This window comes from Streptomyces sp. NPDC104313 (genome assembly GCF_055583985.1).
Window position 1 is genome coordinate 1 of sequence record NZ_JBVJMW010000024.1, and the last position, 57,671, is coordinate 57,671.

General features: G+C 70.4%; 51 protein-coding genes and 2 pseudogenes (1 of these 53 running past the window's edge). 38 read left to right on the forward strand and 15 right to left on the reverse strand.

Features of this window, described 5'->3' with window-relative positions; all coding sequences use genetic code 11:
- Positions 1-421: 421 nt before the first annotated feature.
- The gene (locus ACZ60Q_RS34070; RefSeq protein WP_469641502.1) at positions 422-1,138 is read right to left on the reverse strand and encodes a helix-turn-helix transcriptional regulator; all 717 of its coding nucleotides are present in this window, start codon (positions 1,136-1,138) and stop codon (positions 422-424) included.
- Positions 1,139-1,503: 365 nt separating this feature from the next.
- Here ACZ60Q_RS34070 and ACZ60Q_RS34075 point away from each other — a divergent pair, with 365 nt between their 5' ends.
- The 5 genes from ACZ60Q_RS34075 (at position 1,504) to rfbB (ACZ60Q_RS34095) (ending at position 7,294) form a co-directional block, all read left to right on the forward strand.
- A complete protein-coding gene (locus ACZ60Q_RS34075; RefSeq protein WP_469641437.1) occupies positions 1,504-2,073 on the forward strand; it encodes a DUF5987 family protein in 570 nt (189 codons plus the stop codon).
- Positions 2,070-3,725: an FAD-dependent oxidoreductase gene (locus tag ACZ60Q_RS34080; protein ID WP_469641438.1), complete on the forward strand. Its 1,656-nt coding sequence runs from the start codon at positions 2,070-2,072 to the stop codon at positions 3,723-3,725. Before ACZ60Q_RS34075 ends, ACZ60Q_RS34080 begins: the two co-directional genes overlap by 4 nt.
- Before the next feature lie 185 nt (positions 3,726-3,910).
- A complete protein-coding gene (locus tag ACZ60Q_RS34085) occupies positions 3,911-5,155 on the forward strand; it encodes a methyltransferase domain-containing protein (protein ID WP_469641503.1) in 1,245 nt (414 codons plus the stop codon).
- 112 nt (positions 5,156-5,267) lie between these two features.
- The gene (locus ACZ60Q_RS34090) at positions 5,268-6,323 is read left to right on the forward strand and encodes a glucose-1-phosphate thymidylyltransferase (protein ID WP_469641439.1); all 1,056 of its coding nucleotides are present in this window, start codon (positions 5,268-5,270) and stop codon (positions 6,321-6,323) included.
- A complete protein-coding gene (gene rfbB / locus ACZ60Q_RS34095) occupies positions 6,320-7,294 on the forward strand; it encodes a dTDP-glucose 4,6-dehydratase (RefSeq protein WP_469641440.1) in 975 nt (324 codons plus the stop codon). Before ACZ60Q_RS34090 ends, rfbB (ACZ60Q_RS34095) begins: the two co-directional genes overlap by 4 nt.
- Positions 7,295-7,477: 183 nt before the next feature.
- Here the strand turns inward: rfbB (ACZ60Q_RS34095) and ACZ60Q_RS34100 are convergent, their stop codons facing one another.
- Together ACZ60Q_RS34100 and ACZ60Q_RS34105 are read right to left on the reverse strand one after the other, a co-directional pair.
- Positions 7,478-8,659 (reverse strand): acyl-CoA dehydrogenase family protein, encoded by a 1,182-nt coding sequence (locus tag ACZ60Q_RS34100; RefSeq protein ID WP_469641441.1) that lies wholly within the window; start codon positions 8,657-8,659, stop codon positions 7,478-7,480.
- A 76-nt stretch (positions 8,660-8,735) separates the two neighbouring features.
- Positions 8,736-10,379 carry an MFS transporter gene (locus ACZ60Q_RS34105; protein ID WP_469641442.1) on the reverse strand — a complete coding sequence of 548 codons (1,644 nt, stop codon included), beginning with the start codon at positions 10,377-10,379 and terminating at the stop codon, positions 8,736-8,738.
- Between the two features lie 183 nt (positions 10,380-10,562).
- Between ACZ60Q_RS34105 and ACZ60Q_RS34110 the strand changes: the two genes are divergently transcribed.
- Positions 10,563-13,931 carry an AfsR/SARP family transcriptional regulator gene (locus ACZ60Q_RS34110; RefSeq protein WP_469641443.1) on the forward strand — a complete coding sequence of 1,123 codons (3,369 nt, stop codon included), beginning with the start codon at positions 10,563-10,565 and terminating at the stop codon, positions 13,929-13,931.
- On the opposite strand, the gene ACZ60Q_RS34115 is transcribed toward ACZ60Q_RS34110, so the two are convergent.
- Genes ACZ60Q_RS34115 through ACZ60Q_RS34125 form a run of 3 tightly spaced genes read right to left on the reverse strand, consistent with a single transcriptional unit; the run spans position 13,876 to position 18,752 of the window.
- Positions 13,876-15,048 carry a DegT/DnrJ/EryC1/StrS family aminotransferase gene (locus ACZ60Q_RS34115; protein ID WP_469641444.1) on the reverse strand — a complete coding sequence of 391 codons (1,173 nt, stop codon included), beginning with the start codon at positions 15,046-15,048 and terminating at the stop codon, positions 13,876-13,878. The genes ACZ60Q_RS34110 and ACZ60Q_RS34115 overlap by 56 nt on opposite strands.
- Positions 15,045-16,382, reverse strand: a complete 1,338-nt coding sequence (locus ACZ60Q_RS34120) for a nucleotide disphospho-sugar-binding domain-containing protein (RefSeq protein ID WP_469641445.1) — start codon at positions 16,380-16,382, stop codon at positions 15,045-15,047. The genes ACZ60Q_RS34115 and ACZ60Q_RS34120 overlap by 4 nt, the downstream gene beginning before the upstream one ends.
- 36 nt (positions 16,383-16,418) lie before the next feature.
- Positions 16,419-18,752 (reverse strand): peptidase S8, encoded by a 2,334-nt coding sequence (locus ACZ60Q_RS34125; protein ID WP_469641446.1) that lies wholly within the window; start codon positions 18,750-18,752, stop codon positions 16,419-16,421.
- 176 nt (positions 18,753-18,928) lie between these two features.
- Between ACZ60Q_RS34125 and ACZ60Q_RS34130 the strand changes: the two genes are divergently transcribed.
- A complete protein-coding gene (locus ACZ60Q_RS34130) occupies positions 18,929-20,314 on the forward strand; it encodes an FAD-dependent oxidoreductase (RefSeq protein ID WP_469641447.1) in 1,386 nt (461 codons plus the stop codon).
- A 26-nt stretch (positions 20,315-20,340) separates the two neighbouring features.
- The gene (locus ACZ60Q_RS34135; protein WP_469641448.1) at positions 20,341-21,051 is read left to right on the forward strand and encodes a class I SAM-dependent methyltransferase; all 711 of its coding nucleotides are present in this window, start codon (positions 20,341-20,343) and stop codon (positions 21,049-21,051) included.
- 61 nt (positions 21,052-21,112) lie between these two features.
- Here ACZ60Q_RS34135 and ACZ60Q_RS34140 read toward each other — a convergent pair whose 3' ends face one another.
- Complete coding sequence (locus ACZ60Q_RS34140) at positions 21,113-22,267, reverse strand: epoxide hydrolase family protein (RefSeq protein WP_469641449.1); 1,155 nt, start codon at positions 22,265-22,267, stop codon at positions 21,113-21,115.
- A 57-nt stretch (positions 22,268-22,324) separates the two neighbouring features.
- The gene (locus ACZ60Q_RS34145) at positions 22,325-23,128 is read right to left on the reverse strand and encodes a TIGR03084 family metal-binding protein (RefSeq protein ID WP_469641450.1); all 804 of its coding nucleotides are present in this window, start codon (positions 23,126-23,128) and stop codon (positions 22,325-22,327) included.
- A gap of 293 nt (positions 23,129-23,421) precedes the next feature.
- Here ACZ60Q_RS34145 and ACZ60Q_RS34150 point away from each other — a divergent pair, with 293 nt between their 5' ends.
- From ACZ60Q_RS34150 to ACZ60Q_RS34180, 7 genes and pseudogenes are all read left to right on the forward strand, one after another.
- Positions 23,422-23,595: a hypothetical protein gene (locus ACZ60Q_RS34150; protein ID WP_469641451.1), complete on the forward strand. Its 174-nt coding sequence runs from the start codon at positions 23,422-23,424 to the stop codon at positions 23,593-23,595.
- A gap of 159 nt (positions 23,596-23,754) precedes the next feature.
- Positions 23,755-25,656, forward strand: a complete 1,902-nt coding sequence (locus ACZ60Q_RS34155; RefSeq protein ID WP_469641452.1) for an FAD/NAD(P)-binding protein — start codon at positions 23,755-23,757, stop codon at positions 25,654-25,656.
- Positions 25,657-26,883 carry a putative PEP-binding protein gene (locus ACZ60Q_RS34160; RefSeq protein WP_469641453.1) on the forward strand — a complete coding sequence of 409 codons (1,227 nt, stop codon included), beginning with the start codon at positions 25,657-25,659 and terminating at the stop codon, positions 26,881-26,883.
- A 675-nt stretch (positions 26,884-27,558) separates the two neighbouring features.
- Positions 27,559-28,149: a dihydrofolate reductase family protein gene (locus ACZ60Q_RS34165; protein WP_469641454.1), complete on the forward strand. Its 591-nt coding sequence runs from the start codon at positions 27,559-27,561 to the stop codon at positions 28,147-28,149.
- 115 nt (positions 28,150-28,264) lie between these two features.
- A pseudogene (locus ACZ60Q_RS34170) lies at positions 28,265-28,575 on the forward strand (transposase); the annotation flags it as partial.
- A 663-nt stretch (positions 28,576-29,238) separates the two neighbouring features.
- Positions 29,239-29,814 carry a hypothetical protein gene (locus tag ACZ60Q_RS34175; RefSeq protein ID WP_469641455.1) on the forward strand — a complete coding sequence of 192 codons (576 nt, stop codon included), beginning with the start codon at positions 29,239-29,241 and terminating at the stop codon, positions 29,812-29,814.
- Positions 29,815-30,442: 628 nt separating this feature from the next.
- On the forward strand, positions 30,443-30,658 hold the full coding sequence (locus ACZ60Q_RS34180; protein WP_469641456.1) for a hypothetical protein: 216 nt from the start codon (positions 30,443-30,445) through the stop codon (positions 30,656-30,658).
- 2 nt (positions 30,659-30,660) lie between these two features.
- Here ACZ60Q_RS34180 and ACZ60Q_RS34185 read toward each other — a convergent pair whose 3' ends face one another.
- From ACZ60Q_RS34185 to ACZ60Q_RS34200, 4 genes are all read right to left on the reverse strand, one after another.
- Positions 30,661-31,026 (reverse strand): hypothetical protein, encoded by a 366-nt coding sequence (locus tag ACZ60Q_RS34185; protein ID WP_469641457.1) that lies wholly within the window; start codon positions 31,024-31,026, stop codon positions 30,661-30,663.
- Between the two features lie 360 nt (positions 31,027-31,386).
- Entirely contained in the window at positions 31,387-32,514 is a 1,128-nt protein-coding gene (locus tag ACZ60Q_RS34190; protein WP_469641458.1) for an MAB_1171c family putative transporter, read from the reverse strand.
- Positions 32,499-32,999, reverse strand: a complete 501-nt coding sequence (locus tag ACZ60Q_RS34195) for a hypothetical protein (RefSeq protein ID WP_469641459.1) — start codon at positions 32,997-32,999, stop codon at positions 32,499-32,501. Before ACZ60Q_RS34195 ends, ACZ60Q_RS34190 begins: the two co-directional genes overlap by 16 nt.
- 126 nt (positions 33,000-33,125) lie before the next feature.
- The gene (locus ACZ60Q_RS34200; RefSeq protein WP_469641460.1) at positions 33,126-33,620 is read right to left on the reverse strand and encodes an XRE family transcriptional regulator; all 495 of its coding nucleotides are present in this window, start codon (positions 33,618-33,620) and stop codon (positions 33,126-33,128) included.
- Positions 33,621-34,044: 424 nt separating this feature from the next.
- Between ACZ60Q_RS34200 and ACZ60Q_RS34205 the strand changes: the two genes are divergently transcribed.
- A complete protein-coding gene (locus ACZ60Q_RS34205) occupies positions 34,045-34,710 on the forward strand; it encodes a response regulator transcription factor (RefSeq protein ID WP_469641461.1) in 666 nt (221 codons plus the stop codon).
- A gap of 16 nt (positions 34,711-34,726) precedes the next feature.
- On the opposite strand, the gene ACZ60Q_RS34210 is transcribed toward ACZ60Q_RS34205, so the two are convergent.
- Positions 34,727-35,599 carry a hypothetical protein gene (locus ACZ60Q_RS34210; RefSeq protein ID WP_469641462.1) on the reverse strand — a complete coding sequence of 291 codons (873 nt, stop codon included), beginning with the start codon at positions 35,597-35,599 and terminating at the stop codon, positions 34,727-34,729.
- A gap of 297 nt (positions 35,600-35,896) precedes the next feature.
- Between ACZ60Q_RS34210 and ACZ60Q_RS34215 the strand changes: the two genes are divergently transcribed.
- From ACZ60Q_RS34215 to ACZ60Q_RS34315, 21 genes are all read left to right on the forward strand, one after another.
- On the forward strand, positions 35,897-36,166 hold the full coding sequence (locus ACZ60Q_RS34215) for an acyl carrier protein (protein WP_469641463.1): 270 nt from the start codon (positions 35,897-35,899) through the stop codon (positions 36,164-36,166).
- A gap of 316 nt (positions 36,167-36,482) precedes the next feature.
- Positions 36,483-36,689 (forward strand): hypothetical protein, encoded by a 207-nt coding sequence (locus tag ACZ60Q_RS34220; protein ID WP_469641464.1) that lies wholly within the window; start codon positions 36,483-36,485, stop codon positions 36,687-36,689.
- Between the two features lie 14 nt (positions 36,690-36,703).
- Positions 36,704-37,054, forward strand: a complete 351-nt coding sequence (locus ACZ60Q_RS34225; RefSeq protein ID WP_469641465.1) for a hypothetical protein — start codon at positions 36,704-36,706, stop codon at positions 37,052-37,054.
- A 47-nt stretch (positions 37,055-37,101) separates the two neighbouring features.
- A complete protein-coding gene (locus ACZ60Q_RS34230; RefSeq protein ID WP_469641466.1) occupies positions 37,102-38,046 on the forward strand; it encodes an aromatase/cyclase in 945 nt (314 codons plus the stop codon).
- A 34-nt stretch (positions 38,047-38,080) separates the two neighbouring features.
- Positions 38,081-38,839 carry a phytanoyl-CoA dioxygenase family protein gene (locus ACZ60Q_RS34235; RefSeq protein WP_469641467.1) on the forward strand — a complete coding sequence of 253 codons (759 nt, stop codon included), beginning with the start codon at positions 38,081-38,083 and terminating at the stop codon, positions 38,837-38,839.
- A gap of 92 nt (positions 38,840-38,931) precedes the next feature.
- Positions 38,932-39,615 carry a 4'-phosphopantetheinyl transferase family protein gene (locus tag ACZ60Q_RS34240; protein ID WP_469641468.1) on the forward strand — a complete coding sequence of 228 codons (684 nt, stop codon included), beginning with the start codon at positions 38,932-38,934 and terminating at the stop codon, positions 39,613-39,615.
- On the forward strand, positions 39,612-40,754 hold the full coding sequence (locus ACZ60Q_RS34245; RefSeq protein WP_469641469.1) for a DegT/DnrJ/EryC1/StrS family aminotransferase: 1,143 nt from the start codon (positions 39,612-39,614) through the stop codon (positions 40,752-40,754). Before ACZ60Q_RS34240 ends, ACZ60Q_RS34245 begins: the two co-directional genes overlap by 4 nt.
- Complete coding sequence (locus tag ACZ60Q_RS34250) at positions 40,751-41,497, forward strand: class I SAM-dependent DNA methyltransferase (protein WP_469641470.1); 747 nt, start codon at positions 40,751-40,753, stop codon at positions 41,495-41,497. The genes ACZ60Q_RS34245 and ACZ60Q_RS34250 overlap by 4 nt, the downstream gene beginning before the upstream one ends.
- Before the next feature lie 9 nt (positions 41,498-41,506).
- Complete coding sequence (locus tag ACZ60Q_RS34255) at positions 41,507-42,115, forward strand: dTDP-4-dehydrorhamnose 3,5-epimerase family protein (protein WP_469641471.1); 609 nt, start codon at positions 41,507-41,509, stop codon at positions 42,113-42,115.
- A 49-nt stretch (positions 42,116-42,164) separates the two neighbouring features.
- Positions 42,165-42,938 (forward strand): SDR family NAD(P)-dependent oxidoreductase, encoded by a 774-nt coding sequence (locus ACZ60Q_RS34260; RefSeq protein ID WP_469641472.1) that lies wholly within the window; start codon positions 42,165-42,167, stop codon positions 42,936-42,938.
- Positions 42,939-43,037: 99 nt separating this feature from the next.
- The gene (locus tag ACZ60Q_RS34265; protein WP_469641473.1) at positions 43,038-44,105 is read left to right on the forward strand and encodes a glucose-1-phosphate thymidylyltransferase; all 1,068 of its coding nucleotides are present in this window, start codon (positions 43,038-43,040) and stop codon (positions 44,103-44,105) included.
- Positions 44,102-45,100 (forward strand): dTDP-glucose 4,6-dehydratase, encoded by a 999-nt coding sequence (gene rfbB, locus ACZ60Q_RS34270; protein ID WP_469641474.1) that lies wholly within the window; start codon positions 44,102-44,104, stop codon positions 45,098-45,100. The genes ACZ60Q_RS34265 and rfbB (ACZ60Q_RS34270) overlap by 4 nt, the downstream gene beginning before the upstream one ends.
- A complete protein-coding gene (locus ACZ60Q_RS34275) occupies positions 45,097-46,494 on the forward strand; it encodes an NDP-hexose 2,3-dehydratase family protein (protein ID WP_469641475.1) in 1,398 nt (465 codons plus the stop codon). The genes rfbB (ACZ60Q_RS34270) and ACZ60Q_RS34275 overlap by 4 nt, the downstream gene beginning before the upstream one ends.
- 28 nt (positions 46,495-46,522) lie before the next feature.
- Entirely contained in the window at positions 46,523-47,053 is a 531-nt protein-coding gene (locus ACZ60Q_RS34280) for a flavin reductase family protein (protein WP_469641476.1), read from the forward strand.
- Between the two features lie 40 nt (positions 47,054-47,093).
- Positions 47,094-47,879 (forward strand): SDR family NAD(P)-dependent oxidoreductase, encoded by a 786-nt coding sequence (locus ACZ60Q_RS34285; RefSeq protein WP_469641477.1) that lies wholly within the window; start codon positions 47,094-47,096, stop codon positions 47,877-47,879.
- A gap of 78 nt (positions 47,880-47,957) precedes the next feature.
- Positions 47,958-49,118: an acyl-CoA dehydrogenase family protein gene (locus ACZ60Q_RS34290; protein WP_469641478.1), complete on the forward strand. Its 1,161-nt coding sequence runs from the start codon at positions 47,958-47,960 to the stop codon at positions 49,116-49,118.
- 143 nt (positions 49,119-49,261) lie between these two features.
- Positions 49,262-50,530 (forward strand): beta-ketoacyl-[acyl-carrier-protein] synthase family protein, encoded by a 1,269-nt coding sequence (locus ACZ60Q_RS34295; protein WP_469641479.1) that lies wholly within the window; start codon positions 49,262-49,264, stop codon positions 50,528-50,530.
- A complete protein-coding gene (locus ACZ60Q_RS34300; protein WP_469641480.1) occupies positions 50,527-51,816 on the forward strand; it encodes a ketosynthase chain-length factor in 1,290 nt (429 codons plus the stop codon). The genes ACZ60Q_RS34295 and ACZ60Q_RS34300 overlap by 4 nt, the downstream gene beginning before the upstream one ends.
- A complete protein-coding gene (locus ACZ60Q_RS34305) occupies positions 51,809-52,735 on the forward strand; it encodes an MBL fold metallo-hydrolase (protein ID WP_469641481.1) in 927 nt (308 codons plus the stop codon). Before ACZ60Q_RS34300 ends, ACZ60Q_RS34305 begins: the two co-directional genes overlap by 8 nt.
- Positions 52,736-52,763: 28 nt before the next feature.
- Positions 52,764-53,966 (forward strand): glycosyltransferase, encoded by a 1,203-nt coding sequence (locus tag ACZ60Q_RS34310; protein ID WP_469641482.1) that lies wholly within the window; start codon positions 52,764-52,766, stop codon positions 53,964-53,966.
- A 3-nt stretch (positions 53,967-53,969) separates the two neighbouring features.
- Entirely contained in the window at positions 53,970-55,094 is a 1,125-nt protein-coding gene (locus ACZ60Q_RS34315) for a glycosyltransferase (RefSeq protein ID WP_469641483.1), read from the forward strand.
- A gap of 112 nt (positions 55,095-55,206) precedes the next feature.
- Here ACZ60Q_RS34315 and ACZ60Q_RS34320 read toward each other — a convergent pair.
- Positions 55,207-56,220: pseudogene (locus tag ACZ60Q_RS34320) on the reverse strand (IS110 family RNA-guided transposase); the annotation flags it as partial.
- A gap of 101 nt (positions 56,221-56,321) precedes the next feature.
- On the opposite strand from ACZ60Q_RS34320, the gene ACZ60Q_RS34325 reads away from it, so the two are divergent.
- Positions 56,322-57,230: an IS110 family RNA-guided transposase gene (locus tag ACZ60Q_RS34325; RefSeq protein ID WP_469641484.1), complete on the forward strand. Its 909-nt coding sequence runs from the start codon at positions 56,322-56,324 to the stop codon at positions 57,228-57,230.
- Positions 57,231-57,394: 164 nt separating this feature from the next.
- On the opposite strand, the gene ACZ60Q_RS34330 is transcribed toward ACZ60Q_RS34325, so the two are convergent.
- Positions 57,395-57,671, reverse strand: partial view of a nuclear transport factor 2 family protein gene (locus ACZ60Q_RS34330; protein WP_469641485.1) — the 3' portion only. 176 nt of this gene lie beyond the right edge of the window; the window shows 277 of its 453 coding nt (coding positions 177-453); the start codon falls outside the window, past its right edge — the gene reads right to left on this strand; it ends in the stop codon at positions 57,395-57,397.

Here is a 57,671-nt window from a genome sequence, read left to right on the forward strand (position 1 = left end):
CGACGGGGGCGGCGGCTTCGGCCCCGGCCGCCGCCGCATCCCCTCCCCCCCCCCCCCCCCCCCCCCCCCCCCCCCCCGCCCCGCGCCCCCCCCCCCCCGCCCCCCCCCCCCCGGGGGGGGGCCCCCCCCCCGCGGGTGTGTCCGGGGCGCCGGCCGGCAGGCGGTTGGACGAGCGGGGCCGGCGGTCGCCTTCTTCGACCGTGCTGCGGCGGGGGGCACGCCCCCGGGCGCAACGGCGAAGAAGCGCCGGCGGCGGCTCGCGCCCGATGATGGTCGGGCCGTCAGAAGACAGGGGGAGGGGCCATGGCCGGGACCCGAAGACCCGTCCGGCGCATACCGCGGGCGCCGAACCGGCCGGGGTTCCGGCCGCCCCGCGCGGCCGGGACCGCGCGGGCGCTACGGCGGCGCTCACACCCGAAGGTCATCCGGTGGGCTGGACCAGGTTGTTCTCGAAGGCGGCCGACCGTACCTGCTGAAGCGCCATCAGCACCGGCGGATCGAGGACCCGCACGCCGCGCAGCGGGAATTCGACGACGGCGTGCGCCGCTCGCGAACGGATCTCCAGGGGACCGAGAGATCCCACGTGGACCGGCAGCCCGTCCGTCAGCGCCTCGTGCGCGGTGGCGGGCACGGAATGGCCCAGCAAATACCACACGCCGGGCGGCACGTTCTTCATCTCGAACGGTCCGGGTCTACGCAGTACCGTGCAGCTGATGGGCCGCCCCTCCGGCACCCTCGTCGGGAAGATTCCCAGGAAAATAAGACCTAATGCGGAGACGGTCGGCGCAGTGACGAAACCTCTCACCGACTCCCCGGCACCCATGCTTCTCGCGACGTTTATCTGTGTCGCATATCCGCCGAACTGGCGGTACATCGACGGCGGAAGCCCGACGCTGTTCGTGAAGCGCGAACTGAACGTTCCGACACTGCTGTACCCGACGCTGCAGCTGATATCCGTGACCGTCATACTGGTGGTCAACAGCAGCCGCTTGGCCTCCTGTATCCGCAATGCAGAGAGGAAACGTTTCGGTGAAATCCCGGTGATCCGATGGAATTCACGAGAGAAGTGGAATTTGCTGTACATGGCAAATCGAGCCATGTCATCGATGCTCAGGGGCTCCGAGAGCTTGCTCCGCATGATGCGGATCGACTGCTCCACGGCTCGCTCGATACCTGTCACTGTGCACTCTGCACTGTGCATTTTGCCCTCCGAAGTCGAGACGGATCGGCCAGGCCCACGGGCCGATCGGTTCACGCCAAGTGAAATCAGTCAGCTCCGCCGGACATTATTAGCGACGGATAAGCGGCCGGGCAACCATGAAATCGATGTTTGCTGCGAACGCCCCATGGGCATATGCGGAATCCTTTAGCCCTGCGGAGTTACAGCAATGACGGAGATGCTTTGATCATCCCCGGGGCGGAGGATCAGTGCACGGAGAGGTTCCCGGCATGCCGAGTCGCCGCCGAGTTCACACCGGGCCCGCACACCGAAATGGAGTAGGAATGCCTTCCATTCAACCGATATTAAATCAGGACAAAATCAGCACGCTGGAGGCCTTCGCCGACACCATAGTTCCCGGTGCGAAACGCAACGACGAGGACCGGGCCGTGGCAGGCGTCGTGCCGGGTCCCGGCGCGGTGGCGGCCGGAGCCCTCGAACTGCTCGGGACCGCCGCCACCGGCCTCGCCGACTCCCTGGACGACTTCGCCGACGCCCTCAACGTGCACGCCCGGCTGCACGCCGCCGGGAATCCGGCCGAGCAGGACCCTGCGGTGCCGCCCTTCGTGGCACTGTCCTACGCCGAACGCACCCGCCTGGTGACCATCCTGACCGCACCGGGCCACCCCGAACGCGACCTGTGGGTCAGCCTCGCCCTGTTCAGCAACATGGCCTTCGACACCGGCGCCCACCTGCACACCGCCGACGCGATCGCCGACGGCCACCCGGGACTGGTCGCCCTCGGCTTCGCACCCCCCTCCGACGACGGGCAGTGGCGCTTCTCCGAATTCTCCTACGGCCGCCCCCTCGCCCGGCTCCACCCCGACACGACCCCCTCCGGGAGCCTGGCGTGAACGCTATCGAGCAGACCGACGTCCTGATCGTCGGCAGCGGATTCGGCGGAGCCATCACGGCCTACCACCTGGCCGCGGGCGGAGCCAAGGTGACCGTGCTGGAAAGGGGACCATGGCTGGAATCCAACGACTTCGAGCACGACTTCCTCCTCGGCTCCTCCTACACCCGGATCTTCGATTTCACCGTCGGCGACGGCATGAGCCTGCTCGGCGGCAACTGCGTCGGCGGAGGCAGCGTCGTCTACTTCGCCGCGATGCCCCGCGCCCCCCGCTTCGTCTTCGACCGCACCGGCAGCATCGGCCGCCGGATGTGGCCGGCCGCGATCAGCCGTGACACCCTCGACCCCTGGTACGACGTGGTCAGCGAGGCGCTGCCGGTATCCACCCAGAGCTGGGACGACGTCAGCTACGCCGGCGGCCTGTTCGCCGCCGCGTGCGACCACGCCGGCCGGACCGCCAACCCCGTCCCCACCGCCGTGGACAACTCCAAGTGCACCAACTGCAACTGGATGATGGCCGGTTGCCGCTTCGACGCCAAACGCTCACTCCTGCTGAACTACCTGCCCGCCGCACGCGCCCACGGCGCCGAGGTGCGCCCGCTGCACGAGGTGCAGAAACTCACCCGCACCGACGGCGGCGGCTACCGGGTGCACTACAACACCATCGACGACACGGACTACCGCCTGAGCAACGGCAGCGGCGCCATCGACGCGAAGATCGTCATCCTCGCCGCGGGAGCCGGCGCCACCCCGGTCATCCTGCAACGCTCCGCCGACGACCTCGGCGGGATGCCGCACGCCGTCGGACGCTACTTCTCCGGCAACGGCGAACGCCTCAACAACGCCGTGATCAACGAAGAACGCGCCCGCGAGCTCCTGGGCCTGGACCGCGGCGACGGCACCGCCTACCTCGCCAACCAGATCGGCAAGGGCCCGGTCGTGGCGAGCTGGGACAACCTCGACGGCAACCTGCCCGAGCACTCCCGATTCTCCCTCGAACAGCTCTACTTCCCCCCGGGCTTCGGCACCATCCTCGCCCAGGTGCCCGACGCCCAGGGACCCAGCTGGTTCGGTGCGGAGAAGACCGAACTGGTCCGGCGCTGGCGCTCCTGGCTCACCATCTTCACGATGATCGAGGACGACAACGAAGGCGTCTTCGGCCCGCCGCCGCCGACCGGGAACGCCGTCCGGATCTCCCAGCAGATGCTCGGCCGCGGCCCCATCTCCTACCGGCCCACCGCCAACACCCTGCGCGGCTGGGACGAGTCCGACGCGGTCGTCAAGGACATCCTGGAACGCGACGGACTGGCCCGCGTGATGCCCTGGACCAACGACGTCGTGGGCGCCTACACCGTCCACCCCCTCGCCTCCTGCCGCATCGGCGACGACCCGCACACCTCCGCCCTGGACGACCGGCACGAACTACGCGGCCACCCCGGCATCTTCGTGACGGACGGCTCCGCCGTACCGGGCGCCCTCACCGTCAACCCGGCGCTCACCATCTCCGCGCTCGCCGAACGCGCCGTCCCCGGCATCGTGCAGGCGGCCCGCGACCGCGGCGTCGACGTCACCTACGGCGCTCCCACCCCGGACGGCGGCGCCTCCGGCCGGGCCGGCGTCCGCCCCCAGCTCCCCCTCCTCACCCGCAGATAGCGCGGACCCGGGCCACGGGCAGCGGCGCGACGCCGCGTCCGGCCCGCCCGGCCCCGCGCCGTCCGAGGGACACCGGTCCCCACGAACCCGCCGTTCGTGGGGACCGGCGTCACCTCACCCCCGGCCGGGGAAGAGCACAGCGGAAGATGACGGGATAAGAGCCGGAGTTCTATCTTTCCTTCATGATGGCCGATGAGAGTGAATTCGCGAAAACAATCGGCTGCCGCGTCTGTGGCGGCAACCTGCGGAAGTTCATCGATTTCGGAAGGCAACCCGTCTCCAACGCCTTCGTGGACCCCGCCGACCTGACCGGCGAGGTGTTCTACGACCTCGCGATGGGGCAGTGCTCCGTCTGCACCATGGTCCAGCAGCTGGACGAGGTCCCCCGCGACGTCATGTTCCATTCCGGATATCCCTACCGCTCGTCCGGGTCACGGCTCATCCGAGACCATTTCGAGCGGACCGCCCTGGAGTTCCTGGACGGCCGGCTCGGCAGCCGCACGCCCTTCGTCGTGGAAATCGGCTGCAACGACGGGGTCATGCTGGAGACCCTCCGCAGACGGGGAGTGCGGCACCTCGGGGTCGACCCCTCGGCAGGAGCGGCCGAGGTCGCCCGCGAGCGGGGGATCGAGGTACGGATCGACTTCTTCGACGAGGCGTCCGCGGCCGCCATCCGCTCCGAGAAGGGGCCCGCCGACCTGATCTTCTCCGCCAACACCATCAGCCACCTCGCCTACTTCGACTCCGTGCTGAAGGGCGTCGACGTGCTCCTCGCCCCCGACGGGGTGTTCGTCTTCGAGGACCGCTACCTGGGGGACATCGTCGAACACACCGCGTTCGACCAGATCTACGACGAGCACTACTACCTGCTCAGCGCCCGCTCGATGCGGGCCACCGCCGACCGCTTCGGCTTCGAACTGGTCGACGCGGTGCGACTGCCGGTGCACGGCGGCTCCCTGCGCTACACCCTGGCCCGGCCCGGCGCCCGTAAGGTGCAACCCTCCGTCCGGGAACTGCTGGCCGACGAGGAACGGCAGGGGCTGGGCGACATCGCGACGCTACGGCGGTTCGCCGACGCCGCGGAGCACATCTGCCGGGACCTGGTGGGACTCCTGCGCGAGCTGCGCGCCGACGGGCGCAGCATCGCCGGATACGGTGCCACCTCCAAGAGCGCCACGATCCTCAACCACAGCGGCATCGGCCCGGACCTCATCCCCTACATCTGCGATTCGACACAGGTCAAACAACACCTGGTAACACCTGGTTCGCACATTCCGGTGCGTCCGCCCGAGGTGTTCGCCGACCCGTATCCGCAGTACGCGGTGCTCTTCGCCTGGAACCACGCCGAAGAGATCATGGCGAAGGAGCGGCAGTTCGCGGAGCAGGGCGGCAAGTGGATCCTGTACGTGCCGGACGTGCACATCGTGTAGGGCAAAAAAATGTGCGGAATCCCGCCCTGCGGGAATCGTGCCGCATTCTCGGAGATGCGGATCTCTCCCACCTCTCGCGACCATGGTGAAACAGAGGGAGGAGATCGTCCCCATGAAGGCTCTGGTTCTGGCCGGCGGATCGGGATCCCGATTACGACCCCTGAGCGATTTCATGCCCAAACAGCTTGCGCCGGTCGCAAACAAACCGGTTCTCGAATACGTCCTGGAGAATATCCGGAGCCTCGGCGTCACCGATATCGGGATGGTGGTGGGCGACTGGGAGCCCGAGATCCGCCGAGCCATCGGCGACGGGTCCCGGTTCGGCGCCACCATCACCTATCTGCGGCAGGACCGGCCCTACGGCCTGGCGCACTGCGTGACACTCGCCCGCCGCTTCCTGGGCGACGACGACTTCGCGATGTTCCTCGGCGACAACCTGCTGCCGGACGGCGTCGACCGGATCGCCTCGCAGTTCCGGCGGGAGCGGCCCGCGGCCCATGTCGTCGTGCACCGGGTCCAGGACCCGCGGGCCTTCGGCGTGGTCGAACTCGACGCCGGGGGCAGGGTCCGGAAACTCGTCGAGAAGCCCCAACGGCCACGCAGCGACCTCGCCCTCATCGGCGTGTACTTCTTCACCTCCGCCATACACCGGGCCGTCGCCTCCATCGAGCCGAGCCGGCGCGGCGAACTGGAGATCACCGACGCCATCCAGTGGATGCTGAACCACGGCTCGGACATCGGGTGCAGCGAGTACCACGGATACTGGAAGGACACCGGACGCGCCGAGGACCTCCTGGAGGCCAACCGCCACATCCTCAGGAACCTGCGCGGCGGCATGGAGGGAAGCGCGGACGCGACCAGCGTGCTCCGCGGCCGGGTGAGCGTCGGCCCCGGCGCCCGCGTCGTGCGGTCCCTCATCGAAGGACCGGCCGTCATCGGCCCCGGCGCCCTGGTCGAGGACAGCCGCATCGGCCCCTGCACCGCCGTCGGCGCCGACTCCCGGCTGCACACGGTCGATCTCGCCGATGCGATCGTGCTGGACCACATCACACTGCGAGGCCCCCACCGGGCGCGGGGCGCCCTGTTCTGCCCCTCCGCCGTCATGACCGCCGACCCGCCGCCCCCCGCGCCGGCGCCCCGGCCCGCCGCGAAAGGGATACGAGGATGAGGCTGCTGGTGACGGGCGGCGCCGGATTCATCGGCTCGCACTATGTCCGTACGCTGCTGGGCCCGGGCTATCCGGACTGCGAGAACACCCGGGTCACCGTGCTCGACCTGCTGACATATGCCGGCAACCGCGACAACATCCCCGCCGCGCATCCGCTCCTGGAGTTCGTCCAGGGCGACGTCTGCGACCGGTCCCTGCTGCGCGAACTGCTGCCCGGACACGACGCCGTGGTGCACTTCGCCGCCGAGTCGCACGTAGACCGCTCCCTGGACTTCGCCGATCCGTTCGTACGGACGAACGCCGGCGGCACCCAGACCCTGATGAGCGCCTGCCTGGAGACCGGCGTGGAACGCGTGGTACACGTCTCCACCGACGAGGTGTACGGCTCCATAGCCCGGGGATCGTGGACGGAGGAGTCACCACTGCTGCCCAACTCCCCCTACGCGGCATCCAAGGCCGCCTCCGACCTGCTGGCCCGCTCGTACCACCGGTCCTTCGGCCTGGACGTCTCCATCACCCGCTGCACCAACAACTACGGCCCCTACCAGCATCCGGAAAAACTCATCCCGCTGTTCATCACCAACCTCCTGGAGGGCTTGGAACTGCCGCTGTACGGCGACGGGCACAACGTCCGCGACTGGCTGCACGTCGACGACCACTGCCGCGCCATCCAGCTCGTCCTCACCCGGGGGAGGGCCGGGGAGATCTACAACGTGGGCGGCGGCAGCGAGCAGTCCAATCTCGCGGTCACCGGGGAACTGCTCCGGCTCTGCGGCGCCGACCGGTCCCTCGTGAGACACGTCGCCGACCGCGCCGGCCACGACCGGCGCTACTCCCTCGACGACACCCGGATCCGCGAGGAACTGGACTACGCGCCGCGCATCGATTTCGCCACCGGCCTCGCCGAGACGGTCGCCTGGTACCACGGGCACACCGACTGGTGGAAGGAGACCAAGCACCGGGCCCGGTGACCGGGCTCCGGTGACACGGCGGCGGGAGATGTCTGCCCGCCGCCTTCCGGCTGTCCGGCCGCGGTGCGGGAGGACGGGCCGTTCGACCGGGCCGGACACGTGAGCGCGCCCGGCCCGCCGGCAGCCAGGCCGGCGGACCGGGCGCGATGGACCCCCCGGAGCCCCCGGGAGGAAGCGACCGGCTCACACGTAGAGGGTGTTGGGCTCCAGGCCGCAGAGCATCCGCCCGTAGAGCTCCGCGTTGGTGTCCGGGTGCATCAGGGCGTGGAGGTTGACCGCCTGGACGTCGCGCTGGAACCGCTGGATCGGGACGTCCAGACGGATCGACGAGGCCCCACTGGCCGTGTTGAGGATGTCCACGGCCTCCTTCGCCAGCCGGCACACCGCGCCCATGTCGGCGCGTGCCCTGACCCGCTCCAGCAGGGTCCACTCGGACCCCTCGGCCGCCTTGGCATCCACCTGCGCGGTGAGGCGGTGGGCGTGGAACTCCGCCTCGTCGATCCGGATCGCCGCGTCCGCGACCTGCAGATGCGTCAGCGCGGCCTCGCTCTGCCGCTCGTAGGAGGTGTAGGTGATCTTCCGCTCGGGCAGCCGCTTCAGGAACGCGTCCATGGCCCCCTTGGCCATCCCGACGACAGGGCCCACCGACGAGGCGGCGGCGACCGGCAGCAGCGGCGCCCGGTAGATCGTCTGGCCCTCGTTGGCCTGCGAGGCGGACTGCCCCTGGAGCACCGCGCCCAGCGGCACCACCCGCTCCTGCGGGACGAACACCCCCTGGGCGGCCGTGGTGACGCTGCCCGTGCCCTTGAGCCCCGAGGTGTACCAGTCGTCGACGACGGTCAGGTCCTCCATCGGCACGAGCGCCATGACGGGCATGGGCTCGCTGTCCGCACCGATCAGGACCGCGACGATCAACTGCCAGTGGGCGTGCAGCGCCCCGGTGATGAACCCCCACCGCCCGTCGACCACGATCCCGCCGTCCACCGGGGCGGCCGTCCCCGTCGGGCTCAGGGTCCCGCAGATCCGAACGTCGGGGGTGGCGAAGACCTCCGCCTGCGCCCCGTCGGGGAACAGCCCCGCCATCCAGGTCGGGATCCAGTACACCGACGCCGTCCAGGCGGCGGAGCCGTCGGCCCGGCCCAGCTCCACCGCCACCTCGTACAGGGTGCGGGTGTCCGACTGATGCCCGCCGTACTGGGCGGGCGCCCGCATGCGGAAGAGACCGGCGTCGGCCAGGGCCTGGACGGACTTGTCGTGGATCCGCCGGTTCTCCTCCGACCAGTCGGCGTGCTCGCGCAGCGTGGAGGCCGACTCCGCCGCATTGCGGACCAGTTGTTCTCGTGTCGTCGTCTGAGCCGTCAGCACCGTGTCCTCTTTCTCGGGTGAAGAGATCCGGATGAAGCGCTTCGAGCATCGCAACGGGGCCCGCACCCCCACATCTTCAGGATTGCGTAGTGGCGCTTTTGACCGTGCCGGGCTCCGCCCTGCCACCCGGTTCACCGGCCGTCCCGCCGGGAGCGCCGCCGGCCGTCCCGTCGGGCTGCTGCTCGCTCTCCGCGCTGGGGCGTACGTGCCGCAGCACCACGACGGAGAGCACGGCGAAGGCGACCATGGCCACAGCGGCCGAGACGGCGACGACGTGCAGCCCGCCGGTGAAGGCCTCACGAGCGACGGACAACAGACCGTCCCCCGCCGCCCCGGGGAGATCGGAGGCGGCCTGCGAAGCGCCCGAGAGACTGTCCCGCGCACTGTCGGCGGCCCCCGCCGGAACATCGGCGGGCATCGTGTCGTCCATCTCGCCCCGGTAGACGGCCGCACCGACACTGCCCAGGACGGCGATGCCCATCGCGATGCCGAACTCGCCGTTCGTCTCCGACATCGCCGCGGCCGAGCCGGTCTTCTCGGGAGGCGCGGAGCCCACGACCAGTTCGGTGCTCAGCACGCCCATCGGGCTGGTGCCCGCGAACGCGATGGCGTATCCGGTCACCACCAGGGCGATACCGCCCTCGCCGTCGGCCTGGGTGAGCAGCAGCAGACCGACCGTCGTCACCAGCAGGCCGATGGCGATGGCGTAGGCCGGCCGGATACGGCGTGCCAGGTTGGGCGCGGCCAGGTTGCCGATGATCGCCAGGGCGAAGGACGGCACCAGCCACAGCCCCGCCTTCAGCGGGGACAGCCCCGCCACCTGCTGGAGATACAGGGAGACGAGCAGCGTCACACCGCCCATGGTGGCGGAGCACAGCAGCGCGACCCCGAGGGCGGAGCTCAGCGTGCGGTTGCGGAACAGCCGCAGGTCCAGCAGCGGACTGGCCAGCTTGCGCTGCCGCTGGACGAACACGACACCGATGACGACGCCGGCGAGGAGAGTCAGCAGCGTCGTCGCCGCGAACCCGTCGGTGACCAGCCTCTTGGCCGCGTAGATGACCGGCAGGATCGTGGCGAGGGAGAGCACGACGCTCAGCAGATCGGTCCTGCCCGCCGCCGGGTCACGGTGCTCGGGCAGCAGCAGCGGACCGAGGATCAGCAGCAGCGCCATGACCGGCACACCCAGCAGGAACACCGAACCCCACCAGAAGTGGTCCAGCAGCGCGCCACCGGCGACCGGGCCGAGCGCCATGCCGCCCATGAAACAGCTCATCCAGATGCCGATGGCCGTGCCCCGCTGCTTGGCGTCGTGGAACATGTTGCCGATCAACGCCAGCAGGGACGGCATCAGCGTCGCCCCCGAGATGCCGAGGACCGCGCGGGCGGCGATCAGGGTGTTGGGACTGTCGGCGTAGGCGGCGAGGACCGACGCGACACCGAAGGCCGCGGCGCCGAACATCAGGAGCTTGCGCCGCCCGATGCGGTCACCGAGGTTGCCCCAGGTGATCAGGAACCCGGCGATCATGAACCCGTAGATGTCCATGATCCAGAGCTGCTGGGTGGCGCTGGCGCCCAGGTCCGCGCTCAGATGGGGGAGGGCCAGGTTCAGCACACTGATGTCCAGGGACAGCAGCAACGTGGGCAGGGCCAGAACGCCCAGGCCGATCCACTCCCGGCGTCCCGCCCTCGCGGGAGCCTCGCTGGTCGTGTTCGTATCCATCACTGAGCCTTTCGTCTTCTCCGTCAGGGACCGAGCGGGGCCCGGAAGGTCGCCGCGGCACCGGGCAGCCGCCGGGGGAATTCGCGGCTGCCCGATACCCCGACCACTCTGCCCACAGGCACTTTCGGAGCACTGTCGGACCGCATTCGCCCCCCTGTCGGACGCCACGCGATACCGTTGCGCATGCGTTTCGGTGTGTTGGGCCCGCTCTCGGTACTGACCGAGGACCACCGTCCGGTCAGGGTCCCCGAACAGAAGATCCGTGCACTGCTGGCCGACCTGCTGGCCCACGGCGGGCGCCCCGTCTCCACCGACCGGCTGGTCCACGACCTGTGGGGCGACGCCCCCCCGGCCAACCCCGTGGGCGCGCTGCAGATCAAGATCTCCCGCCTGCGCCGGGTGCTGGAGGAGGCCGAGCCCGGCGGCAAGGACCTCCTGGTGTCGCTCGCCACCGGGTACGCGCTGAAGGCCCCCGGCGACGCGGTGGACGCCCAGCGATTCGAGACACTCCTCGAACAGGCCCGGACGGCGCCCGACCCGCGGGGCCGCGCCGCCCTGCTGACCGAGGCGCTCGGGCTGTGGCGGGGAGCGGCGTTCGCCGACTTCGACGACCTGCCCTTCCTCCAACCGGCGATCACCCGCCTGAGAGAACAGCGCCTGTCGGCCCGCGAGGAACAGGCGGAGGCACGGCTGGCCCTGGCCGAACACCAGGCCCTGACCGGGGAACTCGGCGAACTGGTGGGCCGGTACCCGCTGCGGGAGAGACTGCGGGCCTCCTACATGCTCGCCCTCTACCGCTCGGGACAGCAGACCGAGGCACTGGCCACCTACGAGGAACTGCGCCATCTCCTCGTCGAGGAGATAGGGCTCGACCCCGGCGCCGAACTGGCCGAACTGCACGGAGCGATCCTGCGCCAGGACCCGGCACTCACCCCCCTCCCCGGCCCCGGCAGCCCCCCGGTGACGCCCGCGGGCAGCAACCTGCCCTCCCCGATCACCGCGCTGATCGGCCGCGACACGGCCGTCACCGACGTACGCGCCCTCCTCGGAGCGGGCCGCCTGGTCTCCCTCACCGGACCCGGCGGAGTGGGCAAGACCCGCCTCGCCCTGGAGACGGCGAACCGGTCCGTCGGCACGTTCCCCGACGGGGTGTGGCTGGTGGAACTGGCCCCGCTGGCGCGCTCCGGCCTACCGGAGCAGACGGAGCCGGCGACCGAGACGGTGGCCCAGGCGGTGATGGCCGTCCTGGGAGTGCACGAGAGCGCCGCCGCTGACCCCGGGTCCCCCGAAGGGGGCAGAACACCGGCCGGACAGCTCGCGGACTACCTGCGGACGAAGCAGGCCCTGCTGCTCCTCGACAACTGCGAGCACCTGATCGAGGCCACCGCGGCGCTGGCCGACACCCTCCTGCTGGCCGCGCCCGGCCTGCGGATCCTCACGACGAGCCGGGAACCGCTCCAACTCGCCGGCGAGGCCCGATGGCCCGTACCCCCCCTGGAACTGCCCGACCCCGCGGACGACGCACGCCCGGAGGCACTGGAACGCTCCAGCGCCGTACAGCTCTTCGTGGCCCGCGCCCGCGACAACGTGCCCGGGTTCTCCCTGACCGACGACAACGCCCGCGCGGTCTCCTCGGTCTGCCGCAGACTCGACGGCATCCCGCTCGCCCTGGAACTCGCCGCCACCCGGATCCGCGCCCTGGGCGTGGAAGGGCTCCTCACCCGGCTCGACGACCGGTTCCGGCTGCTGGCCGCCGGGTGCCGGGGAGCCGCGCCGCGTCAGCAGACGCTCCGCGCGATGATCGACTGGAGCTGGGAACTGCTGACCGAGCCCGAACGCATCGTCCTGCGCAGACTGGCCGTGCAGGTGGACGGCTGCACACTGGAGGCTGCCGAGGCCGTGTGCGGCGGCGAGGACGTGGCGGCCCCCGACGTACTGGACCTGCTGGCACGGCTGGTGGACCGCTCCCTCGTGGTGGCCGTGGAACATACCGGCGGCCACCGCTACCGGCTCCTGGAGTCCGTCGCCGAGTACTGCCGCGAGAAACTGCGGGAGGCCGGCGACACCGAGCCGGTGCGCCGTCACCAGCACTACTACCGCCAACTCGCCGAACAGGCCGGACCGCACCTCTACACCGCGGACCAGCAGGGATGGCTGGACCTCCTCGACACCGAGCGCGGAAACCTGCGCAGCGCGCTCACCGGCACGATCGGGGACGCGGCCGGGGGCCGGCCGGGCGCCGGGGACGCGGCCCTGCGGTTCGCCGGTTCACTGGCCTGGTACTGGTTCCTGCGCGGCCGGCTCCGCGAGGGCATACGACAGCTGGGCGCGGCCCTGGACGCGACGGCCCCCAACCCGCAGGAGCGGGAGCCCGCGCCGGACGCCGTCCGCGCGGTGGCCCTGGCCTGGCACGCCGGCTTCACGGTGCTCTCCGGCGACGCGGCGGACGACGCCCCCAGACGGCGGGCGGCACAGGCACTGGGCCGAGGGGACGACGAGCCCGCCGACCGGGCACGGGCACGCTGGTTCCTCGGCTTCATCGAATGCGACTTCGGCGATCTGTCGGTCAGCGAGGAACTCGTCGGCGCGGCACTGGCCGCCTTCGACGCACTGGACGACCGATGGGGCACAGCGGCGGCACTGGGCACCCGCGCCAAACACGCGATGGTGCGCGGGGACCTGACCTCCCTCCGCCAGGACGGCGAACGCAGCGCCGCGCTCTTCCGGGACATCGGCGACCGCTGGGGCTACCTCCAGGCGACGGACTCCCTGGGCAACCTGGCCGAGATCGCCGGCCGCTACGAGGAGGCAACCGAACTGCACTGGACCGGGCTGCGCACCGCGCAGGAGCTCGGCCTCTGGTCGGAGGTGTCCAGCAGACTCTCCTGGCTCGGCCGGGTGGCGATGCTCACCGGCGAGTTCGAGCAGGCCCGGGAACTTCACGAGCAGGCGATCCGGCTGGCCGGGGAACACAGCTTCAAACCGGGGGAGATCTTCGGCGAGATGGGGCTCGGGATCGCCGCCCGCAAGGCCGGAAAACTGGAGGTGGCCGAGACGCACCTACGCCGCGTCCTGGACTGGATGCCGCAGGAGCGGTCGGGCCTGGGCAACACCCTGCCGCTGGCGCTGATCCTGCCCGAACTGGGATTCGTCGCGGAGGCACGCGGCGACACCCGCACCGCACTCGCCCTGCACCTGGAAGGCCTCGACGTCGCACGCCAACTCGCCGGAGACCCCCGGGGAGTGGTGATCGCCCTGGTGGGACTGGCCGCAGTGCACGCACAGCTGGAAGGCCACCACACGGCCGCACGCCTGCTGGGCGCGGCGGCCGGCGCCGGGGAGGCCGCGAACGCCCCGCCCGTGCCGGCCGATCGGGGCGACGTCGAGCGCATCACGGCGAAGGCCCGACGCGCCCTCGGCGAGCGGACCTACCAGGACGCCTACGCCGACGGCCGCCGCGCCGACCTCGACGAGCTGATTCCGGTGGCCACAGACCTCAGCCCCCGGCCGGCACATCCCCCACAGCCCGGCACTCCCGTACAGCGGTGGTGAACTCCCGTACCACCGTGTGCACCTCGTCATCCCGCAGCGCCTGGTGCAGCGGCAGCAGCAGCGTGGTCGACCAGGCCTCGTCGGTCCCCGGCAGGGCGGCGGGCGGCCCTCCGCCGCGGTAGAGCGGCACATGATGCAGCGGCATGTAGCGGAAGGTCGTGTACACACCGCGCTCCAGCAGCGTCCTGGCGACCCGGTCGCGAAGATCCTCCGCGAGCTGGACCCAGTAGAAGTAGTGGGTACTGCGGTGCCCCGCCGGCGGACGGGGCGGCAGCCGCACCCCGTCGAGCCCGGCGAGCCCGGTGTCGTACACCTCGGTGAGGGCCGAACGCCGGGCGACGAATCCGGCGAGGCGGCGCAACTGCACCTGCCCGATGGCGGCCGTCACGTCATTGCCGATCAGACGGCGCCCCAGATGCTCCACCTCCAGCCCCCACCACCGGTCGGCCCCCTGCGCCGCGGAGGTGAAGGCGCTGCGGTCGGCCAGCCCGTGGTACGCCAGCCGATGAGCCTTCCGGGCGAGACCGGGATCCCGTACGTAGATCATGCCGCCGTCCCCGGTGGTGATGATCTTCCGGGAGTCGAAGCTCCACACCGTGAAGTCCCCGAACGTCCCGCACATCCGGCCGTCGACGCTGGAGGCGACAGAACAGGCGGCATCCTCGATCAGCGCTACGCCCCGCGCACGGCACAGCTCCGCGATCGCCGCGATGTCACCGGGCAGACCCCCGTAGTGCAGCACCATCACCGCCTTGGTCCGAGGGCTCAGCACACGCTCGACATCGGCGGCGGTGGGGTTGAGCGTACGGGGGTCGACGTCGCAGAAGACCGGACGGGCCCCCGCGGCGGCGACCGCGTTGGCGTTGGCGACGAAAGCGGCCGACGGCATCACGACCTCGTCGCCCGGACCGAGCCCGAGCAGCTCCACCGCGAGGAACAGCCCGGAGGTCGCGGAGTTGATGAACACCAGGTGCCGGGGATCCAGCGCGAGATACCGGGCGAAGCTCTCCTCGAACTGCTCGCAGCGCGGCCCGTATCCCAGCCAGTTCCCCTCGAACACCTCACGGACCGCTTCGAGTTCCTCCTCGCCGAGGCTCGGCTGGGACACGTTGATCATCTCGTGCTCCACTGGGCGGTCAGCTTCTCCAGCACGGGGACGGTCTCGTGCGGGCTCGGCATCGCCAGGTGCTCCTCGCGCAGCCGCGCCGCCCCCTCCCGGAACGACGGCTCCTCCAGGACACGGCTGATCTGCGCGCGCATCGCGGCCGAGGACGGCCGCCCGATGTCGAGGACCAGCCCGGCGCCCCGGGCGAGCACCTGGCGTACGGAGACGGGGGACGCGGCGTGCTTCGTCGCGCCCATGCCCTCGCCCTCCTGGACCGCCAGGACGTCCGCCTCGGCGGTGTCGGTGATCAGCTGCGGCACGTTCAGGGCCGCCGCCGCCGAGTAGGTGGCGAGGCCACCGTGGTGGATGAGGGCGGAGCACGTCGGCACCAGCTGGTCCAGCGGCAGGTAGTCGACGGCACGGACGTTGTCGGGGAGCCGGGAGACCCCGGCGAGCTGTTTGGCGTTCAACGTGGCCACGACCTCGACATCGAGCGTCGACACCGCGTCGAGCAGTTCGGGGACGTGATCCCAGCCGCCCTCCAAATACTTGCGCCAGGACAGCCCGAGCGACAGGCCCACCCGGGGCCGCTCCGGTACCGGATGGAGCCAGGGCGGCATGACGCTCTGGCCGGAGAACGGAACCCACCGGACACGGACCGTCGGCGTGCTCACGGGGATGCTCATCGCCTCGGACAGGGTGCTGACCGTCCACTGGCCGCGTATCAGTTCGTCGTCGAGGCGCTGGCCGTAGCGCTCGGCGACCGGACCCAGGGTCCGGGTCAGCGGATCGTCGCCGGGGGCGGCACCCGCGGCCGCCCGTGCCGCGAGCCTGTCGACCGACCAGCCCCACCAGTCCGGCGCCGTGATGAGGCGGGCGTGCGCCGCCCCGCAGTCGCGGGCGGCGACCGCGGCCCCCGGGAAGCACGGGTCCCACAGCACCAGATCGGGACGCCAGCTGCGGGTGAACGCCACCAGGGCGTCCATGGCCGGACGCTCCTCCCCCGGAGGGGCGTCGTAGGGGTGGAAGTCCCACATGGCCGGCAGCATGAACTGGCTGAAGGTGTCCCACAGCTCGCGGTCCGCGGCGTTGAGACCGAGCTCGCCGGTGACGCGCGCGACCTTCGCGCGCTCGTCGGTGTAGGCCCTTCCCGGCCCCGCGGGAACGGGCATGTCGTCCGGGTTTCCGAGCGGTACGGCGGGAAGGCCGGTGGCCGCGATGGTCTCGGAGATCTCCGGGTGGGACGCGACGCACACCTCGTGCCCCGCGCTTCTGAGCGCCCAGGCGAGGGGCACCACGGGGTAGAGGTGCGAGGGGTTGGGCCAGACGGTGAACAGGACGCGCATCAGGGGCCTCCCTGGGCCGGCTCGTGGGGCAGGGGCTCAGCAGGTGATGGAGACGACCGGACTCGCCCTGTTGAACATCATGTTCGGGTCGAACTGGACCGCCCGGTAGGTGTGGGTGCCGCTTCCCTTGCAGGGCCAGTCGGCCGGCGCGGTACCGCCCGCGGGAATGACGTTCTCGGTGACGGAGTGCCACTCCGAGCGGCCCGCGTCGTAGCGCATCAGCCAGAACGTGGTCGGAGTGCCGCAGGCGTTGCGCGCCGAACTGAGGATCCGGAACCCGCTGGAGCTCTTGTGCGGGGTCTCCGGCGCGCTGATGCACTCGCGGGGCGACGCCGGCGGGGCCGGCGGGACCGGCGGGGCGGACGGTGCGGCCCGGTCCGTCCTGAGGGCGTTCATGGTGGTCTGCTCCAGGGTGTTGCCCCGGGAATCGGTGAGCTGGGCGCGCAGCGAGATACTCTTCCCCCCGCCCGGGCGGGGCACCACCGCCCGCGACTTCCCCGCCTTGTCACGCACCACGGGCACCTGCCGCCAGGAGCCGCCCTGATCGGTGGAGACACTCAAACGCAACGCGCTCACCTGGCCGGTGTCCGCTCCGGCGTGCGACTCGGCCGACAACGGCAGCACGATGTCCGCGCCCCCCACGGGATTGTTGTACAGGTCGACCCGGGGGAAGTACCGGACCACCCACAGCGGCAGCGGCGCCGCCTCGCCGGTGGTGTCGGAGCTGAAGGTCCACACCGACTTCACCTGGTCCGACAGCCGGAACAGCGATCGCCGGTCGGCGGTGCTCTCGATACGGAACTCGGCCCTGCCCGAAGACACCCGCGCGTTGAGCTGCCCACCGTCCGACTCGCCGACCAGCTTGCCGTCGCGGAAGAGCTTGACCGAGGCGCTGTCGGTCAGCGAGCCCGCCCGGTGATCGTCCTGATCGGTGAAGAGCGGGACGCCCGCCCACATCCGGTCGCCTTCGCGGCCCGCGTGGTCGGGGCGGAAGAGGAACGGGGCGAACACGGCGGCGTTCCACCGCTCCGTGGTGCGTTCCCCGGCTCGGTACGCCCTGTAGTCGGACCCCATGGCCGTCGCGTACACGGGGAACCCGTCGGCTCCGGTGATCTGTTCACCGAAGGCCCCGGACCACTGGGTGTCACGGGTGTCCAGGTAGTGGGTGACCCTGGCGGGCAGGTCGAAGGGGAGCATGGTCCCGGACACCGCGGCGAAACCCGGGGCCATGCCGAAGAAGCCCTTCACACCGCGCCGCTCGGCGGTCTGCGTGTTGTGCGCGGCCTCCACCCGGGCCAGCTCCGCCTCACGGACCGTGCGCGCGAAGCCCGTGAAGAACCCGCCGCGCTCGGTGTTGAGCAGGTGGTAGCTGTACGGGGTGTTCTTGAAGTCGCCGGCCGGACCCGGGACGCCCCAGGTCGAGGAGAGACCCGACGTCATCTCCGCATCGGCGACCGAGGGCCCCTGCTGGGCGGTGTAGAGCCTGCCGAAGGCGGTACTCCCCAGCGAGACGCTCAGGACACGGTCGCCGAACCGGCGTTCGATCCCGACGTCGACGGCGGCGGGCCGCGCTCCCTTGCGGGGGAGGGCCGTCGTCACCGGGGCGGTGGTGCGGGCGTCCGCCGTGATCCGGGTGTCCCGGGCCAGATCGAGCAGCGGGCGGACGATCCGGTGCCAGTCGCCGTTTTGGCCGACGATGTCGGAGACCAGCATGTAGCGGCCGGGAGGCAGACGGAGACCGGCGGTGCCGTCCTCGTCGTGGAGGAACTCGCGTACGGGCACGTCCAGGCCGATCACCATCGTCTCGGCGTCGGCGGCGGGAGCGCCGTCCCTGCCGAGGTGCCGCACCGTGAGCGCGCGGGTGGCTCCCGCGCGGGCCGAGCGGCGGGCGGCCGTGAAGTCGCCGCCGCCCGCCGCCCCGACGGTGCTGCCGGTGCCGCGCAGGCTCTTCCAGAAGCCCGCCAGCTTCGCCGTGGGCACCCGGCGCTCGGCACCGTCCACGGTCAGCGCCAGCTCCGCGGACCGGTCGTCGTGCCCGGCCTTCACCAGCGCCGTGACGTCGAAGAGCCGCCGGTCGAGCCGGCCCTCCCGCACCAGGTGCCGGGCATCCTCCGGCACGACGTACTGGCGCCCGTCGATCCGGTAGCTGCTGAACCGCACCCCCTCGCGGCCTGCCGCCCGCTCGACGTCGGCCCGGGCCCCCCCGGCCTCGGGCACCCGGACCCGGTCACCGGTGATCAGGGTGACGGTGCGCGCGTGCTCCTCGGTGACACGATCGCTCTTCAGGTCCGCCCCGTTCGCCGGGGCGGCGGGCGCCGCCCCGACGCCGAGCAGCGCTGCCGCGACCAAGCCGATCAAGCCGGTCCGCATCAACGTACCTCCCAAGTGACGGGTGTTCGAGATGTCCAAGATCCACCGCCATGGTGGTGCGCGCGCGCTCCTCTCGGCATCTCCTGGAATGCGGTGCGCAACCCAGGAGATGCGGGCCCCGAACGCGGGAAGCGAGGGTCTGAGCACCAGACGCGAACAGAAGGAGGTACCCCTCGATGACCAGCCGCGCCAGGAACCGTGCTGTGGTGCTCGGCGGGAGCATGGCCGGGATCCTCGCCGCCCGGGTGCTCGCCGAGTTCTACTCGGACGTGGTGGTGATCGACCGTGACAAGGTGGTCGGCGTCCACGAGCCCCGCCGCGGCACCCCGCACACCCGTCACGCCCACGGTCTGCACGCCCGCGGCCAGCTGATCCTGGAGGAGCTCTTCCCCGGCTTCACCGAGGACCTGGCCGCCGCCGGAGTGCCGGTCGGCGACCTCGGGGAGATGCGCTGGTTCTTCAACGCGCGCCGCCTGCGGCCGGCCAGGACCGGACTGAAGTCGCTGACGCCGCCCCGCCCCTATCTGGAGGGATGCGTACGCGAGCGGGTGGGGGCCCTGCCGAACGTGGTGTTCCGGGAGGAGCACCAGATCCTCGGCCTGAACGCGACCCCCGCCCGCGACCGGGTGACCGGGGTGCGCGTCCTGCGGACCGCGACCGGCGCCGAGGAGGAACTGGAGGCGGACCTGGTGGTCGACGCCACGGGCCGCGGCTCGCGCACCCCGGTCTGGCTGGAGGAGTTCGGCTACCGGCGCCCCGACGAGGAACGGGTCAAGGTCGACCTGGCCTACACCACCCGGCACTACAGGACCGAGCCCGGGATGTTCGACGGAGTCCAGTCGATCAACCCGGTGGCCTCGCCCGACCACCCCCGCGGCGCGTTCTTCGGCCAGGTCGGCCCCGACCGGTGCATCCTGTCGCTGACCGGCATCCTCGGCGACCAGCCACCCACCGCGCCCGACGCGTTCCTGGAGTTCGTACGCTCCCTGCCCGTCCCGGACGTGTACGACGCGGTCCGCGGCGCCGAGCCGCTCGACGACCCGGTCTCCTTCCGGTTCCCGGCGAGCGTGCGCCGCCGCTACGAGCGGCTGTCCCGCTTCCCCGACGGCCTGCTCGTCATGGGCGATGCCTCGTGCAGCTTCAACCCGGTCTACGGCCAGGGCATGAGCGTCGCCGCGATCGAGACGATGGCGCTGCGCGACCGGCTCCGGCTCGACGGGCCCGTGGTCCCCCGGCTGTTCCACCAGGACGTGTCCCGCGCCATCGACATCCCCTGGGACGTCTCGGCGGGCGGCGACCTCGCCTTCCCCGGAGTCGAGGGACGCCGCACGCTGAAGGTGAACATCGGCAACGCGTACATGGCGCGCGTGCAGTACGCCGCGACCAAGGACGAACGGCTCGCCGACGGAATGATGCGGGTGGCCGGCCTCATCGACCCGCCGCAGTCCCTGATGCGCCCGGCCACCGTGCTGCGGGTCCTGCGCCACGCGACACGCCGCCCGCCGAAGGCTCCCGCGCGCCCGGCGGCCGCCGATCCGGTGGTACCCGGGCATACCGGCTGAACCGCTCCGGCAAAGAGGGGATCACCTTGTTCGCCCAGCAACTCGCCCCGATCTACGACCTGGTGTACAAAGCCCGGGGCCAGGACTTCCGCGCCGAGTCGGAGCTGGTGGCCGAGATCGTCCGGACCCGCCACCCCTCGGCGGCCTCGCTCCTCGACGTGGGCTGCGGCACCGGCGAGCACCTGCTGACACTCGGCCGCAGCTTCGGCCACGTGGAGGGGATCGACCTGTCCGAGCCGATGGTGAAGGTCGCCCGGGCCAAGCTCCCGGGCACCCCCCTCCATGTCGCGGACATGTGCGACTTCGACCTGGGACGCACCTTCGACGCGGTGATCTCGCTCTCCACCGCGGTCGCCTACCTTCCCTCCCCGCGCGACCTGGCGACCGCGCTCCGGCGGATGGTCCGGCATCTCGCACCGGGAGGCGTACTGATCGTGGAGCCCTGGTACTTCCCCGAGAACTTCCTCGAAGGGCACATCGCCGCCGATGTGGTCCGCGGCGACGGGCGCACCGTGTCGCGGGTCTCGCACACCCGGCGGTCCCCGGAGTCGGCCCGGGTGGACAGCCACTACGTGGTCGCCGACCGGCACGGCATCGAGCACTTCACCGAGACCCACGTCTTCGGACTGTGGACCCGGGAGCAGTATCTGGACGCGCTCGCCGGAGCGGGCTGCACCACCGAGTACCTCCCGGACGTGCAGTCCGGGCGGGGGCTGTTCGTGGCGGAGCGCGGATAGCGCGGGCGAAAAAGGGACATGCCCGGCCCGGAACGTCTCCGGGCCGGGCACCCGGCGTCTCTCAGCGCAGACCCCGCGCGAACTTCCGTACGTCGGCCACGAAGGCCGCCGGCTGCTCCAGCGAGGCGAAGTGACCGCCCCGCTCGATCTCGGTCCAGTGGGTGATGGCCGGATACTGGCGCTCGGCGATGCTCCGCACCGGCGCGAAGTCGGGCTGGAGGACCAGGACGCCCATGGGCACGGGCACCGGCTCCGGCAGGACTCCCGGCGTGAAGACGCCCTGCATGTAGGCGCGCGCCTCGTAGAACATGTGCGCGGAGGATCCCGCGGAGGCCGTCAGCCAGAAGAACATGACGTTGGTGAGCAGCGTGTCGCGGTCCACCGCGTCCTCGGGCGCCTTGTCCGAGTCGGTCCACTCCATGAACTTCTCGACGATCCAGGCGAGCTGGCCGACCGGCGAATCGGTGAGCCCGTAGGACACCGTCTGGGGACGGGTGGCCTGGAGCTTCATGTAGCCGGAGAGCTCCCGGTCGAAACGGGCCATCCTGTCGAGCCGCTCGAAGTCGGCCGGGGAGAGCTCCGCGAGCTCCCCGGGGTCGCCCGACGGGACGCTGAAGAGCATGTTGACGTGTATTCCGGCCACACGCCCGGGTGCCAGCCGGGCGAGTTCGAGGGAGACGAACGCCCCGTGATCGCCCCCCTGGGACAGGTAGGTGTCGTAACCGAGCCTGCGCATCAGCTCGTCCCAGGCCCTGGCGACCCTGGGATAGTCCCAGCCCGGTTCCGTCACCGGGCCCGAGAAGCCATGCCCCGGCAGCGAGGGGATGACCAGGTGGAAGGCGTCCGCCGGGTCGCCCCCGTGCCGTACCGGATCGGTGAGGGGCCCGATGACGTCGAGGAACTCGACGATCGACCCGGGCCAGCCGTGGGTGAGAACCAGCGCACGCGCCCCGGGCTCGGGAGACCGGACATGCAGGACATGGATGCGGACGCCGTCGATCTCCGTGAGGAACTGGCGGTACTGGTTCACCCGGGCCTCGGCCGCCCGCCAGTCGTACTCCGTACGCCAGTACTCGACGAGGTCCTTCAGGTAGTCGATCGGCACCCCGCGCGCCCATCCGGCGTCCGGGGAGGCCCCGGGCCAGCGGGTCAGTTCCAGCCGCCGCCTCAGGTCGTCGAGGTCTTCCTCGGGGATGTCGATGTGGAAGGGTTTCACATGGCCCTTTCTTGCGGGGTGGGGATACGGTTCCGGGCGGTTACGGGCGCCCGTCCCTCACCGGGGCGTGTCGGAGAACTGGCCGGGCCTGCGGCCCTCTCCGGCCGGGCCCCGGTAGGCCTGGGCGATGTCGAGCCAGTGGTCGGCCGCGTCCCCGGTGGCGGTGAGGGCCAGGTCGTCGCGGTGGCGACGCCGGGTGACGAGCAGGCAGAAGTCATGGGCGGGGCCGGTGATCCGCTGAATCGCATCCGCAGGACCGTACTCCCACAACTCCCCGGTCGGGGAGCCCAGTTCGAACCGGAAGGGCTCGGTGGGCGGAGTCAGCCCCCGCGCCTGGTAGCCGAAGGCCTGGGTCAGCACGGCGAATCCGGCCACGTGCCGCAGCCACGGGGCGGGTTCGCGGCGGACGCCGAGGGCATCGGCGATGTCCTGGCCGTGCGCGAAGGTCTCCATGAGCCCCGCGCAGGCGAGTACAGCCGGCGGCAGCGGATTGACCAGCCAGGGCACCGTCCGGCCCGGCGGCACGGCGGCGAGCGCCTCGATGGTGGCAGCGCGCTCGGTGCGCCAGCGCGCCAGGAGGGCCTGCGGGGAGTCGGAGGCGTAGGCGGCCAGTGCGGCGTTGACCGCTCCGTCGAAATCGCCCGACGCCTTCTCGGTCATGACCCGGAACGCCTCCGGGTCGGACGCCGCCGTACCGGCGAGCCGGTAGACGAAGACGAGGTGGGCTATCTGGTCGGTGACCGTCCAGCCGGGGGCCGGGGTCTCCAGCGCCCACCGGGTGTCGTCGAGGCCGGCCACCATACGGTCGGTCTCGTCGCCTGCCGCCGCCAGGTCCTTGAGCACGTTCGCCAAATCGGACATCGCTCGCTCTCGTCTCTGCTCGGGGGGGTGTGGTCGTATCCCGGATACCGGATCCAGCCTGGTGCCGCCGAGGATTCGGTGTCTTCTCCCAGAGTGCTGAGCGCTGCCTCCGGCAGGGAAGGGAGGGGAAACCCGCACGTTCCCGTACGCGCGGCTCCGCGGCCCCCCAGAGCTCGTAACCGAAGGTCATCACGACCGCGGCGAACGTCAACGACGTCACCCGGACCACCGCCCTGATCGACGGCATCCCGCCCGTCGCAGGCCGCCCCGCCGACGACCTGAATCCCTGCCCGGTGACAAGGACCACGACTCCAGCACCCACCGCGACGCACTGCGGAACCGGCGAACCGGACACCCAGCTGACCGAGGTGTTCGCCCACGTGACGGTGAACCTCCACACCAACTACTTCAACCACTACGCCCGTACGGAGCTCGACGTCCCGGCCGCCCCGGACCTCGGCGACTGACCGGGAACCGGCCGAGGGCCACCCGTCCCGGAACCGAAACCGTATCCCAAGAGCCCTGTAGCACAGGTAAGTTGACCTGCAATCAGGCGACTTCCAGTCAGCACACGGCACCGGTGGGGGACGGCATCGCCGGACGCCCCGGTTCATCGGGGAGGCTTCATGAGTCGAACGGGCGCGCGCCCCAGAGTGCTCGTCGTGGGGGCAGGCCTCGCCGGCACCGCGACGGCCATCCGGCTGCTCCACTTCGCGCGAAGACCACTGGAGATCGTCCTGCTGGAACGCCGCCCCGACTACCGGTCCGCCGGGGTCGCCTACCACCGTGACGGCAACCCCTGGGACCACGTCTTCAACATCCAGGCCGGCCGGATGTCCGTGTTCCGGGAGGACGTCCTCGACTTCGTCCACTGGGCCAATCAGGAGGCCGACCGCCGGGACTGGCCGCAGCGCTGGGCCGCACGGAAGTTCACCGAACAGGGCCCGGCACCCCGCCGCATCTTCCAGGACTACCTCGACGACCGGCTGGCCGAGGCCCGAAGGGAGTCCTGCCCCGGCGCCGTCCTCGTCGAGGCGGACGGCGAGGCGCTCGCCATGGACGCGTGCGACCGGGGCTTCGAGGTGACGGTCGGCCACCTCCGCGCGAACGGACTCGACGGCCTGCGCCCCGGCCCGCTCCCGGACACGAAGGTGCTCGGCGCGGACCACGTCGTCCTCGCCACCGGTCTCGAACTCAAGGAGCCGCCCTTCGCCGCCGAGGTCGCCGGGCACCCCTCCTTCGTACGCAACCCGTACTCCGCGGCCGGAATCCGCACCCTCACCCGGCTTCGGCCCGACGCCACCGTCGCCATCGTCGGATCCGTGCTGAGCGCGTACGACTCGGCGGGACTGCTGCTGCGCAACGGCCACACCGGGCGGATCCACCTCATCTCCAAGTCCGGCACGATCTTCCGCACCTACCCGGGCACCCACGAACACGGCGTGGTGCGCCTGCCCCGCCCCGACACCCTGCTGGAGCCCTACCGCGGCCGCGAGGAATTCCTGGCCCGGGTCGGGACCGCCTGGCGCGCGGCGTGTTCGACGGTCCGCGAGCAGCACCCCGACATCGCCCACGTGATCGTCTCCGAGCGCGTCGCCAAGGCGTGGGAGCCGTACCTCCCCGAGATCATCGAACGCATCCCCACCGACGATCTGCGCCGCCTGCTCGACGAGTTCGCCACCACCATCGCGGCACTGCGCGTCGGCGCCGTGCAGTACACGATGGCGGTCATCGAGCACGCGATGCGGACACCGGACGGGCCGGTGGAGCTGGTCGTCGGCAAGGTCCGGGCGATCACGCCCGCACGGTCCGGACGGCTGCTGGTCTCCCTCGCCGCGCAGCACGACGGCCGCACTCTCGAAGCCGATCTGGTGGTGTCCAACTTCGGCAGGGAATCCGACTACGCCAAGGTCGACGGGCCGCTGTGGCGCGACCTCCTCCGCAAGGGCATCGCCGTCCCCCACGAGCGCACCGGGCGCGGCCTGGAGGTCGACGCCTGCGGAACACTGCTGGACGGCGCCGGCCGGCCGGCCGGCCCGGTCTCCGCGGTCGGCGTGCCGAGGGAGGGCGACGAGATCGTCCGGCACGGCCGGACCGGCGCGTTCGCCTTCAATCTCGCCGCCATCAAGAACCACTCGGTCTCCGTCGCGGCCCACGTGGTCGAGCAGCTGGAACTGCGGCAGGACGGCCTTTGCGACATCGCGGCCCGCCACCCCCACTACCGCAGCTATGCCAGCAATCCGGAGGAAGCGGACCAGGCGGCACTGGAGGAGTCTGTGGTACTGGAAGTGCGGAGGCTGGCCACGCGCGAACGAAGGGAAAGAGAAGCACTCGACTCCCGCCTGATCGCGAGCATCCACTCCATGGGCGGCCTTCCGGCACTCCCGGCAGATGTCTCCCGGCCCGACCGCCTGATGCGAGCGGTCGTCAACCGGGTCGCTGTGGAACGGCTCAACGACGTCTCCGTGACACCACGGCAGCTGCGTCGACAACTGGGCATCGGGAACGTCGACAAACCGGAGGGCTAGTTGAACGGGAACGGGCGACGGATCCGGGGATCTCTTCTGGCCGGGGGCACCGAGAGCGTGCTGCATGGCACCTGCAACCGGACAAGACGCCCACGTGAGGGAACCATCCTCGTCACCCCGTCCCTCGAAGCAGGGCTGTACGACGCCATCGTGGCCGCGCGCGCGGTGGTCTGCGGCTCCGGCGGGCTGACCGGCCACATGCAGTCCCTGTGCCGGGGCAGAGGGATCCCCGTGCTCCGCGTCGACGAGGCCGACCTCGCCGACCTGGTCGGCGAGGTGACGCTGTACCTGGAGAGCGCGTCGATCGTCGTCGGGCCGAAGGCGTCCGCGCGGCCCGGGGCCGAGATCCCCACCCTGGACGACCTCGGCTCGGCGTGCGCGGTCATCGCCGACCTCCAGGACATCACCACCATCAACACCTCGGGGCCGAACGCGGCACGAGTCGAGTCCTTCTTCATCCGCGAGGAGTTCCTCTGCCTCGCACTGGGCCTGAGCCCCCTCGACGCCATGGCCGGCGGCCCCGCCGGCATCACCGCCTACGGGCAGGCCATCGGAGCCAGGCTCCGCGGCTTCGTCGAGGCGCTCCTGCCCGGCCAGCGACTGATCCTGCGGATGCTCGACCTGCGCTCCGACCACGCGGCCGACGTCACCGTGGCCGCCCCGGTGGCGGTCGAACCGAACCCCGAGATGGGCCTGCACGGCGCACGCTGGCTGCTGGGCTCCGACGCCTACCGCGACGCCCTGCACACCGTGCTGTCCACCCTGCGCAAACACCTCGGCGACGAAGCCGACCGAGTGGCGCTCTCGGTGCCGTTCGTCCGCGACGAGACCGAGTACGCCCAACTCCGGGCACACCTCGACCTGCCGGACGACGTGCCCCTGTCCGCGTTCATCGAGACGCCCTCCGCCGTCCACGCCACCCCGGCGATGTGCGCCGAGGGCGTCAGCGAACTGTTCGTCGGCATCAAGGACCTCGTGCAGTTCTACCTCGCCGCGGACCGCGGCAACCACCTGGTCGCCGACTCCTACCGCACCCGCCACCCGGCCGTCCTGGACGCGGTGCGCAGGGTCGTGGAGTTCGCCCGCGCCGCAGGCACCCCGGTACGGGTCTTCTCCCTGGCATCCGACCTCGGCCACTACCTCCAGAACCTGCCGGCCCCCGACGGCTACATGATGTGCACCGCCGAACTCCAGCAGATGCTGCTGCGCCCCCACCCCCGGACCTGACCGCTACGCCGCGCCCACCACGCCGGGGGAGGCCTGCCGCGGCGCGACTCGGCGCGCACCGGTGGCTTCGGCCGGGCTCTGCCGAAGGCGGCCGACGCACCGGGCGAGCCGTGCCGCCAGGGCGGTGCGGCGGGACGCGGAGTCCCCGGTCGGAGCGGAACGCATCCAGGGACCACCGCGCACGAGCCCTGACGGGCCGGGTGCAGCCCACCACCACGAGACCGACGCGCAGGCCCTCCTCCCGCATCCGGCACCGACCGGTGCGCACACGGGCCACCGCATCGCCGTGAGGGGCATCTCCGGAGGGGAAGCAGACGCCGGCGTCCGGGCCGGAACCGTGAGTGCCCCGGCTGCCGAAACAGGATGCCTCAACCCCGTGGTCGGCCAGGACCGCACGGCGGCCGGCCCCCGCACGACGACCGAACCACACAGAGATAGTACCGAAACCGTCCTTTTCGTGACGGTTGTGCGGATCGTTCGTTGGTCTCCTCATGTGGGGTTCCGGTTGACGCCCGGTCATGGGCGGGCGAGCCGAAGGCTCCGCATGATCGGTTCGTGCCCCGTTCCGCCGGGGCGGAGCCGCGTGATTCGGCGTGTGCGGATACGCAGAGGCCGATGGCTCCGCTCGAACGGAAGAACGGTTGGGCTGTGCAAGCACACGGATAGGAGCAGCACATGGGACAGATTGCCGTGGTCAACTTCGTCTCGTTGGACGGCGTCATGCAGTCGGTCCTCTCGGCCGACGAGGACCGGGACGGTGGGTTCGACCAAGGCGGCTGGGTGCTGCCCCACGTCGACGATGTGGTGGAGCGGTTCATGAGCGAGGCCACGGCTGCCGCCGGAGCCCTGCTCCTGGGCCGCAGAACGTACGACATCTTCGCCGCCACGTGGCCGCACGCCGATATGAACGACCCCGCGGTGGCCGCGATGAACGTGGTGCCCAAGTACGTGGCCTCCAACTCGGTCAGGGATCTGCGGTGGGCGAACTCCGTCCTTCTCGGCGCCGATCTGGCGAAAGAGGTCAGCCGTATCAAGGCCGCGTCCGAGAGCGAGACACTGGTGCTGGGCAGCGGAGAACTGCTCGGAACCCTGATCGAGCACGACCTCGTCGACGAGTACCGGCTGCTGGTCATCCCCCTCATCCTGGGCAGCGGGAAACAGCTCTTCACCGATCGCAAGAGCCCCCGCCGCCTGACCCTCACCGCCACGCGGCCGACACCGTCCGGCGTATTGATCAACACCTACCGGCGCCGTGCTGAAGACTGAGGTCGCGGATCACCACGCCGGCAGATGAAGACGGCGGCGAGATGGAGTCCGGCGAGGCAGACGATGAACCGCCCCGGTTCGAGTAGAGGCTCGATTGCGTGAATAGGGTCGAGTCATGGCACGGCTTTCCCGTTACCCGCTTGAGCTCCGCCGTCGTGCGGTGTGCATGGTGGCCGAGGTGCGCGGCGGCTACCCGACCGAGACGCTGCTCTGCAGGAGGTTGCCGAGAAGCCCGGCATCGGTTGCCGTGAGACGCTGCGGAACTGGGTGAAGCAGCACGAGACCGATGCGGGTCAGCGTCCGGGGACGACCTCGGAGGAGTACGCCCAGCTCAAGGCGTTGAGGAAGGAGAACGCCGAGCTGAAAAGGGCGAACGGCATTCTGAAGGCCGCGGCGAGTTTCTTCGCGGCCGGGCTCGACCGGCCACGTTTCCGCCCGTCGAGTACGACGCCAATCACTACATGGAATCCAAGAAACCCCAGGCCACAACCATAATATGAGCTCTCTACCGAACCCGGGGCGGTTCAGGCCGAAACCGGTCGCATTCATGCCGACGCCCACATCACCCACCTGGAAATCCGTACCTGGCGGCATCGCTGACCTCGCCGGGGCAGCACAGCCAACCCACAGCCGGCCGGGAGCGATGCCTACGCACATCAGCTGACCGTGCCGGCCGACCGTACGCCCCGAACAGCACAAGAGCCTTCGGCGTACATGGCTCGACTGAACGAGGCGGCCTCCCTCGTGGCTGACTGCGTGCTCCGCAAGCGTCTTAGCCGGACTGGTCCACCTGGCGAACCAGAGGCCACCCACGGTTCCTCGCTCCGATCGCATACCGGGGCCCGCCGGCGAAGACGCCAGACCTCCGGGAAAGCTCCGGAACGACCACTGCCCGGAGCTTGGAGGCACTGATTCCCAGCCACACCTGCAGGGCGCGAACACTTGGTGAGCGGATGTATCTGCACCTCATGACCAGGGGAGAGCAGTTCGCCGGCCGCCTTCTCACCAGACACACTGGCGGGTTGGCTTGATTCGTATGGGTACCATCGTCGCCACACACTTTCCCCCACGTTGAGATCCGAGGACTACATGTCTGGAAACCTTCCCGTTCAGAGTGTCACGGCAGACTATGTGCAGCGGGTCGCTGATGACCTTGCGGTGAACCGGAGCGAGCAGGAACGCGTGCGTAGCGAGCTGGCGCGGTTGCAGGACGAGCTGGTCCGTCTGGAGGACAGTGAGCAGGTCCTGACGAAGATGCAGGAAGTGCTCGGCGGCACGCCCAAGCAGACCGTGAAGCAGCGCAAAGGCAGCAAGAGGGCCGCGGTTCCCGCGGCGCGGGGCTCCAACAACAAGACAGCAGCAGGGAAGCCGGCTGCCGCCGCCAGGAGCAAGGCATCCAAGAAGACCGTGTCGCCCAAGAAGGCGAGTGAGCCCACGTGGCTCGAGCTGACCACCGCCTACCTGGGAGGACAGAGCGAGCCCAGGTCCGCGGCAGAAGTAGCGGCCTCGCTCTCCGAGGCACACCCCGAGCGCGCGGCCCAGGTGACGGTGGTGCGCAACACTCTGGAACAGGGCGTTGCACAGGGGCTGCTGGAGCGTTCCAAGCAGGGACGTTCGGTCTTCTACAACCCCACCTCCCCTGCCTCAGCCCCCTCCGGTTCCTAGCCGGTTTCGGTTGCCTCAGACGGCTGGTCGGCAAGCCGGCTCACGCCTCGAGGAGCCCTGACCGACTGCCTGCGTGCTGCTTCTCCCTCCAGGCCGCAGGGCTGCGTCCAGGGTTCCTCAGGGCCCTCTGCGGGCCGGAGCCGGGAGGTGTAACGCCAGCCGCGCCCAGACGGCTTTGCCTGCGGCGCCGGAAGGTTTCCACCCTCACCCCCACCGAGGGCCTCGACGACAGGCAGTCCGCGTTGGTCCCCCGCCAGAGGAGCCGGCGGTGTGAGACGGAGCCTGCCCGCGTCGGCCGGGGCCGTATGGCACCCCTTCCCTTTACCGTGACCGGTCGTCCGCCGATGCGCGCACAGAGCGCGTAGTCGTGATGCCCTTGCCGGGCAGCCACATGGCTGCAAGACATGGGAGGAATCCGGCGTACAGGCCGCCGTCGAGTGACGTCGCCGATCGCCGATCGCCGGGCATCGGGTCGGCGACGCCGCTCCGTCAACATGGCCTACTCGGACACCTCAGCATCGACTTCCTTTGGATCGGGGGCCAGGGAGAACAAGGTGTCCTCCTCCCGGCCTCCAGCTCTTTCCACCACTCGGCCCTCGCCCGGGCGACGGCGTCACCGAACACCCACATGCCGCACGGGCAGCTCCGGGAACAGCTCCGGGAACCGGCGGAGCACTTCGCCGACGGACACCAGGCCATCGAGGAGCTCCGGACCAAAGCGGCTGCCCAGCAGCAGGTGCGCCCGAGCGATGCTCCCGGGCACGGGCTCTGCACCGCCGAACGGGCCGGGCTGACCACCATCGCCCCGGCGGCCGCGCCCGAGCGCCTGGACCGTACGGCGTGAGGTCAGGTGTCCGCGCCGACACGTTCCGCCGACGCTTGCACCTTCTGTTCCACGAACGACCACGCGCCGTCCGGTGCGGAGTACGGGGTTCCTGGTGGGACGGTCATCCACAGGGAGCCGTCGTCGGCGATGAGGAGCATGCCGTGGGCGTGAAGGGAATGCACCGACTCGCGGGCAGCGTCGCTGTTGACGACGTCGGTCCTGGGGGAGAGCTGGGCCAGCAGGTCCGTCTCGTCCAGCAGGAGTTCCAGTTGGCCGACAGCGCCCAGCGGGATGTTCGGTCCGTAGATTTTCCGGAACCGCAGCAGGTACCGCATGGTGGTGACTTCGCAGGAGTCGGCCCCGAAGTGGTCAGTGACCTGCACCATGACATCGGTGTCCGTGCCGACGGGGCTGTCCCAGTCGGTGTAAAAAGCACCGGGCGGCTGAAGGTCGAACAGGAGCTTCGGCTGCCGGGGGCGTGGTGTCCTGGGCGGGCGGGGCCCGATGCGCTGTGTGGCTGCGGCCCGGCGGGCCGCTTCACGGGCCCTGCGGGCGGTTGGGTCTGCTTGTTTGTGTGCCATATCTGCGCAACGATCAGTGCTACGGCCGGGTTGTGGCCGCCGTGTCGACGACCGCGCCGGATCCGAGGGAACTGCGGATCAGTGTTCCTACGTGGTTGGTGTGCTGCTGGTCCTGAGCCGAGGTTATGGCGTATCCGTTTTCGTGATGTCGTGAGAGCGGTGGCGTCAGAGTGTGTCCCTGTACGAACTGACCACCGGCGACCGGAAGGCCGCCGCGATCTCGCGCAGGTGGGTGATCTCGTCGGTGAATCCGGTCGCTCCGGGCCCGGTGAGGTTGACCGCCTGGGCCCGGGGAGTGCGGCCACCGTTCCTGCCCCGCAGCGCGGCGCTAAGCCAGCAGGCGGTGATGTGGGTGTCCTCGGCGTGGGCGGGGACACCGTGGGCGGAGACGTGCTGGAGGGCGAGGTCGAGGTCGGCCGGGGTGACGTAGTTCCGCAGCACGATCATCGCGTCGCGGATCTCGATGACTTTTCGGTACAGGCGTAGCTGGCGGGGAACCGAGGCCGGATGACCGCGATTCGCAGGTCCGAGGACGACGTCGGGGACCGCGGCCGTCAGATCGCGCCACAGGGGTTCGAGGTCCCTGGACGCCGCGAGCAGTCGCCACCAGGTGTGCACATGCGCAAGGGCCGGCAGGCCGAGACAGGAGGCTATGGCGAGGGCTTCCAGGCCGGACACGGGTGCGAAGAGTGGGGTGAGGGTGGACGACGCCGTGTGGAGGTGGACCAGCTTGAATGCCCACAGCACGGACGCGAGCAGCATGCCCGTACCGAACAGGCGCAGCCCGTGCCGCAGCAGCGGGGGCGAGTCCTTGCGGCGCCCGGCACTCCAGCAGACGAATCCGCAGGTCGTGTCCACGAGCAGATGGAAGGCGAGGAAGATCCACCAGTAGGCGAGCACCACGGCGGGCTCGTCCGCGCCGGGGCGGATCTGTATACGGCCGGCCGGGCCGCCGAGGGAGAGGGCGACCAAGGCCAGCATGACGCAGGCTGTCCCGCCGAAGGCCAGGGAGCTGTGGCGCTGCCGGCCGGCGGCCCTCAGGATGAGCCACAGCACGGCCGCCCCGTCGGCGATGCTGAACAGGTGCTTGGCCAAATCTATCTGTCGGGCACTCAAGTGAGTGCCCGACAGAAACGCGGTGACGGGTTCCAGGTGCAGTGACATCGCGACGGCGATCGCGGTGACTCCGAGCCACAGAGGCCGCTGTTCCCGGCTGGCGACGGCCGTGGGTGCTCTGGCGATCACGGCCAGCCACAGCCCGGCGATGCCCAGGGGCTCTAACCAAGCGAGCATGGCGCTCCCGCGTAACGGATTCCGCGGAGTCCCATGGCGGATTCCAGTCCTCCCAGCATGCCGGAGAGCACGATGGGCTCCGGTACCCGGCCGGCGGCTTCGAGAATGAGACTGGCGATCAGTTCCGCCTCCTGCTCCTGCTCGTCGGAGTAGCGCAGCCGCGGAAGTGCGGGCCGGGTGGCGTCCGTAACGTCGAAACCGGGCTGCTGGTACTGGTAGAGGCGGTCACCCGACGGCGGCTCGTGCTCGCACACCATGTGTCCGATCTCGTGCACGATGATGTGCTCCTGGTGGAGCGGACTCGTCTGGCTGTCGTAGAAGATGAAGTCTCCCCGATCGGCCACCAGCCACATGCCGGAAGGTGTGCCGGGAACGGTCGGTGTCGGCAACTCGGCGAGGTGGAGAGGGCGTCCGCGCTCCGCCGCGAGCTGGGCGCAGAGTTCCTCGGCGGAGAAGGGGTCGGGCAGCGTGATGCCGCAGATCACTCGCTCACATTTCCGACGCAGACGTTTCCAGCGCATCGCGGTCGGTTCTCCAGGTCTTGGCTGCTCGGCTGGCTGGTGGAGTACGGGGCCGCGGACCGGCGCACGCGCGACCGTGGCCCGCCCGCGTCACGGGGCAGGGCTGTCGCCGTGCCGTTTCAGGCGTGCTCCGGCCGTGAGGTTCCCCTCCACACCCTGCTCCAGTTCACGCAGCCGCCGGATCATGTCGGCCGCCATCCGCTTGCCCTCCGGCGACAGGGCCGTGAGGTCTCCGCGGAGGTATACGGCGGTCACTCCGGCCTCCGCCATCGCCCTGTCCAGTTCCCTGCGTGCGAGGTCCTCCTCGATCACGTCGCGGGCTACCTCGTCCTCCATGAAGTAGGACACGGGGACATCGAAGTAGCGGGCGAGGGAACGGAGATGCCGCAAGGTCGGATTCGTCCGCTCTCCCTGGTGCAGTTGCCACAGATAAGCGCCGGAGAATGATTCACCCGACAGGGAGGAGATCTCCGCCGCCATGGTTTTGTAGGACGGTTTATTGTCCGCGTTCAGTGTCGCACGCAGCTTGAAGAGGTGGTCGAGTTTCAGCGCCAGAACCAATCGGCCGTCCGGGTTGCCGCTCATCGTCTGTCACTCCCCACTCAGTGCGTCGGTTTGTGGGTTTCTCTTGTTTTCCCACGAGTTTTCCCACGAGGATACGTGACCCTCCTTCCGAACACCCGGGCGACCAGTAGGAATCCGGTCGCGGCCGGTGAGAATGGCTAGATCCGGACGGTCCTGTAACAAGTATGTCAATGACGAGGCGCAGGCCGTCGGAGACGGCTCGATTCTCCGTTTCAAAAGCCCCTTGAGGTGCCCCGGTGATGAAGCTAGTATCCACATTCGAACTTCCGTTAACTGGCATGAACGGCCCGATGATTCACTATTCGCACGAGTTGACAGGCCTGCGGCAGGGCTGTCGGCGGACCGGTCCGCGTGCAGTGCGACCGCCCGGCTCGGTGGGCGCGGGGCGGCAACCTCTGGGGGGAGAGACATGCAGGTGCTTATCGTGGAGGACGAAGCTGAGGCCGCTGAGGCCTTGAGCCGCGGGTTACAGCGCCGCGGCCATCAAACCGTCGACGTCAGTACCGGAACGGAAGCGCTGGCCGCCTACCGGGACGCGGATCTGATTCTGCTCGATCTCGAACTGCCCGATATAGACGGGCTGGAGGTGTGCCGGAGCATCCGGGCCGCCTGTGCCACTCCCATCATCGCCCTGACCGAGCGGGGTACGGAGCTGGACCGCATCCTCGGCCTCCAGGCCGGTTCGGACGACTGCCTGGGCAAGCCCTACGTCTTCCACGAGCTCATGGCACGCATCGACGCGGTGATGCGCCGCGTACGCCCGCAGCTCCGAGTCGTGTACGACAGGCCGATCACCCGGGGGCCGTTGCGCATCGATCCGGCGACCCGTGAGGTCCGGCTCCACGAGGAGCCGGTGGATCTGACCCGCAAGGAATTCGACCTCCTCTACCATCTGGCGAGCCATCCCGGTGTGGTGATCTCCCGTGAGGGGCTGATGGTCGAGATCTGGGGTGATCCCGGTCAGCACGCGCTGAGCTCCCGCGTCAGCCGCACCATCGACACGCACGTCAGCACCCTGCGGGCCAAGCTCGGTGCCAGCACGTGGATAGTGACGGTACGGGGGATCGGCTTCCGCTTCGGACGCGGGTGAAGGGCTTCGGACGCGGTCAACGAGTGAAGGAGCGCCTGTTCGTGCACGTCTCCCGGACGTCGTGCTCGTGATAGAAGGTCCGACCCCCGCGGCGCAGGCGCCGCCAGCCCCCCTCGTTCGCGAGCCGGTAGACACTCCCGGGTGCCATGTCCCACAGCCGGGAGATCTCCGCGGCGGTCAGCCATGCCGGAGGAGCGGACTCCGGCCGGTCTGATCCCCCTTCGCGCATCCGGTGGCTCAGCCGTGTCCACTCGTGCCCCGCCCACCGGTGGGCGGGGTCGACCCCGCACCGGATCTCCATGGCCTCCGGGGTCTCCCGTGTGCCGCCCGGGGCCACGGACGCCTGGAGGGTTCCGGGGCAGCCGGCCTCCGGGCAGGGGCCGACCGGGACGGCGCGGGGGGCCGGAGCGGTCAGCCGGCCGCTTCCGCGCACCAGGCGGGCCACCTCGGCCGAGAGGTCTCCCGCCGCAGGGTGCGCGGCGAGCCAGTCGGCGTGCCGCAACAGGAACGGGGCCAGCTCCGGCACGGTGCGGCGGGGCGGTACGACACCGCGTGTCTGGGTGATCAGGCCGGCCCACGAGCCGAGCACGCCGACGATCGCGGAACGGGCGTCGGCCGCGGCGGTGTTGAACGGCATGCCGGGGAGAGGGCCGCCGGAGGTCCGCTCTCCCAGCCCTCCGGGACCCCCGCCGCCGAGCAGTTGCCCGCAGGCTTCGTACAGACCGGGCAGCCGGCGCAGGCCCGCGGCCAGGCTCTCGCGGCAGTCCGGGCAGAGCCGGGAGCCTTCGGCGGCCCGGCGGCGCGCGGGCGGGCCCGAGGCGTCGGACGGGCAGCCCGCCCCCTCGCACCGAGCGGTCGGCGCCGTTCCGGGCTTCGCGTTCCGCTCCATCGTCTCCCCGTTCCTGGTAAATCTCCGGCGGCCGTGCCCGGTGAATCTATCTTTCCGGCTGGACGGCGGCAACGGATAAGGGCCCATTTGCTATTTTCCGAACATGAATTGACGCCGATCCGCGACGTTTGACAATGACTTGACAAAGGGTTGTGCCTGTCTTTACAGGAATCCCTTGACGTGGCGAGGTGTCCCGAAGAAGCTATTCATTAGCTTCCGCAGTGCTGTGCCAACACGCGTCTTCACGTGTGTTTGGCCCCTGAAGTCAACTCCCTGATATTAGACGGAAGGACAGGTATGCCAGCGAAAGAGTTCACGGTGGATGACCTCAAGCGTATTCTGAGGGAGGGGGCCGGCGCGGATGAGGACGTCGACCTCGACGACGATATCGCGGACACCGACTTCGAGTCCCTGGGCTACGAGTCCCTCGCGATGCTGGAGACCGGCGGCCGTATCGAGCGGGAGTACGGCATCACTCTGGACGACGTTGATCTGACCGAGGCGAGCACACCGCGCGCACTGGTGGGAGCCGTCAACGCACACCTGTCGGCCGTGCTGGCCGACTGACAGTGATGATGTTCATGGTGACGCCGCTGGCGGGTCCGACCCTCCGTCTGGCTGACGTTTCGACTGTCCTGTCTGGGATTTGTCGGCCCGCCGGGCGTCCATGTACGCGGCCGGACGGGCGTTCATGACTCGCGCCCCTGCGGGCGCCCTCCGTGATCTTGCGCGGGTGGTAGTCCTGTCCGCGCCAGCCGTCACGGATCTGGCAGACGGCGATCGTGTGCGGGACCGAATTCAGTGCGCGGCTGCCGCCGAAGGCGTCCAGAAGCGAGCTTTCGGTGTGGCCGGCGAAGTGGTTCTCGGTAGGGAAGCTGCCGATGTGGCCGATGACCTTCGCGGCCGGCACAGTGCCCAGGCCCAGCAGGACGGTCAGCGTGGTGCGGGTGGCCGCGACAACCTCGCGCATCTCGGCCTCGTTGTCCTTGGCCTGCCGGTCCAGCCGGCGGAGGTCGGCCAGCAGGTCACAGGCTATGTCTCGGCGGAGTTGTCGGTGGCCGTGACCGGCCGGATGCCGGTCATCAGGTAGTGGAGGCTCTGCGCGTGCTGAGAGTTGCGCGCCGCAGTACGGTCAAGGCTCGCACCCAGGCGATGAACCAGATCCGGGGCCTGCTCGTTTCGGCACCCGCGATGCTTCGCGAGCCGACCACGGGCATCGAACGGGTGGCACTGATACGGACCCTGGCCCGGCTGCGGCCCGGCGAGGATTTGCCCCGCCCCTTGACCGCGGCCCGTGCGGCTCTGCGCAGCTTGGACCGCCGCACCAGGAAAGGGCTGTCGGAGAAGGACACCATGCGCCGCCTCAAGCGATTCGTCGCCCGCGAGGTCTACCGCGCCCTGACCAGCACACGAACGGAACGAATCACTCAAACCGACCTTGCTCCTGCGGCTTGACGTCCGCAGGAGCATCCCCGCCGTTCCTCATGGGCAAGGAGAGCAGCATGACGCAGCAGGCCGGCCGCGAGACCGAGCACGAGGTCACCGTGGCCGCCCCGGCCCCGGAGGTCTACCGCCTGATCGCGGAGGTCGAGAACTGGCCTCTGATGTTCCCGCCCTCGGTCCACGTCGACTACGCGGAGCGGGGCGAGCACACGGAACGCATCCGGATCTGGGCCGACATCAACGGCGAGGCCAAGCAGTGGACATCACGCCGTGTCCTGGACGCCGGGACACTGCGGATCGAGTTCCGCCAGGAGGTGTCCGCACCGCCGGTGGCCGCGATGGGCGGTACCTGGATCGTCGAACCGGCCGGGGACGAGGTCTCGCGCGTACGGCTGCTGCACCATTTCAGGGCCGTCGGCGACGACCCGGCGAAGCTCGACTGGATCGACCAAGCGGTCGACCGCAACAGCCGGTCCGAACTCGCCGCCCTGAAGAGCACCGCCGAACGGGCCTCCGAGGATGCCGGGTTGAGCCTGACCTTCGAGGACACGGTACGTGTCGCCGGCCCGGTGCGCCGTGCCTACGCCTTCATCAACGAGGCCCAGCACTGGGCCGACCGGCTGCCGCACGTCGTCGGGGTCTCGCTCACGGAGGACACGCCGGGCCTCCAGGTGCTGAGGATGGAGACCCGTACCAAGGACGGGTCGGCCCACACCACCGAGTCCGTGAGGGTCTGTTTCCCGGAGGACAGAATCGTGTACAAGCAGACCCGGCTGCCCGCCCTGCTGAGCCTGCACACCGGCTGCTGGAAGTTCGCCGAAACCGACGGCGTCACCGTCGTCACCTCCCGGCACACGGCGGTGATCGACGCGGCGGCCATCGTCCCGGTCCTGGGCCGAGGTGCCGGCGTTCCCGAGGCGCGCGCCTTCGTCCGCGACGCGCTCAGCGGCAACAGCCTGGCCACGCTCGGCCACGCCAAGGAGTACGCGGAAGCGCGCGGCTGACCCGCGCGGCCACCGACGTGAAAGGAACGTAACCATGTCGAGTCCCGTCTCAGAAGAGACCGTCGCCCGCTATCGCGAACAGGGTTTCATCCATATCCCGCGCGTCCTCACCGAGGCGGAGACCAAGGAGTTCCTCGCCGACGCCTCGGTGCAGCTGGACCAGGACGAGAAAGTGTCCTGGGACCGCGAGGACGGCAATGTCATGGACTGGGTCACCTACGCCGACCGCAAGAGCGAGGCCATGCGCAGGCTCGCCCTTCACCCCCGTATCACCGCCATCGCCGAACAACTGGCCGGCGCGCCCCTGCGCATGTTCAAGTCGGAGATCCTCCGCAAGAGCACATCCGGCTCCGCCACCACCCCCATCCACGCAGACGCGCCCGCCATCCCCTATGCCGGCGCACCCGTCGGCCTGACCTCGTGGGTCGCGCTGACGGATGTGCCGGTCGAGCGCGGCTGCATGACCTTCATCCCCGGATCGCACCTGCGGACCGGCGCGCCCGTCACGGCCGAGCAGGCCAAACGCCACCTCTTCAGCTGCCCGCCGGAGCTGATGTGGGACCCGCGGGTGACGGTGCCGCTGCGGGCCGGCGACTGCACCTTCCACCATGAGCAGGTCATGCACCTGGCCGGTGCCAACCTGACGGCCGAGGCCAGGGTGTCCCTTGCCACGGTCTACATGGACGCCGGGGCCACCTTCCGGGCCGACGCCCTGGTGGCGCACGACCTCGGGCTGGAGCCGGGCGAACCGCTGAACGACGAGCGGTTCCCGCTGATCGGGACCCACAGCTGACCCCGCAGCCGGTCCCTGGGCTGGGACACCGGCTCGATCTCTGGCTGTTCCGGCCGCCGTACGACGCGTTCACGGACGCCGGCACACCGGCCGTGGCCACGCTCGACCCCCATGAACGCGAACGAGCCGCCGCGTTTGTACGCCCCCGCGACCGCGCACGCTACATCACGGCGCACGCGGCCCTGCGGCGGCTGCTCTCCGGCTATCTCGCCGTTGCTCCCGAGGACATCCGCTTCGTACGAGAACCCTGCCCCGGCTGCGGCGGACCGCACGGCAGGCCCGCGATCGACGGCGAGCGGCCACCGCTGCACTTCTCGCTCTCGCACAGCGGGGAACTGACACTCGTGGGAGTGGCCGCCTCCCCGCTCGGGGTCGACGTGCAGAAGGTGCCACGGGCTGCCTCCGTCGCCTGGTGCGTCCCCGCGCTCCACCCGGCCGAGCGCGCGGAACTGAACGCCCTCCCCGGTGACCGGCGACCGGCCGGCTTCGCCGCGCTGTGGGCGCGCAAAGAGGCATACCTCAAAGGGCTCGGCATCGGGCTCGGCCGCTCGCCCGCCGCCGACTATCTCGGACGGGCAAAGAAACCACCCCGGCCCGCCGGGTGGACCGTCCTGGACGTGCCGGCGGACACCGGCTACGCCGCGGCGGCCGCCATCCGGGGACAAGCGCCTTCGGCGGTCACTCTCCGGGTCCCGGCGACGGTCCCGCCCCCCTACCGGCACGGGGAACGAACACGATACGGACCCCAAAGCAGCCCTTCGGAAGGAACGTCATGACCACGTACGTCTGGGACTACCTGCCGGAGTACGAGAAGGAACGCGACGACATCCTCGACGCGGTCGACACGGTCTTCCGCTCGGGTCGGCTGGTGCTGGGCGACAGCGTGCGCGGATTCGAGGAGGAGTTCGCCGCCTACCACGGCGTCCCGCACGCGACCGGCGTGGACAACGGGACCAACGCCGTCAAACTCGGCCTGGAAGCCTTGGGGGTGGGAGCGGGCGACGAGGTCATCACCGTCTCCAACACCGCCGCCCCGACGGTCCTGGCCATCACCGGAGCGGGCGCCATCCCCGTGTTCGTCGACATCCGCGAGGAGGACTTCCTCATGGACACCACCCAGGTGGCGGCCGCCATCACCCCGCGCACCAGAGTCCTGCTCCCGGTGCATCTGTACGGACAGTGTGTCGACATGGCGCCCCTGAGGCGGCTCGCCGACGAGCACGGTCTGCGCATTCTGGAGGACTGCGCCCAGGCGCACGGTGCCCGCCACCACGGCCGGCCGGCCGGATCGCTGGGAGACGCGGCGGCCTTCTCCTTCTACCCGACCAAGGTGCTGGGGGCGTACGGGGACGCCGGCGCCGTCCTCACCTCGGACGAGGCCGTCGACGCGAGTCTCAGACGACTGCGGTACTACGGCATGGAGAAGGCCTACTACGTCGTCAGCACCCCCGGCCACAACTCCCGGCTCGACGAGGTGCAGGCGGAGATCCTGCGCCGCAAACTGCGTCGGCTGAACGACTACGTGGCCGGGCGCCGCGCGGTCGCCCGGCGCTACGAAGCCGGGCTCGGCGACCTCACCGGAGCCGGCGGGCTGCGTCTGCCGTCCGTCGCGCCGGGCAACGACCATGTCCACTACGTGTACGTGGTCCGCCATCCGCGCCGTGACGAGATCATCGAACAGCTGAAAGCGCACGGCATCTCGCTGAACATCAGCTACCCCTGGCCGGTCCACACGATGACCGGCTTCGCCCACCTCGGCTACGCGCGCGGCACGCTCCCCGTCACCGAGCGGCTGGCCGGTGAGATCTTCTCGCTGCCCATGTATCCCTCCCTGCCGGAAGAGGCACAGGACAAGGTGATCGCCGCCCTGCGCGACGTACTGGAATCGCTCGGAGACACAGGGAGGACCGCATGACCCGGACCGACGTCGTCGATCTCTACGACCGTGCCGACATCTACGAGGCGATCTACCGGGGACGGGGGAAGGACTATGCCAAGGAGGCCGCCGCCGTCGTCCGCGCAGTCAAGGACATCCGCCCGGACGCCGGCCGGCTGCTGGATGTCGCCTGCGGAACGGGATCGCATCTCGCCCACTTCGCCCCGGCGTTCGGAGAAGTCGCGGGGATCGACCTGTCCGAGGACATGCTGCGCCTCGCCCGCGCCCGGCTCCCGGAAGTCCCGCTGAGCCAGGGGGACATGCGCAGGTTCGATCTCGGACACACCTTCGACGCGATCACCTGCATGTTCAGCTCCGTCGGCTACCTGGCCACGACCGGGGAGCTGAACGCGACACTGGCGAGCTTCGCCCGCCATCTGCGCCCCGGGGGCGTCGTGGTCGTCGAACCGTGGTGGACACCCGACGCGTTCCTCAGCGGATATGTGCAGGGCGACGTGGTGACGGTCGACGGCCGGACCATCTCCAGGGTCTCGCACTCGGTACGAAACACGGAGCGGACGGCCAGCCGTATGGAAGTGCACTACGTCGTGGCGGAACCGGGCTCCGGCATGAGGCACTTCACCGACGTGCACGTCATGACGCTCTTCACCCGGGAGGAGTACGAGGAGGCCTTCCGCCGAGCGGGTCTCACGGTGTCGTTCCTCGAGTCCGGCCTGACGGCACCGGGACTGTACGTCGGCGCTCTCGCCGGCGCCCGGTGAGGAGGAGCGATGCGGGCCCGACCACTCAAGGTCGAAGGCGCCTACGAATTCACCCCGGACGTGTTCCGGGACAATCGCGGGCACTTCCTCTCCCCGTACGGGGAAAAGCCATTCACCGAGACCCTGGGACACCCGCTCTTCCCGGTGGCCCAGGCGAGCTACAGCATGTCCCGGCGCGGAGTCGTCCGGGGCATCCACTTCACCTCGACCCCGCCGGGCATGGCCAAATACGCGTACTGCTCGCAGGGTGAGGCCGTCGACTACGTCGTCGACACCAGGACCGGATCGCCGACCTTCGGGGTGTGGGACGCCGTCCGCCTCGACCAGCGGGACTTCCGGTCGGTCTACCTGCCGATCGGCGTGGGCCATCTCTTCGTGTCCCTCACGGACGACACGGTCGTCATGTACCTGCTCTCCGCGTCGTACGCCGCCGAGCACGAACGCGCGATCTGCCCGGTCGACCCCCGGCTCGGCCTGCCCTTTCCGCGTGACCTGGAGCTCATCCTGTCGGACCGGGACCGGCGGGCCCCCACGATGGCCGAGGCCCACGCCGCGGGCCTGCTCCCGGACTACCAGGAGAGCAGGGCGTGCGACGCGGCGCTCGGCGCCCCGAGGTGACGAGTACCGGCAGATCCCCGCGGGGACGAGTACAGGCAGGAGGAGAACGGTGAAAGACCTGCGCGGCACGACGGTCGTCGTCACCGGCGCGGGCCGGGGCATCGGCGCGGCCCTGGCCAGACGCTTCGCCTCCGAAGGGGCGCGTGTGGCCGTCAACGACCGGCACCCGGAACGGGCCGAGGCGGTGGCCTACGAGATCGGTGGTGTCGCCCTTCCCGGTGAAGCCTCCGACGCGCTGGTGCCCGCCGCCCTCAGCGCCCTCGGCGGAACCGTCGACATCTACTGCGCCAACGCCGGCATCGCGTCCGCCGGCGGACCCGAACTCCCCGACGAGCAGTGGAACGCGGCCTGGGACACCAATGTCATGGCCCATGTACGGGCCGCCCGCGCGCTGATCCCGCACTGGCTGGAGCGCGGCGGCGGCCGGTTCGTGTCCATCGCGTCGGCCGCCGCACTGACCACGATGATCGGCGCGGCCCCCTACGCCGTGTCCAAACACGCCGCTCTCGCCTTCGCCGAATGGCTGTCGCTCAGCTACCGGCACCGGGGCGTCGAGGTGCACGCGGTGTGCCCGCGCGGCGTACGGACCGAGATGCGGCAGGCCGCTGGCACCGACCCGCACATGATGCTGACCTCGACCCCGATCGGCCCCGACGATGTCGCGGAGGCGCTGTTCCGGGGCATGGCGGAAGGACGCTTCCTGATCCTCCCCCACCCGGAGGTCGCCGCGCATGCGACCGCCCGCAGTGACGACCGCGACGGCTGGCTCCGCGACATCAACCAGCTTCGGCAGAAGCAGGAAACCGGGCAGAGGGCCGACTGAGTCGGCCCTCCTGACGAAGGGCCGCGCACCGCTCCGCCGGACGCGTGGCCCTCCGCACGCCGCAGCGAACTCCCAACCCTTGTGAGAGAGGACTTCGCCATGAAGGCTCTGGTGCTGTCGGGCGGGTCGGGAACCCGCCTGCGCCCCTTCAGTTACTCCATGCCCAAACAGCTCATTCCGATCGCCAACAAACCCGTCCTGGAACATGTTCTGGAGAACATCCGTGACCTCGGCATCACGGAGGTCGGCGTGGTTGTCGGGGACTGGGGTCCGGAGATCGAGAAGGCGATCGGGGACGGTACGCGCCTCGGGATAGGCGTCACCTACATCGTCCAGGAGAAACCACAAGGGCTGGCCCACTGCGTGGCCATCTCCCGGGAGTTCCTCGGCGAGGACGACTTCGTGCTCTACCTCGGCGACAACATGCTGCCGGCGGGGATCTCCGACATCGCCGCCACATTCGCCATGACCCAGCCCGACGCGCACGTCGTGGTCCGCCGGGTGCCCGATCCACGGGGCTTCGGAGTCGCCGAACTGCGCGCCGACGGCCGGGTCGTCAGGCTGGTGGAGAAACCCGCGCGGCCCGCGACGGATCTCGCGCTGATCGGCGTCTACTTCTTCACCGCCGCCATCCACCGCGCGGTCGCCGCCATCGCGCCCAGCGCGCGCGGCGAACTGGAGATCACCGACGCCATCCAGTGGCTGGTGTCCCACGGCCACGACGTACGGGCCGGGGAGTACGTCGGCTACTGGAAGGACACCGGGCGGGCCGAAGACGTCCTGGACTGCAACCGGCAGCTGCTCGGTGAACTGACCACCGACATCAGGGGGGACGTCGACGCGCTGAGCGTGGTGAGCGGCCGCGTCGTCATCGAGGCCGGCGCCCGCGTCGTACGCTCCCGCATCGAAGGGCCGGTGGTCATCGGCGCCGGTGCGGTGATCGAGGACAGCCACGTCGGCCCCAGCACGTCCGTCGGGCGCGGTTGCGTGCTGAGCCGCACCCGGCTGGCCGAGTCCATCGTGATGGACGACGCTTCCATCATCGCGGTGCCGAGCCTGCGCGGCTCACTCATCGGCCGCAACACCACCGTGGGCAAGGGAAGCGAGGGCGGCCTCGACCACCGGCTCGTGGTGGGCGACGACACCCGTATCGAGGTGACGGCGTGAGGCTGCTCGTCACGGGCGGCGCCGGATTCATCGGCTCGCACTACGTCCGCACGCTGCTGGCCGGCGGGTACCCGGGCTACGAGGACGCCCGGGTCACCGTCCTGGACAACCTCGGCTATGCCGGGAACCGGGACAATATCCCGGCAGACCACCCCCGGTTGCGCTTCGTCCGGGGGGACATCCGCTCGCTCCCCCTGCTCCTCGACCTGTTCCCCGGACACGACGCAGTGATCCACTTTGCCGCCGAGTCGCACGTGGACCGGTCCGTCGCCTCCGCCGCCGAGTTCGTCGCGACGAACCTCGCCGGCACCCAGGCCGTCCTGGACGCCTGCGTGCACGCCCACGTGCCTCGGATGGTGCACGTCTCCACCGACGAGGTGTACGGGTCCATCGCCACGGGCTCCTGGACCGAGGACCAGCCCCTGGCGCCCAACTCCCCCTACGCGGCGAGCAAGGCCGGCTCCGATCTGCTCGCCAGGGCCTGCTGGCGCACCCACGGACTGAACGTTTCCATCACTCGCTGTTCCAACAACTACGGCCCGTACCAGCACCCCGAGAAGCTGATTCCGCTCTTTGTCACGAACCTGCTGAAGGGGGAGCCGGTGCCGCTGTACGGCGACGGTCGCAACGTCCGCGAATGGCTGCACGTCGACGACCACTGCCGGGCCGTCCAACTGGTCCTCGACGGCGGCGGGGCCGGGGAGATCTACCACATCGGCGGGGGTGTCGAGAGGAGCAACCTCGCCCTCACCGGCCTCCTGCTGCGCCTGTGCGACGCGGACAGTTCCCTGGTCCGCCGGGTCGCCGACCGCAAGGCACACGACCTCCGCTACTCCCTGGACGGAACCAAGATCCGGGAGAAGTTGGGGTACGTCCCCCGCATCTCCTTCGACGCGGGACTGGCCGGGACGGTCGACTGGTACCGAAGCCACCCCGACTGGTGGGCAGCCGTCAAACATCGCACAGAGACGCACACCACGGAGAGGATGTCATGAGCGCTGCGCCGAGTCTGGGAAATCTGTTGCGGACACGGCAGGACACCCGTCTGCCGGGTCGTCTGGCGCGATCGGTGGCCCGCACCACCGAGGGCGTGCAGATGCGGACGGCTGATTTCGCGGACTGGTTCGCCGAACGCGGCCGTGCCCACCGGTTCCAGGTGGACCGGATTCCGTTCGACCAGCTCGACGGCTGGTCCTTCGAGGACACCACGGGGAATCTGGTCCACCGCAGCGGACGCTTCTTCACGGTGGAGGGCATGCACGTCAGGACGGGGGAGGAACCGTTCCCCGAGTGGGAGCAGCCGATCATCAACCAGCCCGAGGTCGGCATTCTCGGGATTCTTGTACGGGAGTTCGACGGCGTCCTGCACTTCCTGATGCAGGCCAAGATGGAACCGGGCAACCCGAACCTCCTCCAGCTCTCGCCGACCGTCCAGGCCACCCGCAGCAACTACACCAAGGTGCACCAGGGCACGGACGTGAAGTATCTGGAGTACTTCACGCGCCCCGAACGCGGCCAGGTGCTCGTCGACGTGCTCCAGTCCGAGCATGGGGCGTGGTTCTTCCAGAAGGCCAACCGCAACATGCTCGTCGAGGCGACCGGAGAGGTCCCGCTGGACGACGACTTCTGCTGGCTGACCCTCGGCCAGATAGGGGAGCTGTTGCGCGAGGACAACCTCGTCAACATGGACTCCCGCACCGTTCTGGCGTGCGTACCGTGCTACGGCGGCGAACAGAGGGCGATGTACTCCGACACAGAACTGCTGTCGTGGATCACCGCCGAGCGGTCCCGGCACGACGTACGTATCCAGCGCAAGCCGCTCGCGGACGTCGACGGCTGGCATCGCGGCGAGTCGTCCATCCACCGCGCCGACGGACGGTACTTCAGCGTGATCGCGGTGTCGGTAGAAGCCGGCAACCGTGAGGTCGCCGGGTGGACGCAGCCGCTCTTCGAACCGCACGGACTGGGCCTCACGGCCTTCCTCACCCGCCGGATCGGGGGAGTGCCCCACCTGCTGGCCCATGCCCGGGTCGAGGGCGGCTTCCTCGATACCATCGAGCTCGCCCCGACACTCCAGTGCACCCCGGAGAACTACACCGGGCTGACCGGCGCGGAGCGCCCGCCGTTCCTGGATCTGGTACTCGGCATGCCGCCCGAGCGCATCCTCTACGAGGCGGTGCACTCCGAGGAGGGCGGCCGATTCCGCCACGCGGAGAGCCGGTACTTGCTCATCGAGGCGAACGAGGAGGAGGCGCCGTCGGACCCGCCCCCGGGCTACTGCTGGATCACCCCGGCACAGCTGAGCACCCTCGTTCGGCACGCGCACTACGTGAACGTCCAGGCCCGGACCCTGATCGCCTGCATCAACTCCGCCGCGACGCGATGCTGATGAGGGCGGGCAGCGAAAGGGGCACCTCGTGAGGGCGGCGCCCCGCGGAGTCCCTCCCGCTCTGGACGGCCGGGCTTTCCGCGACGCGATGGCACTGCTCGCCGCACCGCTGACGATCGTCACCGCGCGTGACACCGCCGGCCGCGCGTGGGGATTCACCGCAGGTTCCGTGACGTCCGTGTCACTGGACCCACCGCTGCTGCTCGTGGGCATCGCGGACAAATCCAGCTGCTTCGGCGCCTTCGCCCAGGCGCCGGAATTCATGGTCAACGTACTGGGCGGGCACCACCGCGAACTGGCCGGACGGTTCGCCGCCCGCGAGGTCGACCGGTTCGCGGGCCAGCCCTTCCTCCCCCCCACCACCACGGACGGGACCCACGTCTCCGAGGCGACCGCCCCGCCTCGCCTGGCGGACGCGCACGTGGCACTCCGCTGCACGGTGGCGGACCGGATACCGGCCGGTGACCACGTTCTGCTGCTGGGCCGGCCGACCGAGGTGCACACCACGGGACCGGACTCGCCGCTGATCTGGCACGGACGGCAGTTCCACTCCCTCTGAACATCCACTCCCTCTGAACACCCCATCCCGAAGGAATGACATGACAGACCCCACCCCCTCGGTAGCCGTGGTCACGGGTGCGACCAGCGGCATCGGGCTGGAGATCGCCACCCGGCTCGCACTCGACGGCCACTCCGTCTTCGTCTGCTCCCGCTCGGCCGGACAACTGGACGTCACCGTCAAGGAGTTACGGGAACGCGGCCTGGAGGCCGACGGCCAGGTCTGCGATGTCGGCCACCCGGCGCAGGTCGAGGCCTTCGTCGCCGCCGCCGTCGCGCGGTACGGGCCGATCGGCATTCTCGTCAACAACGCCGGCCGCAGCGGCGGAGGAATCACCGCGGAGGTCGCGGACGAGGTCTGGCTCGACGTCATGAACACCAACCTGAACAGTGTGTTCCGGATGACCAAGGCCGTCCTCGGCATCGGCGGCATGCTCCAGCTGTCGCGCGGCCGGATCATCAATATCGCCTCGACCGGGGGGAAGCAGGGAGTGCTCCATGGAGCTCCCTACTCCGCCTCCAAGCACGGTGTGGTCGGTCTGACCAAGTCCTGGGGTCTTGAGCTGGCGAAGACGGGGATCACCGTCAACGCGGTGTGCCCCGGTTTCGTCGAGACCCCCATGGCCGAGAACGTGCGCGCCCACTACGCCGGCATCTGGGGCGTGTCGCGCGACGAGGCGTTCCAGCGCGTCACGGCCAGGGTGCCGATCGGCCGCTATGTGGAGCCGAGCGAGGTCGCAGCGATGATCGGGTACCTCGTCAGCGACGGAGCCTCGGCCGTCACCGCCCAGGCGCTCAACGTCTGCGGCGGTCTGGGCAACTACTGAGCCCGGACAGAGCCGCAAGTCCCACCGCCGTCCCCGTTTCTCACCCCGTCCCGCACCGGACCCGAGGGAGCCACCGCCGTGCCAGAAGTCACCGTAGTGCCGTCACCGCCCGCCGCGGCTCTCCGCGCCGAGGCCGTCCGGGAGACCGCGCTCCTCGCGGCCGACCGCGCGGCCGAGGCCGAGCGCGGCCGGCAGCTCACACCGGACGTGGTGGAGGGGGTCCTCCGGGCCGGCTTCGCCCGCCACTTCGTCCCCGCGGAGTGGGGCGGGACGGCGGGCGGCTTCACGGAACTGCTGCCCGCAGTGGTACGGCTCGGCGAGAGCTGCGCGTCCACCGCCTGGTTCGCCTCGCTGGCCGCAGGGGTGGGACGGCTCGCCGCCTACCTGCCCCCGGCCGGCCGGCGGGACATCTGGGAGCAGGGGCCGGACACGGTCGTGGTCGGGGCGCTGGCACCGGTGGGCACGGCGGAACCCGTGCCCGGCGGCTGGCGGGTACGGGGCCGGTGGCCGTACGTCAGCGGTGTCACGTACTCCGGCTGGGCCCTGGTCTGCGGGCGGGTGGCCGGCGACCCGCCCGAGACGCGGTTCTTCGCCGTGCCACGCCGCGCCTATGGCATCGAGGACACCTGGTTCAACGCTGGTATGCGGGCGACGGGCAGCAACACACTGACCCTGGACGGGGTCGTCGTCCCCCGGACGCACACGGTGACGTCCGCCGACCTGATGGCCGGAGAGGCACAGGGCGCCGCGGCGCCCTGTCACCGCGTACCGCTGAAGGCGGCCAACGGGCTGACCCTGACGGCGGCGATGCTCGGCGCGGCACGGGGGGCGCTCGGGCGCTGGACGGAGTTGGCGCGCGGCAAGCTCGACGAGCCGGCTGCTCCGGCGCCGGGAGCGGCGGCGGACCGTACCGCGTACGAACTGGTCCAGGCGCGTTCGGCCTACGAGATCGACGCCGCCGAGCTGTTGCTGTACCGGGTGGCCGCGGCGGCGGACCGGGGCCGGCCCGACCCACTGCACACGGCCCGCGCGGCACGCGACTGCGCGCTGGCGGCGGAGACACTCGCCACGACCGTTGACCGACTGCTGCGGTCGGCCGGCAGCCGGGGGCAGTCCGAGGCGGAACCTCTCCAGCGGTTCTGGCGCGACGTGAACGCCGCGGCGGGACACAAGGCCCTCCAGTTCCCCGAAGCGGCGCGCGCCTACGCGCTCCAGTCGTCCCGTACCACGTCCGGCTGACGCTCCGGCCGGCACCTGGCCCACCGCAGTCCCGGAAGAAACGGAAAGGACCCACACTCGATGTACCGCACTCCTTTCGCTTGTGACCACAGGACCGGACGGCCCGGTCGCCGACCGGGCCCACGCACGGCCGGGAAGCTGAGGTGACCCGGCGCGTGGTGATCACCGGCGTCGGTGTCCGCGCTCCCGGAGGACCAGGGACGAAGGCGTTCTGGGATCTCCTGTCGGCCGGCCGGACCGCGACCCGCACCATCACCTCCTTCGATCCCTCCGGCTTCCGCTCCCAAGTGGCCGGCGAGGTGGATTTTGACCCCGTACAGGAAGGACTGACGCCCCGTGAGATCCGCCGGATGGACCGCGCGGCGCAGTTCGCGGTGGTCTGCGCGCGGGAGGCGGTGGCCGACAGCGGACTCGGCTTCGCCGCGCTGGACCCACACCGTACGGGGGTGAGTCTCGGCAGTGCGGTCGCCGCCGCGACCTCGCTGGAGCGGGAGTACCTGGTGCTCTCGAACAGTGGCCGGGACTGGGAGATCGACCCCGCCTATCTGACCCCGCACATGTTCGACCACATGGTCCCCAGCATCATGGCGGCCGAGGTCGCCTGGAGCGTGGGCGCCGAGGGGCCGGTCATGATGGTCTCCGACGGCTGCACGTCCGGTCTGGACTCCGTGGGCCACGCCTGCCGGCTCATCCGGGAAGGCGTCGTGGACGTCATGGTGACGGGAGCCACAGATACCCCGGTCACCCCGATCGTGGCGGCCTGCTTCGACGCCATCAAGGCGACGAGCCCGCGCAACGACGACCCCGCCCACGCCTCCCGGCCGTTCGACGCGTCCCGCAGCGGCTTCGTGCTCGCGGAGGGGGCCGCGATGTTCGTCCTGGAGGAGTACGAGAGCGCGCGCCGCCGGGGAGCGGAGATCTACGCCGAGATCACCGGGTACGCCACCCGACTCAACGCTCACCACATGACCGGACTGCGGGCCGACGGAAGGGAGATGGCCGAGGCCATCCGCGTCGCCCTGGACGAGTCCCGGATCGACCCGGTGGTGATCGACTACGTCAACGCGCACGGTTCGGGTACCAAGCAGAACGACCGGCACGAGACGGCGGCTTTCAAACGGACGCTGGGCGAGCACGCCTACCGCGTGCCCGTCAGCTCCATCAAGTCGATGGTGGGCCATTCTCTCGGTGCCATCGGATCGATCGAGATCGCGGCCTCGGTGCTGGCGCTGAAACACGGAGTCGTCCCGCCCACCGCCAATCTGCACACCCCCGACCCCGAGTGCGACCTCGACTACGTGCCGGTGACCGCCAGGGAACAGCACATCGACACCGTGCTCACGGTGGGCAGTGGATTCGGCGGTTTCCAGAGCGCGATGGTGTTGAGGCGCGCGGAGAGGACAGCGGCATGAACCGCGACGGCATCAACGGCAAGGGCATCAGAGGCGACGTCACGAGCGGCGGCGCACCTGAGGACCGTGTTCTGGTCAGCGGCGTAGGCGTTGTCGCGCCCAACGGGCTCGGAATCAAGGAGTACTGGAACGCCACCCTGGAAGGACGCGGGGGCATCGCCCCGCTCACCCGGTTCGACACCACCGGCTACCAGTCCTCCCTCGCCGGCCAGATACTCGACTTCGACCCGGCGGAGCACCTGCCCAACCGGCTCCTGCCCCAGACCGACGTGTCGACCCGGCTGGCCCTCGCCGCGGCCGACTGGGCCCTGACCGACGGCGGGGTCAACCCCCAGGAACTCGCCGACTACGACATGGGGGTCATCACCTCCAGTGCGTCGGGCGGATTCGACTTCACCCACCGGGAGTTCGACAACCTCTGGTCCAAGGGGCCGGAGTTCGTCAGCGTCTACGAATCGTTCGCCTGGTTCTACGCCGTCAACACCGGCCAGATCTCGATCAGGAACGGGATGCGCGGTCCGGGCATCGCCCTGGTGGCGGATCAGGCCGGCGGTCTGGACGCCCTCGGGCACGCCCGCCGGGCCGTCCGGCTCGGCACGCCCCTGGTGATCTCCGGCGGCGTGGACTCGGCACTGGACCCCTGGGGATGGGCGTCGCACCTGTCGGGCGGCCGGGTCAGCAGGAGTACGGACCCGGCCACGGCCTATCTGCCGTTCGACGCCGCCGCCGGCGGCCACGTGCCCGGCGAGGGGGGCGCGCTCCTGGTGCTGGAGAGCGCCGGAGCCCTCGCGCGCCGGGGCGGGGGACAGGCGTACGGGGAGATCGCCGGATACGCGGCCACCTTCGACCCGCCGCCGGGCTCCCACCGGCCCCCCGGGCTGCGGCGTGCCGCCGAACTAGCGCTGGCGGACGCGGGGCTGAGCCCCGGGGACATCGGAGTCGTCTTCGCGGACGCGGCGGGCTCCGCCGACCTGGACCTGGCCGAGGCGCGGGCCATCAGCGAGCTCTTCGGCCCGGACGCGGTACCGGTGGCCGCGCCGAAGGCACTGACGGGCCGGCTCCTCGGGGGCGGCGGACCGCTCGACGTGGTGACGGCGCTGGTCGCCCTGAGGGACGGCGTTGTCCCGGCGGTCCCGTACCCCTGCGCGGTTCCCCCGGCGTACGGAATCGACCTGGTATGCGGAGCACCCCGCGCCATCGACGCCGACGCGGCCCTGGTGCTCGCGCGTGGCCGCTGGGGCTTCAACTCGGCCGTGGTCGTCAGGGGGGTCACCCTCGATGCCTGAATCCGTACCCGGCGGACCCAACGAACCGGAGCTGGTCGAGGTCGCCGACGGGGTGTACGCCTACCTTCAGCCCGACGGCGGCTGGTGCCTCAACAACGCCGGTGTCATAACGGGCCCCGACGGCGTCGTACTCGTGGACACGGCGGCCACGGTACGGCGTGCCCACCGTCTCCGTACCACCACCGAATCCCTGGGCGCCGGCCCGGTCAGGACGATCGTCAATACGCACTTCCACGGCGACCACACCTTCGGCAACGCTGTGTTCGCCCCGGCGGCGGTGATCAGCCACGCCGGGGCGCGGGCCGAGATGGAGAAGACCGGACTAGGCCTGACGGCGCTCTGGCCCGACGTGGAGTGGGGCGACGTACGGCTGGCGCTCCCGGACATCACGTACACCGGTTCGATGACGCTGCACTCCGGCGGCCGGCGGATCGAGTTGCTGCACCTGGGGCCGGCGCACACGCGGAGTGACACGGTGGTGTGGCTCCCCGCAGAGCGTGTCCTGTTCGCCGGCGACATCGTGATGCCCGGGTGCACGCCCTTTGTGATGATGGGCACGGTCGAGGGATCGCTGAGCACGCTGGACCGGCTGCGCGGCCTCGGCGCGACCACGGTGGTCGGCGGCCACGGCGTCGTCTCCGGCCCCGAGGCCTTCGACGAGACCGAGAGCTATCTGCGCCGGCTCCAGGCCGTCGCCGAGGAGGGCTTCCGGCAGGGGCTGACTCCGCTGGAGACGGGCCGACGCTGCGACATCGAGGAGTTCGCGGGCCTGCTGGACCCCGAGCGGCTCGTGGGAAACCTGCACCGCGCCTGGGCCGAGATCGAGGGCGGGGAGCTGGGCCGGCCGCTGGACCCGGTGGCCGTGTTCGGCGAGATGGTCAAGTACAACGGCGGCCGGCGTCCCGTCTGTCATGCCTGATCGGACATCTGCTGTGAAGGACGTGCTCATGAAGGTTCTTTTCGCCGCGGGCCCCGGGGCGGGTTCCGTCTTCTCGATGGTCCCGTTGGCGCAAGCCGTACGCCGGGCCGGTCACGAGGTCTTCGTGGCGGGTCCGGCGGGCGCCGTCGCCGCCGTCGCCGCCGCAGGACTCGTCGGCGTGCCGGTCTCGTCGAAGAGCCTGGAGGACTGCCGGGAAGACCGGCGGGGGCTGATCGCACCGCTGCCGCCCGAAGGACACGAACGCGACATCGAGACGGGGCGGTCGTACGGCCGTTTCGCGGCGGACTGCCTGCACGGTCTGTCGGACCTCGCCGCGTCCTGGCCCCCGGACCTCGTGGTCGGGGCGGCGCAGGCCTACGCCGCGCCACTGGTGGCCCACCGACTCGGTGTCCCGTACGCGCGGTTCGCCACCGACCTCGCGGAGCCCGTGGTCGAGGCCCTGGCGGCCGTCGCCGAACTGGGGCCGGAGCTGGAGGACGCGGGACTGTACGACCTGCCCCGCCCCGTGATCTCCCTCAGCGTGGCGCCCCCGAGTCTGCGGATGCCCGACGCCCCGCCCGCCCTGCCGATGCGGCACATTCCGTACGAGACCCAGCGGGCCGTCGAGCCCTGGGCGTACGTCAGGGGGGACCGGCCGCGGATCCTGGTGGTCGGCGGCGCCGCAGACGCGACCGGCCCCGAGGACCGTCTCTGGCGCGGCACACTCGATGCCCTGCTGCCGCGGCTCGCGGAGCTGGACGCCGACGTCCTGGTCGCGCGGCGCCCCTCGGACGCGGACGGGGCGCCGGCCTTCCCCGGAGCGCCCGAAGTGACCGGGGCACCGTGGTTCGTTCCCGACGAGGTGCGCTGCGAGCCTGTTCCGCTGGGCGTCGTCGCCCCCACCTGCGATCTGGTGGTCCATCCCGGCGACGCGCTGTCCACACTGGGCGCCTTGGCCCACGGACTGCCCCAGCTGTCGCTGCCGCCGGAACTGCGGCTGGAGGAACACGGCGCGCGGATCGCCGAGCTGGGAGCGGGGAAGTCGGTACGGCTCGCGGGCGCGGACCTGGCGGGTGTCGCCCGCGCGTGCGGCGATCTGCTCGCCGACGCGTCGTACCGGAGCGCGGCGGCGCGTCTGCGGGACGAGATGCACGCCCTGCCCCTGCCCGCCGGACGCGTCGTGGAACTGGAACGGGCCGCTTCCACGGCGCCCGTACGGACGGAGGGCTGAGACATGAGGATTCTCTTCGTCGTCGGCGGTACGTCGGGCGTCATCTTCTCGGTCGTCCCGCTGGCGCAGGCCGCTAGGAACGCCGGACACGAGGTGTTCATGGCAGGCCCGGAGAACGTGATGCCCACCGTCACCGCGGCCGGGATCGCCGGAATCGCGGTGACGTCCCGGGACATGCTGGAGACGTTGTACGACGACGACGGCGACCGCCGCGTCATCCCGTCCGATCTACACGAGCGCTATCTCTTCAACGGACGGCAGTTCGGCCGCTACGCCACCTGGTGCCTGGAAGGGCTGCTCCCCTTCGTGGACCGGTGGCGCCCCGACGTGGTCGTCGGAGGGGCGCTGGCGTTCGCCGGTCCGGTGGTGGCCCGGTATGCCGGGGTGCCCTACGTCAAACACGCGGTGGACATGGGGGAGCCCAGGACCATCGATCTGGCCGCCGCGGCCGAGCTGGGTCCCGTACTCAAGAGGCTCGGGTTCCACGAGATGCTCAGCCCCGAACTGTTCGTGGACATCTGCCCGCCCAGTCTCCGGGAAAGCGACGCGCCGCCCGCGCAGCTGATGCGGTACGTACCCCATTCGACCAAGGGACCCGTCGAACCGTGGATGTACACCAAGGAGGACCGGACCCGGCTGCTCGTCTCGGCCGGCAGCAGAGTCACCCCCGACTACTTCGACATCCTGGGCGGTCTGGTGGACAAGGTCAGCCGGCTGGATGTGGAACTGCTCGTCGCCGCCCCGCAGTCCGCCGCCGAGAAGCTGGGACCGCTGCCGAGGAACGTCAGGGTGGGCTGGGTGCCCCTCGACGTGGTGGCGCCGACGTGTGACGTGGTGATGAGCCACGCCGGGGGGACGACGGTACTGGGCAACATGCATTACGGAGTTCCGCAGGTCCTCGTGCCGTACCTGCCGTACGCGCTGGGGTTCACCACCCGGCTCAGCGAGTACGGCGCCGCCAGGATGGTGTCCCCGGAGGACGACTCCCCCGAGAACATCACCGAGGCGTGCCGGGAGGTGCTGGAGACGCCGTCGTACCGGCAGCGGGCCCGCGACATAGCAAGGGAGATGGCGGGCCTGCCGTCGCCGGCCGAGGCGTTCGCGGCCGTGGAACGCCTGGCGGCCTGATGCCGACGCGCGTCAGGTGGGGATGCTGAACGGAAAATCCACGTTCACGTAGGCAGGCGGCAGCGCCGTTCGACGGAGCCGAACGGTCTCTCTGCGGATCGGTTGGGCTGGGGGTCAGGGCGCGGTAGACCTCGCGGGCGACGAATCGCTTGAGGCAGCGCATGATGTCCTTCTTGTTCAGCCCTTCCTCGGTGCGGCGCTCGACGTAGGCGCGGGTGCGTTCGTCGTAGCGCATACGGACCAGCACGATGGTGTGCAGGGCGTTGTTCGCGGCCCGGTCGCCGCCACGGTTGAGCCGATGGCGGTGGGTGCGGCCGGACGATGCGGGGATCGGCGCGACGCCGGTCAGGTGCGCGAACGCCGCCTCCGAACGCATCCGCTCGGGGTTGTCCCCGGCGGTGGCGAGCAGCTGGCCGGCGGTCTGGGGGCCGACTCCGAACATGTCCAGCAGTGCGGGCGCGGCCTGCCTGGTCAGCGGGCCGATCTCGGCGTCCATGGCCTGGTGGCGGCGGGCCAGGCGCCGCAGTGACGCCCGGGTCGCGGCCAGTGGCCTGGAGAGATCGTCGCCGGGCCGCAGCCGGGCCAGGGCGCGTATCGGCGCGGCACGTTCCAGGCCGGAGACCTGCTCCCGCAGCATCACGGGGGCGGAGACCAGCAGCCCGCGGATCTGGTTCATGGCCTGGGTGCGGGCCTTGACCGCGCTGCGACGCGTGACGCGCAGGACGCGCACGGCCTCGACCACGCCGTCCCTGCTCTTGGGTATACCCGTGGCCCGGCCCGACAGCACCGCCGTCGCGGCGGCGTGGGCGTCGACCGGGTCGGACTTGCCCTTCATCCGCCGCGCCTTGCGGTCCGGCCGGTCCACGTCGATGACCGCGACCCCGGCAGCCGTCAGCACCCGGGCCGGCTCGGCCCCGTAGGCACCGGTGCCCTCCACCCCGACCGCGGCGAGAGCCCCGTGGACGCGCATCCAGTCCAGCAGGTCCCGGTATCCACGGATGGTGGCAGGGAACTCCTGGTCAGCAAGGTGCCGGCCGATGGAGTCGATCACCGCCGCATGATGGGTAAGGCCGTGGGTGTCGACTCCGCCGGTGACCCGGGGGCCGTCGTGCGTCATGCTGGTCATGTCCGTCCTTGCCGTTTGTCCGAGCCGAGGGCGGCACGCGCCGGTCGGGTGGGTGGACAAGACAGTGACGGGGCTTCTTGGCCAAGCTCCTGACTTGTTGAATGGACCCCAGATGCTCGGTCTGCAGCCGTAGCGTCCAGGGTGTCGGCGGCCTCGGCCGCTCCCTTGCCCAGCAGCTCGCCGCCGCGGGCGAGTACGTGGTCGACGTGCCGGCCACGCTCTCGGCTCGGGCACGGATGCCGTCCACCGGCGGCAACCGCAAGACCGACGAGGCCGATGCCCGCCACGTCGCCCAGGTCGCCCTCTTCCGCACTGACCTGCGACAGGTCGCCGCCGAGGACCAGACCACGATCCTGCGGCTGCTGACCGAGCGCCGTGACGACTTGGTCCACGAGCGCACCCGCGTCCTGAACCGGCTCCACGCCGTCCTGCGCGACCTGCTGCCCGGCGGCGTGGCCACCGGCCTGTCCGCCGACAAGGCCGCTGCCGCGATGAAGGGCATCCGCCCCGTCACCGCCACCGACAACTGCCGCCGGGACATAGCCCGGGACCTCCTGGCCGACCTGCGACGACCGGACCGCCTGGTCAAGGACAACGCGGTCCAGATGCGCGAAGCACTGGCAGCGACGTGCACCACACTCACCAGCCTGCCGGGCCTGGGCACCGTGCTGGCCGCCAAGGTCCTCGGGCACGTCGGCGACGTCACCCGTTTCCCGACCGAGCACCACTTCGCCAGCTATACCGGCAGTGCACCGTTGGACGCCTCCAGCGGCAACAACGTCCGCCACCGGCTCAACACCGGCGGCAACCGAGCGCTGAACTCGGTCCTCCACACGATCGCGATCTGCCAGATCCGCGACGGTGGCCGCGGCCAGGACTACTACCTCCGCAAGATCTCCGAGGGGAAGACCCCCTCCGAGGCCCGCCGGGCACTGAAGCGACGGCTGTCCAACGTGGTCTACCGGATCATGAAACGAGACCAACGGAACCACCTCGCTCAAGCGGCTTGACACACAGAGGCGCTATGAAGTCACAAACGCCCGTCCGGCCGCGTGCGTGGTGGCCCCGCTGACGCGCCGACAAATCCCCAACAGGACAGTCGAACACGTCAGTCAGGCGGAGGGTCGGACGCATCAGCAGAACCACCACTCACATCATCACTGTCAGGCGAGGGTCAGACGACTGACAGGTAGTCGTGCTCGACCCTGCGGGAGCGGGTGAGCAGCCGTCCGTCCTCCCGGACGAGCACGTCGTGCACGACGCAGCTCGGAGCGGTCTCGGGCACCCTTACCCCCGGCCTGCTGGTGATGACCAGGCAGTAGAAGGTGGCGTGGACCGAGCCGTCGGGCCGGGGGTCGAGCCGCAGCATGCTGAAGGAGTGCCGGCGCTGGACCGGGTCGTCGGCGAAGCGCTCCCTGTGGTAAGCACGCAGTTCGGCGGCGATACCCGCC

Coding starts and splice junctions, on each gene's coding strand:
- ACZ60Q_RS34085 (WP_469641503.1), top strand. CDS start 3,911: ATGGCCGATGAGAGTGAATTCGCGAAAACAATCGGCTGCCGCGTCTGT.
- ACZ60Q_RS34175 (WP_469641455.1), top strand. CDS start 29,239: ATGTCTGGAAACCTTCCCGTTCAGAGTGTCACGGCAGACTATGTGCAG.
- ACZ60Q_RS34120 (WP_469641445.1), bottom strand. CDS start 16,382: ATGCGCGTCCTGTTCACCGTCTGGCCCAACCCCTCGCACCTCTACCCC.
- ACZ60Q_RS34210 (WP_469641462.1), bottom strand. CDS start 35,599: ATGGAGCGGAACGCGAAGCCCGGAACGGCGCCGACCGCTCGGTGCGAG.
- ACZ60Q_RS34190 (WP_469641458.1), bottom strand. CDS start 32,514: ATGCTCGCTTGGTTAGAGCCCCTGGGCATCGCCGGGCTGTGGCTGGCC.
- ACZ60Q_RS34075 (WP_469641437.1), top strand. CDS start 1,504: ATGCCTTCCATTCAACCGATATTAAATCAGGACAAAATCAGCACGCTG.
- ACZ60Q_RS34300 (WP_469641480.1), top strand. CDS start 50,527: ATGAACCGCGACGGCATCAACGGCAAGGGCATCAGAGGCGACGTCACG.
- ACZ60Q_RS34265 (WP_469641473.1), top strand. CDS start 43,038: ATGAAGGCTCTGGTGCTGTCGGGCGGGTCGGGAACCCGCCTGCGCCCC.
- ACZ60Q_RS34115 (WP_469641444.1), bottom strand. CDS start 15,048: ATGATCAACGTGTCCCAGCCGAGCCTCGGCGAGGAGGAACTCGAAGCG.
- ACZ60Q_RS34155 (WP_469641452.1), top strand. CDS start 23,755: ATGAGTCGAACGGGCGCGCGCCCCAGAGTGCTCGTCGTGGGGGCAGGC.
- ACZ60Q_RS34305 (WP_469641481.1), top strand. CDS start 51,809: ATGCCTGAATCCGTACCCGGCGGACCCAACGAACCGGAGCTGGTCGAG.
- ACZ60Q_RS34325 (WP_469641484.1), top strand. CDS start 56,322: ATGGACCCCAGATGCTCGGTCTGCAGCCGTAGCGTCCAGGGTGTCGGC.
- ACZ60Q_RS34125 (WP_469641446.1), bottom strand. CDS start 18,752: ATGCGGACCGGCTTGATCGGCTTGGTCGCGGCAGCGCTGCTCGGCGTC.
- ACZ60Q_RS34110 (WP_469641443.1), top strand. CDS start 10,563: ATGCGTTTCGGTGTGTTGGGCCCGCTCTCGGTACTGACCGAGGACCAC.
- rfbB (WP_469641440.1), top strand. CDS start 6,320: ATGAGGCTGCTGGTGACGGGCGGCGCCGGATTCATCGGCTCGCACTAT.
- ACZ60Q_RS34165 (WP_469641454.1), top strand. CDS start 27,559: ATGGGACAGATTGCCGTGGTCAACTTCGTCTCGTTGGACGGCGTCATG.
- ACZ60Q_RS34215 (WP_469641463.1), top strand. CDS start 35,897: ATGCCAGCGAAAGAGTTCACGGTGGATGACCTCAAGCGTATTCTGAGG.
- ACZ60Q_RS34105 (WP_469641442.1), bottom strand. CDS start 10,379: ATGGATACGAACACGACCAGCGAGGCTCCCGCGAGGGCGGGACGCCGG.
- ACZ60Q_RS34315 (WP_469641483.1), top strand. CDS start 53,970: ATGAGGATTCTCTTCGTCGTCGGCGGTACGTCGGGCGTCATCTTCTCG.
- ACZ60Q_RS34230 (WP_469641466.1), top strand. CDS start 37,102: ATGACGCAGCAGGCCGGCCGCGAGACCGAGCACGAGGTCACCGTGGCC.
- ACZ60Q_RS34090 (WP_469641439.1), top strand. CDS start 5,268: ATGAAGGCTCTGGTTCTGGCCGGCGGATCGGGATCCCGATTACGACCC.
- ACZ60Q_RS34285 (WP_469641477.1), top strand. CDS start 47,094: ATGACAGACCCCACCCCCTCGGTAGCCGTGGTCACGGGTGCGACCAGC.
- ACZ60Q_RS34130 (WP_469641447.1), top strand. CDS start 18,929: ATGACCAGCCGCGCCAGGAACCGTGCTGTGGTGCTCGGCGGGAGCATG.
- ACZ60Q_RS34145 (WP_469641450.1), bottom strand. CDS start 23,128: ATGTCCGATTTGGCGAACGTGCTCAAGGACCTGGCGGCGGCAGGCGAC.
- ACZ60Q_RS34250 (WP_469641470.1), top strand. CDS start 40,751: ATGACCCGGACCGACGTCGTCGATCTCTACGACCGTGCCGACATCTAC.
- ACZ60Q_RS34275 (WP_469641475.1), top strand. CDS start 45,097: ATGAGCGCTGCGCCGAGTCTGGGAAATCTGTTGCGGACACGGCAGGAC.
- ACZ60Q_RS34180 (WP_469641456.1), top strand. CDS start 30,443: ATGCCGCACGGGCAGCTCCGGGAACAGCTCCGGGAACCGGCGGAGCAC.
- ACZ60Q_RS34245 (WP_469641469.1), top strand. CDS start 39,612: ATGACCACGTACGTCTGGGACTACCTGCCGGAGTACGAGAAGGAACGC.
- ACZ60Q_RS34185 (WP_469641457.1), bottom strand. CDS start 31,026: ATGGTGCAGGTCACTGACCACTTCGGGGCCGACTCCTGCGAAGTCACC.
- ACZ60Q_RS34200 (WP_469641460.1), bottom strand. CDS start 33,620: ATGAGCGGCAACCCGGACGGCCGATTGGTTCTGGCGCTGAAACTCGAC.
- ACZ60Q_RS34255 (WP_469641471.1), top strand. CDS start 41,507: ATGCGGGCCCGACCACTCAAGGTCGAAGGCGCCTACGAATTCACCCCG.
- ACZ60Q_RS34070 (WP_469641502.1), bottom strand. CDS start 1,138: ATGCGGAGCAAGCTCTCGGAGCCCCTGAGCATCGATGACATGGCTCGA.
- ACZ60Q_RS34310 (WP_469641482.1), top strand. CDS start 52,764: ATGAAGGTTCTTTTCGCCGCGGGCCCCGGGGCGGGTTCCGTCTTCTCG.
- ACZ60Q_RS34235 (WP_469641467.1), top strand. CDS start 38,081: ATGTCGAGTCCCGTCTCAGAAGAGACCGTCGCCCGCTATCGCGAACAG.